Genomic DNA, 57,671 nt, shown 5'->3' with positions numbered 1-57,671 from the left:
TCGCGGTCTTGCGGCCCAGCAGCAGCATGTGGTCCTCGGCATGGCGGAGATCGCCGGCCGTCATGGTCCAGAGCTTGCGGGCGACCGCGACGTCGACACCTGCGGCCTGTTCGAGGCTGCGGCGCTTCACCAGGCGCACGGTGGTGTCGATGATGGCTTCGGCGGCGAGACGGTGCATCGAGCCGAATTCGAGGCCGAAAACGTCACCGGGAAGATGGAAGGCGCCGATCTGGCGGCGGCCGTCGGAGAGCAGCTTGTAGCTGCGAACGGCGCCGGAGATCACCTGGTAGACGTACTCGGCCGGCTCGTCCTCGCCATAGATCTCCTCGTCCTTCTTGTAGGAGAACTCGCTGGCGATCAGCCCGGCATGACCGGTGATCTCGGCAAAGGGATTGGCGGCAGGAGAAGGGACGACAGCAGAGGGGACGGCGTGAGGGGCGTTGGTGGTGACGACCGGGTGGGTAATCGACTGATTGAGCATGACCATCTCCTTGCGGCGGATGGCGATGTGGTACATTGCGGCCCCCGTTAAGGACATTTCGGCCGTTATCTTAAGGGGGGTCCCTTACGTAGATGTACGTAGGCCGGCCGGGTCAGACGACGCGCTGGGCGGTACCGGAATGGTCGTTGGCGATCGCTTTGCGGATCCGCTTCACCAGATTGTCGTCGAGCAGCGGCTTGAGCAGGAAATCCTGGATCCCGACGGCCGCCGCGCGCGCCGCAAGCCGGTCATCGTAATGGCCGGTGATCAGCACCACCGGAGCGGTGGCCCCCTGCTGACGCAACCGTTCGGCGAGCTCGACCCCGTTGATCTCCGGCATCTTGTAGTCGACCACGAAGCAGTCGACGGACGCGTGGTCGGACGCCTTGAGCAGCGCGGTGCCGCTGCGAAACGTGCGCACGTCGAAGCCGTCGGCCTCCAGCAGAAAGCGCAGCGAGCCGAGGACATCAGCATCGTCGTCGGCCACGTAGACCGTGAGTTTTGTGTGAGCCGACATCGCACGTGCCGCGAGAATGTGATGTTGAACCGAGGCACAACATAACACTCGATTCTGTCAAGGTAGCTTGATCTAGCTCAATCCTTCAGCGCGCCTGCGCGCATCGCCAGACGCACCAGCTCGGAGAGGCTGTTCGCTCCCATCTTGGTCATCACGTTGGCCCTGTAGACCTCGATGGTGCGCGGGCTGATGTCGTATTCGCGCGCGATCAGCTTGTTGGAGAGGCCGGCCATCAGCCCATCCATCACCTGGCGCTCCCGGGGGCTCAGGCTGGCGACGCGCGCCAGGATGTCCTGCGTGACCGATTCGTTCTTCGCGGCCGGCTCGGCCTGCTGGATTGCCGTTTCGATCATGGCGACCAGTCGCTCGTCCTCGAACGGCTTCTCCAGAAAATCGATCGCGCCGAGCTTCATCGCTTCGACCGCGAGCGGCACATCGCCATGGCCGGTCATCACCAGGATCGGAAAGCTGCTGCCGGCGGCCTTCATGCGCTTGAGCAGCTCGATGCCATCGATGCCGGGCATCCGCACGTCCGAGACGACGCAGCCGAAAGGGAGCATCGGCAGTCGGCCGAGGAAGACCTCCGCGTTCTCGAACAGCGTGACGTCAAAGCCTGATGAATCGAGCAGGAAGTTCAGCGAGTCCCGCATCGCCTCGTCGTCGTCGATCACATAGACCTTGGCCTGTTCAGCCATCGTGCTCAACCTTGGTTGGGGCAGCCGGCAGGGTGAAGCGGAACGTCGCGCCGCCCGCTTCGTTGTTCTCGGCCCACATGCGCCCGCCATGGGCCTCGATGATGGACCGGCTGATCGAGAGGCCGACTCCCATTCCGGTGTCCTTGGTGGTGAAGAAGGTCTTGAAGAGGTTGGGCATGACGTCGTCGTGGAATCCCGTTCCGGTATCGGACACCGCAACCTCGATCAAGTCGTCGCTGATCTTGCGATTCGTCGCACTGAGCTCGCGGCGTGCGGAATGAGACATCGCCTCGAGCCCATTGCGGAACAGATTGACCAGGACCTGCTGAATCTGGACCCGGTCGGCGAGCACGAGATCGGCATCCGGATTGAGTTGGAAGCGCAGCTGGACGTTCTGCTCGCGGGCGCCGGAAAGGCCGAGCGCGCCGGCTTCCTCGATCAGCTTCGACAGGCTCTCGACCCGCTTCTCCGATTCGCCGCGCGAGACGAAGTCGCGCAGACGGCGGATGATCTGGCCGGCGCGAATCGCCTGCTCGGCGGCGCGCTCCATCGCGCTCTCGATCTTGGGCGTGTTCGGATCGCTGCTGCCGGCCAGCAGCCGGCGCGAGCCTTTCATGTAATTGCTGATCGCGGCGAGCGGCTGGTTCAGCTCATGGGCCAGCGCCGAGGCCATCTCGCCCATGGCGCTGAGGCGCGACACGTGGACCAGCTCCGACTGCAGTTCGCGCAGCCGTGCCTGGGTCTGCTGATGCTCGGTGAGATCATGGGCGAAGCCGGTGAAATAGGGCTTGCCGCCGGACTGCATCTCGCCGATCGACAGATGCATCGGGAACGTCGTGCCGTCGCGGCGGCGGCCGGTCACGATGCGGCCGATGCCGATGATACGGCGCTCGCGGCTGGCATGGTAGCGGGTGAGGTAGCCGGCATGGCGCGAGCGGTCCGGCTCGGGCATCAATTCGCTGACGTCGAGGCCGACCGCTTCTGCCTCGGTGAGGCCGAACATCCGCTCCGCCGCGGAGCTGAAGAACTGGATCGTGCCGCTGCCGTCGATCACGATCATCGCGTCCGGCACGGTGTCCAGGATCGAGCGGAAATGCTGCTCGCGCAGCCGCAGCGTCTCCTCCAGCCGCTTCTCCTGGTCGATGTCGAGGGCGATGCCGCGCAGATGATGCGGCGTGCCGGCCTCGTCGGGCACCACGCCGGCAAGCACGCGAATCCAGTGCCCGCCGCCGGACACCTTGAACGACATGTCGAATCCGGTGCTCCGATGGCGCGAATCCTCGATCGCCGCCTCGACCGGCGCGCGATCCTCGGGCGCGAGCAGCGCCAGGAAGGAGCCGTAGGTCACCGGCTGATCGGCCGCCACGCCGAACAGCTTCCGCGTCGTCACCGACCAGTAGAACTCGCCCGAGGCCAGATCGAGATCCCACGCGCCGAAGCCCAGCCTCCGAGCGTCCTCGGGAGCGTCCTCGGGCCTGGCGGATGCATCCGGGAAGGGGTGGGTGAAGTCGCGCAATTCGAAGCCTTTGATCGATTCGCCGTTATCCGATTCGCCGTTACCGCCGCAGCCGGGAGGCCGACCACCGCGGTATCCTATACCAGATTGCGCCGTTGCAACCCGGGCCGACTTAAACTTTGGTTCGACAATTCAAGGCTTTCTCCGATCCTGGGTCGGGTTGCAACGGTGTCCTGCCGTCCATGCTCCCGCGCCGCACCTTGATCTATCTCATCACGGCAGGCGATTTCACCTCTAAGAGTTGCATGGAAGCAATGTTTGGAGAGGCGGGATGACGTTCGCGACTGTCATGGTGAGCCTTGCGCTCAGTCAGCCGAATGAGGCCCGCCTTCGGGTCGCGGCCGACCTGGCGGCGCGCTTTGACGCAGCTGTCATCGGCGTTGCGGCCGCGGAATTCGCGCCGCCGCTGTACTTCACGACCGGCGAGCAGGCGCAGGATCTGATCGAGCAGGGTGAGGCCGCGCTGCGGAATCGACTGGCCGAGCTCGAGCAGGAGTTCCGCACCGCAGTGGGTGACCGGGCTGCGTCGTTGAGCTGGCGCAGCGCCGTGGATTTCCCCGCGCGCTACGTGCTGGCGCAGGCCCGTGCCGCCGACATTCTCGTCACCGGCGGCGTGCCACCCGGGGTGTCCGATGCGTTCGCGGTGGCCAATCCCAAGGATCTTGTCATGCAGGCCGGGCGCCCGCTGCTCGTGGTGCCGGACAACGTCAGCAGCCTCGATCTCGGGACCGTGCTGGTGGCCTGGAAGGAGACACCGGAGGCGCGCCGCGCTTTGGCCGATGCCCTGCCGCTGCTCGCCAGGGCGAGCGGCGTCGTGGTCGCCGAGATCCCGGAGAACACCTCGGAATATGACGCCTGCGAGGCGCGTCTTGCGGACGTTGTCGCATGGCTCGGCCGTCACAAGATCGTCGCATCGGCGCGCATCGCGGAACCGGGGCCGGGGCGCAACGTTGCGGCTACGCTCGACGCCGTCGCCGCCGATGTTTCGGCCGGTCTCGTCGTGGCGGGCGCCTATGGCCATTCCCGATTCCGCGAGCTCGTGCTCGGCGGGGTCACCGAGCATCTGATGACGCGCAGCGAGCGTTGCGTTCTGCTGTCGCACTGAAATTCGACCCGCTTCATTCGAGAACAGGATTGCCGCCTTGTACAGATTTCTCGAGGAAACCGCCGGCAACTACATGACGCGGAACGTCACGACCGTGACCCGGGAGACGACGATCCGCGAGCTCGGCGAGATGTTCGACCGCGACGATTTCAACACCTACCCCGTCGTCGAGAACGACGAGGTGATCGGCATCGTCACCAAGTTCGACGTGCTGAAATGCTTTGCCTTCACGCCAAATCAGATGCTGCCGCGCTATACGGACCTGATGAACCGGACGGTCGCCGACGTGATGACATCCGAGTTCATCTATGTCCGGCCGGATACGAAGCTGACGCGCGTGCTACAACTGATGGTCGAGCATCGTATCCGCAGCCTGCCCGTGACCGACGGCGACAACAGGGTCGTCGGGATCGTCGCCCGCGAGGATATCGTCAGGGCTCTGGCCGCCGCCGCCAAGGAATGATCGCGAGGACCTGATCTGAAGACCTGATCTCAGGCCTTGTGCCAACGTCTGGGAGATGAGGCCCGCACGTGTGCCGCGTGCGGGCCTCTCTGGCTCTGTGCATCGGATCATGCATCGCCGGGATCGTACTCTGCCGCGGTCCTGGTTCCCTCCGGCTGGTTCTGCAACATTCCCAGTCTTTACGGCGAGCCGGTCGCAAAGTTGATTTCGATCAATTCCACGTGTGAACGATTGTGGTTGCTGGGCTCGTGTTCTTTCAGCGAGATTCCGCATGAGCGCGTCCTCATCCACAAAATCCATGACCATCGGCGAAAGTGGCTTGTCGCTCACTTTTGCCGTCACCGCCTTCCTGTGCGTCTTCGCTGCGGCGAAGGCACTGGATACGGCCTTCGCGTTCCACGCCTCGCTCGCGGCTGCCGCCAGCGCGGCGTCCGTCTTCTTCATCCTCAACCGCTACTTCGAGCGCGGCGAGCTGCCGCCGCAGGAGATCAATGGCCGACCGAACTACAATCTCGGTCCGATCAAGCTCGGCGCGATCATGGCGATGTTCTGGGGCATTGCCGGCTTCACCGTCGGTCTCATCATTGCCTCGCAATTGGCATGGCCGGCGCTGAACTTCGATCTGCAATGGATCAGCTTCGGTCGCCTGCGCCCGCTGCACACCTCGGCGGTCATCTTCGCCTTCGGCGGCAACGTGCTGATCGCGACCTCGTTCTACGTCGTGCAGCGGACCTGTCGGACCCGTCTGGCCGGCGACCTCGCGCCGTGGTTCGTGGTGCTGGGCTACAACTTCTTCATCGTGATCGCCGGCACGGGCTATCTGCTCGGCGTTACGCAGTCGAAGGAATATGCCGAGCCGGAGTGGTACTCCGACCTGTGGCTCACCATCGTCTGGGTGGTCTATCTTCTGGTGTTCCTGGTGACGGTCATCAAGCGCAAGGAGCCGCACATCTACGTGGCGAACTGGTTCTACCTTGCCTTCATCGTCACGATCGCGATGCTGCATCTCGGCAACAATCCGTCGCTGCCGGTGTCGCTGTTCGGCTCCAAGTCCTACATCGCCTGGGGCGGCATACAGGATGCGATGTTCCAGTGGTGGTACGGCCACAACGCGGTCGGCTTCTTCCTGACCGCCGGCTTCCTCGCCATCATGTACTACTTCATCCCGAAGCGGGCGGAGCGTCCGGTCTATTCCTACCGGCTGTCGATCATCCACTTCTGGGCGCTGATCTTCCTCTATATCTGGGCCGGCCCGCACCACCTGCACTACACGGCGCTGCCGGACTGGACGCAGACCCTCGGCATGACCTTCTCGATCATGCTGTGGATGCCCTCCTGGGGCGGCATGATCAACGGCCTGATGACGCTGTCGGGCGCATGGGACAAGCTGCGGACTGACCCCGTGCTGCGCATGCTGGTCGTGTCGGTCGCCTTCTACGGCATGTCGACCTTCGAAGGTCCGATGATGTCGATCAAGGTTGTCAACTCGCTCAGCCACTACACCGACTGGACCATCGGTCACGTGCACTCCGGTGCGCTCGGCTGGGTCGGCTTCGTGTCCTTCGGCGCATTGTACTGCATGGTGCCGTGGATCTGGAACCGCAAGGGTCTCTACAGCCTCAAGCTCGTGAACTGGCACTTCTGGACGGCCACGCTCGGCATCGTGCTCTACATCTCCGCGATGTGGGTCTCGGGCATCCTGCAGGGTCTGATGTGGCGGTCCTACACGGCGCTCGGCTTCCTCGAGTACTCGTTCATCGAGACTGTCGAGGCGATGCATCCCTTCTACATCATCCGCGCAGCCGGCGGTGCACTGTTCGTCATCGGCTCGCTGATCATGGCCTACAATCTCTGGATGACGGTCCGTGTCGGTGAGGAAGAAGTTCAGTCGCCCGTCGCCCTTCAGCCGGCGGAGTGAGGTAACCAATCATGTCTTTCTGGCAACGACACCAAGTCTTCGAGAAGAACTCGATCATCCTGGTCATCGGCATCCTGCTGGTGGTCGCGATCGGCGGCCTCGTCGAGATCACTCCGCTCTTCTACCTGAAGAGCACGATCGAGGCGGTCGACGGCATCAGGCCCTACACGCCGCTCGAGCTGGCCGGCCGCAACATCTATGTCCGCGAGGGGTGCTATCTCTGCCACTCGCAGATGATCCGTCCGCTGCGCGACGAAGTGGAGCGTTACGGCCACTTCTCGCTCGCCGCGGAGAGCATGTACGACCACCCGTTCCAGTGGGGTTCCAAGCGCACGGGGCCAGACCTCGCCCGCGTCGGCAACAAGTACTCCGACGACTGGCATGTCACCCATCTGACCAACCCGCGCGCCATCGTTCCGCAGTCGATCATGCCCGGCTATCCCTTCCTGAAGGAGACCGAGCTCGACGCGGACAACATCGCCGACCATCTGAAGACGCTGCGGATGGTTGGGGTGCCCTACACCGACGACCAGATCGCCAACGCCGCCGCCGACCTCAAGGCGCAGGTCGATCCGGACGGTGCCGGCGCGGAGGCGCTGGTCAAGCGCTATCCGAAGGCGGTGGTGCGCAACTTCGACGGCAAGGCGGGTGCGCCGACTGAAATGGATGCGCTGGTGGCCTACTTGCAGATGCTCGGCACGCTGGTGGACTTCAAGATCTACAACGAAAAAGCCAATCTGCGCTGAGATCGAGAGGCGAGCATCATGAAGCCCATCATTGCAGTGGAAAACATCGCGTCGTCACTCGTGACGACGCTGTGGACCCCGATCTTCGTCGCGATTTTCCTCGCGATCGTGACCTATGCCCTCTGGCCTCGCAACAAGGCCGCTTTCGACGAGGCGGCGAGCATGCCGTTGCGGGAGGAGTAATTCATCATGGCTGACCACAACGAAGTTGACAGCGTCACGGGCACGGCCACGACCGGCCACGTCTGGGACGGCATCAAGGAGCTCAACACCCCGCTGCCGCGGTGGTGGGTGATCACCTTCTACATCACCATCGTCTGGGCGATCGGCTACTGGATCGTGTATCCGGCCTGGCCGCTGATCTCCAGCAACACGCAAGGCATGTTCGGCTACTCGTCCCGTGCGGACGTGGCGGTCGAGCTTGCCAATCTCGAGAAGATCCGCGGCGCCAAGATGGCCGCGCTCGCGACGGCCTCGCTCGCCGACATCGAGAAGGATCCGGCGATGCTTGCCCTGGCGCGTGCCAAGGGCAAGACCGTGTTCGGCGACAACTGCGCCGCCTGCCACGGTACCGGCGCGGCCGGTGCGAAGGGCTTCCCGAACCTGAACGACGACGACTGGCTGTGGGGCGGCTCGCTGGAGCAGATCCAGCAGACCCTGCTGTACGGCGTGCGCTCGGGGCACCCGAAGACCCGCGAGGGCCAGATGCTCGCCTTCGGCAAGGACGGTGTCCTGAAGCCGGCGGAAATCATCACGGTCGCCAACTACGTCCGCGAGCTGGCGGGCCTGCCGACCCGGCCGGGCTATGACGCCAAGGCCGGCGCCAAGATCTTCGCCGAGAACTGCGCGGCCTGCCATGGCGACAACGCCAAGGGCAATCCGGAGCTCGGCGCGCCGAACCTCACGGACAAGATCTGGCTGTACGGCTCCGACGAGGCGACCTTGATCGAGACCATCACCAACGGTCGCGCCGGTGTCATGCCGGCCTGGGAGGGCCGTCTCGACCCGACCACGATCAAGGCGATGGCGGTCTATGTCCACTCGCTGGGCGGCGGAAAGTAACGGAAATCCAACGGAACTTTCCCTTCAATTGAGCTGGATCAACTGAGCGGCCGGAGGTGGACATACCTTCGGCCGCAACTGCGAGAAGACCCCAGCCATGATCCGCCAGCCATGAACCAGACGGTAAAACCGGACGACCTGCAGCCCCAAGATCTGCAACAGGTGGACGATTACGGTCCGCTCTATGCTGCGCACAAGAAGGTCTATCCGCAGAGCGTCTCGGGCACTTTCCGCCGGATCAAATGGGGCCTGATGGGCTTCTGTCTCGGCGTCTATTATTTCCTGCCGTTCGTGCGCTGGAATCGCGGCCTCGGCGCGCCCGACCAGGCGGTGCTGATCGACTTCCCGAACCACCGCTTCTATTTCTTCTTCATCGAGCTGTGGCCGCAGGAGGTGTACTACTTCACCGGCCTCCTGATCATCGCCGCCATCGGCCTGTTCCTGATGAACGCGATCGGCGGCCGCATCTGGTGCGGCTATCTGTGCCCGCAGACAGTGTGGACCGACCTGTTCTATGCCGTCGAGCGCCTGATCGAGGGCGACCGCCGGGAGCGCATGAAGAAGGATGCCTCCGGCGACCCGATGAAGCTGGAGCGGATTTCGGAGCTCGTGCTCAAGCATTCGATCTGGCTGATGATCGCGTGGTGGACCGGCGGCGCCTGGGTGCTGTATTTCAGCGATGCGCCAACGCTCGTGAAGGATCTCGTCACCTTCCAGGGGCCGATGCTCGCCTATGTCTGGATCGCGATCCTGACCGCGACGACCTACACGCTCGCCGGCTTCATGCGCGAGCAGGTCTGCGTTTATATGTGCCCGTGGCCGCGCATCCAGGCGGCGCTGACCGACGAATGGGCGCTCAACGTCACCTACCGCTATGACCGCGGCGAGAGCCGCATGTCGGTCAAGAAGGCCGCCGAATTGCGCGCGCTCGGCCAGCCTGCCGGCGACTGCATCGATTGCAAGCAATGCGTGGCGGTGTGCCCGACCGGCATCGACATCCGCGACGGCGCCCAGATGGACTGCATCCAGTGCGGCCTCTGCATCGACGCCTGCGATACCGTCATGACCAAGATCGGCCGCCCGACGCGGCTGATCGGCTATGACAACGACATCAACATTCATCGCCGACAGGAAGGCAAGCCGCCGATCTACAAGCTCGTGCGCCCGCGGACCATTGTCTATGCCGCGATCATCGCCGTGGTCGGCGGTGCCATGGTCTACAAGCTCGCGACCCGGTCGCTGCTCGAGGTCAACGTGCTGCACGATCGCAACCCGATCGCGATCAAGCTGTCCGACGGCTCGATCCGCAATGCCTATACGGTGCGCGTCCTTAACAAGCACGGCTTCGATCGCGTCATCGCCATCGACATCGAAGGGCCGGCCAACGCCGCCGTCCACGTCGTCGGCGCCGATTCCGTGACCCCGGACCGGCCGATGATCGTGATCGGACGCGACCAGACCGAGGAGCTGCGCCTGCTGGTGACCGCGCCCGAAGAGAGCAATCCCGAGAAGTCGATTCCGGTGAAGTTCCATGTGACGGATATCGGTCTCGGCGTCGTCGCCTCCGCCACCGACAATTTCGTCAGCCCGTAGAGCAAGGGAGCCCGTCAATGGCCAGCCGTTCCAATCCTTCCTTCCAGCTGACCGGAGGCATGGTGCTCGCGATGCTTCTCGCCTTCTTCGGGACGGTGATCGGCGTCAACGTCTACATGATGACGGCGGCGATCTCGACCCTGCCAGGCACCGAGGTCGACAGCGCCTACAGCGCCAGCCTCGGCTACGAGAACGAGATCGCGGCGGCGCGCGCCCAGGAGGCGCGGCGCTGGCAGGTCGAGGCGCATATCGAGCGCGGCGCAGGCGGCGCGGCGGTGGTGCAGGTCAACGCACGCGATGCGAGCGGCAATCCGCTGTCTGGCCTGACCTTCCAGGGCCGGCTCGAGCGTCCGGCCGACAAGCGCGCCGACCAGGAGGTCGCGCTGGCCGAGATCGGTGGCGGCATCTATCGAGGCACCGCGGAGGCGATCGCGCCGGGCCAGTGGGACCTCGTGCTCGAAGGCGATTCCAGCGGCCGCCGCCTGTTCCTGTCGAAGAACCGCGTGCTGCTGAACTGAAGGACGTCCGATCATGCATGTGACGCGTGACTTCTCCCATTACGTCAAGGATCTCGGCGCCGGCCTGAAGCACATCGACCTCGCGGTCGAGGGTGTCAGCTGCGCCGGCTGCATGGCCAAGATCGAGCGCGGCCTCTCCGCGCTGCCCGACGTGACGCTTGCGCGCGTCAATCTCACCGACCGCCGCGTCGCGCTGGAATGGAAGCAGGGCACCCTCGATCCAGCCAGGTTCATCGACCGCCTCGCCGAGCTCGGCTACAAGGCCTATCCGTTCGAGAAGGCGAGCGCCGAGGCCACCGAGGCCGAGGAATCGCGCTTCCTGCTGCGCTGCCTCGGCGTCGCCGCGTTCGCGACCATGAACGTGATGATGCTGTCGATCCCGGTGTGGTCGGGCAACGGCAGCGACATGCTGCCCGAGCAGCGCGACTTCTTCCACTGGCTGTCGGCCGTGATCGCGCTGCCGGCCGCGGCCTATGCCGGCCAGCCGTTTTTCCGCTCGGCGTGGCGCGCCTTGAAGACCGGCAACGTCAACATGGATGTGCCGATCTGCATCGGCGTGATCCTGGCCTTGGGCATGTCGATCGTCGAGACGTTTCATCACGCCGAGCACGCCTATTTCGACGCCGCGATCATGCTGCTGACCTTTCTGCTGGTCGGCCGCTATCTCGACCAGAGCATGCGGCGGAGGACCCGCGCGGTCGCCGGCAATCTCGCCGCGCTGAAGGCGGAGACCGCGACCAAGTTCATCGGTCCCGACGAGATTTCGGAGGTGCCGGTCGCCGCCGTCCGCGCCGGCGATCTGGTGCTGCTGCGGCCCGGCGAGCGCTGCGCCGTCGACGGTGTCGTGGTCGAGGGCCGCTCCGAGATCGACCAGAGCCTGATCACCGGCGAGACGCTGTACGTACCGGCCGAGCAGGGGACCGCCGTCTATGCCGGTTCGCTCAACATTTCCGGCACACTGCGTGTCCGGGTTTCCGCCGCCGCCGAGGGCACCTTGCTCGCCGAGATCACGCGCCTGCTCGACAACGCGCTGCAGGCGCGCTCGCGCTACATGCGCCTCGCCGACCGCGCCTCGCGGCTCTATGCGCCGGTCGTGCACGCGACGGCGGCGCTCACCGTGCTCGGCTGGGTGCTGATGGGCGCGAGCTGGCACGATGCCATCGTCACCGGCATCGCGGTGCTGATCATCACCTGTCCCTGCGCCCTCGGGCTTGCGATTCCCACCGTGCAGACGGTGGCGTCGGGCGCGATGTTCAAGTCCGGCGTGCTGCTCAATGCGGGCGATGCGATCGAGCGCCTCGCCGAGGCCGATCACGTCATCTTCGACAAGACCGGCACCTTGACGCTGCCGGAGCTCGAGGTCGTCAACGCCGCCGACATTCCTGCAGATGTGTTCGCGCTGGCCGGCCAGCTCGCGCTGTCGAGCCATCATCCGGTGGCCGCGGCGGTGGCCCAGGCCGCCAATGCGCGGTCGCCTCTGATGGGCGCGGTCGAGGAGCCGGGCCAGGGTGTCCGCGCCGTCGTCGACGGCGTCGAGATCAGGCTGGGACGTCCGGCCTTCTGTGGCGCCGAGGCGCTGGTTGCGCAGACCAAGGGCGTCGATCCCGAGGCCTCGGTGGTGGCCTTCAGCCGCGGCGATAGCAGGTACCTGTTCTCGGTGCGCCAGGGCCTGCGCCCTGACGCCGCCAAGATCGTCGCCGGCCTGCAGCGGCGCGGCATCAAGGTCGAGATCCTCTCGGGCGATCGCGAGGCGGCGGTGGCCGCGGCCGCCAAGGCGCTCGGCATCAGCGCGTGGCGCGCGGGCGTCACGCCGGCCGACAAGATCGCTGTTATCGAGGAGCTGAAGCGCGCGGGCGTCAAGGTCATGATGGTCGGCGACGGCATGAACGACGCGCCGTCGCTCGCCGCCGCGCACGTCTCGATGTCGCCGATCTCGGCCGCGCATCTGAGCCAGGCCACCGCCGATCTTGTCTTCCTCGGTCGTCCCCTGGCGCCGGTGCTGGCCGCGATCGACTACGCGCGCAAGGCGCTGCATCTGATGCGGCAGAATCTATGGCTCGCAGTCGGCTACAACGTCCTGGCGGTGCCGCTTGCGATCAGCGGCGTCGTCACCCCGCTGATCGCGGCAGCCGCGATGTCCGGCTCCTCGATCATCGTCATGCTGAATGCGCTACGTGCCCGCAAGGTGGCCGGGGAGGCCGCGTCATGGAAGTGATGATCATTCTCGTCCCGCTCGCTCTGGCGCTCGGCCTGGCCGGCCTGGTCGGCTTTCTCTGGTCGCTGAAGAGCGGCCAGTATGAGGATCTCGAAGGGGCGGCCTGGCGCGCCATCGCCGACGACGATGAGCAGGCCCCGCCGTCTCAGTCCGAGCCGGCGCCGAGCCGGTCCTGAGCGTCCGGCGGCGTCAACCAGCGCGCCAGGTATCCCGCGATCCCCAGCGCGCCGGCGATGCCTGCGACGCAGGCCGTCCAGCCGAACCGGTCGAACAACTGGCCGAGCACGGCCGTGCCGACGATGCCGCCGGCGAAATAGCTGGCGAGGTAGAGCCCGCTGGCGACGCCCTGGTCGTGGGCGGCGGCCTTTCCGACGAAGCCTGTGGTCACGGCCTGCGCGAAGAACGTGCCCGCGCCGACCAGCACCATTCCGGCCAGCACCGCCCCGAGCCGTGACGACAGCATCAGGACCAGGCCGAGGCCTGCGGTCGCGAGTGCGCCCCAGATCGCGCCCTGTGTGCCAATCCTTGCGACCATCCGGCCCGCCAGCAGCGTGGTGGCGATCGACGGCAGGAAGACGAAATACACCAGTCCGACCTCCATCATGCCGAGCGACAGCGGCGGCCGCACCAGCACGAAGTTCACGAAGGTGAAGGCGCCGATGAAGGCGAACAGGACGCAGAAGCCGACGCCGAAGGCCGCGCGCGGGCGGCGGTCGCGCAGGTGATCGGCGATGGCCCCGCCGCGCAGCCGCATCGCTCCCTCCGCACGCATGGCCGTGCCTCCGACCGCGAATGCGGCGAGCAGGGCGCCGCAGACATTGAGCGCGGCGAAGACGTAGAAGGTCGGCTTGAGGCCGAGGGCCCCGGTCAGACCGGCCGAGAGCAGCCGCCCCACCAGATTGCTGGCGACGTTGCCGGTGATATAGGCCGCGAAGGCGCTGCCGGCTTCGCCGGCGCTGCACTGCTCGCCGAGATAGGCCAGGGTGAGGGCGAACGCCGAGGCCATGCACAGGCCCTGCAGGATGCGCAAGCCTGCGAAGATGGAGAGGTCCGGCGCGCTGCCGAGCAGTGCGGTGAAGCCGGCGAGCAGGGCAAGGCTGGCAACGATGCCGATCCGGCGATCGATCAGCGGGCTGAGCAGGCCGACGACAAGGCTTGCGATCGCCATTCCCAGCGTGCAGGCGTTGACGGCAAGCCCCATCTCGGCCGCGCTGACCTGATAGTAGCGCGTGAGGACCGGCAGCATCGCCTGCGCCGCGAACAGATCGACGAGGCTGAAAAGGGCGAGCAGGCCGACCAGGACCGCGCGCCGCGCCGCCGTTCGTGCATTCGCATGGTGGGCTCCAATCGGCAATCGTGCGGACAGATCCGTCATGGTCATCTCCTCGGCTCGGCAGCGCAACGCGGCCGTGTCCGGATCGCCTGCCTGAAGGGGCGATCCGAAGGCGGCTGGCGGAGGTACGCGATCTACATGTTATGGTCGTGCGGATCCTTGCGAACGTCGCCGACATAGAGGATGACCGTCTCGTTGCCGTCGTTCTTCCACCAATGCGACGTGCCGAACACCTCGGCTCTCAGATCTCCGGCCTTGTGCAGGATCGGCTCGGCGCAGTTGCTGGCATATTCGACGATCTCGCCCTGCTGAACGAAGATCAGCGCCGGGCGATCGTCGTGGCTGTGCCACGGCACGATGCCGCCGGGCGCGATGGTCAGCTTGCGGAAGCGCAGCTCGCGGTCCTTGAGATTGGCGGGCTGCTTGGCGAGATCGATCGCGCCAAGGGTGACGTCGGTCACGCCGACTGCCTTGACGTCGGCTTTCTCACGCACGCCGGCCTTGATCTTGTCGGCCGGACACTCGCCGGCGCGGGCGCCGGACGCCGCGATCATCGTCGTAGCAAGGGCCAGGACGAAAGCCGCGCTCAGGCGGCGCGCGCGTGTAGCTGCGATCTGCATCAACATGTCATTGTCTCCTCTGATGGAACAGCGGCCCGCGCCGAGCGGGCATCGCAGGGCGCAGCATCGGGGAGCAGAGCACGTGATGGAAATGCATCCTTTCTCTGGAGCCGATAGACCGCCGCTATCGATAGGCGGGCGCTATCCTCGCGATTGGACAACGGCATTTCTCAAGCAGGAGAGGCCGCGCTTGTAATGCGGATGCCCGATGACGGGCGACAGCATTCATGAGGAGGAGATATCCATGACCCGCCTGTCCAAGACCTTGATTGCCGCGGCCGTGGTCGCGGTCTCTGCCACCGCAGCCATTGCGCAAGGCGGCCTCGATCTCGCGCCCGGCATGGCCTATGTCTACAGCGCCGGCAAGACCAGCATGATGACGATGGCTACCGGCGACGCCAATCATCGGGCCATGATGCGCCACGCCAGGAAGGTGCCGAACAACACCGTCTTCTTCATGAGCGACGGGCAGCTCTATTCCGCGTCCGGCATGCTCGATCCCACCGGCAATTTCTACCGGCCCTGAGCGCGACAGCCGGGCAGGCCGCCCTTGTGGTCGGCTTGCCCGGGAAACTATCATGGTTGGGGTCCTGAACGTGCCGGAGCAGCTCATGACAGTGCTTTCACCCGCGGATGCCGAGCGGCTCAGACAGGCCTTCCTGCAATGCAGGGAGATACAGGGCACCCTGCGGCAGCAACTCGAGGCCTATGCCGCTGCGGGTCGCGAGATCTTTCCGGCCTATGCGTCCGCCGTCGACCGCCTGGTGGCGCGGCTCGGAGAAAACGGTGGCGGCGAGACTGCGCCGCGGCCCGGTGAGACGATGCCGCCCTTCGTCCTGCCCGATGAGGCTGGCCGCCTGGTGAGTCTGCAATCCTGCCTCGTCCGGGGGCCGGTCGCCGTGATGTTCTTCCGCGGCCATTGGTGTCCCTATTGCCGGCTCAACGTTCGCGCGGTGATCAAGGCGCAGCAGCGCATCGACGCCGCGGGCGGCGCGATCGTCGCGATCATGCCGGAGCTCCAGGCGTTCACGCAGCAGTTCAAATCGGACGCCGGCGCCACCTTCCCGGTGTTGACGGATCTCGACAACGGCTATGCTTTGTCGCTCAACCTCGCGATCTGGCTTGGTCGTGAGATCCAGCAACTGCTGGCGCACCAGGACCTGGCGAGCTTCCACGGCAATGACGGCTGGGTGTTGCCCATCCCGGCTGCCTTCGTGGTCGGGCGTGACGGCCTCGTGAAGGCGCGCTTCGTCGATCCTGATTTCCGCAAGCGGATGGAGATCGACGATCTGGTCGAAGCGCTTCGCCAGGCCGCAGCTCAGGACAGCTGACCGAGCCATTCCTGCCAGTTCCTGCCGCGCAGCATGCGCATCACGGTCGAGGCAACCGCCGTGCGTTCACGTCCGGCAACGCCGTAGAGATGCACGGTGCGCCGCACGTCGAGTCCGTCGACCGCGGCCCGATGCAGGGTCTCCGGCAGCGCGGTCGTTTGCGGCACCACACCGATGCCGACTCCGGCTTCCATCAGCGCGATCAGGTCGCGTTCGGAGTGGACGTCATGAGTTCGTCCGAGGTCGATGCCGCGCTCGCGGAGCAGCGTGCGCAACCTGTCCGCATGTTCGCAGTAGTTGCGGCAGAGCAGCGCGTCGCCACTGAGATCATCGATCGTGATCGCGTCCTGCCCCGCCAGCCGGTGCCGGCTGCTCACGGCGAGCGCGAAGTCCTCCGTGAAGAGAGGCCAGACATCCAGCCGATCCCAGGTCTCGTCGATCTCCGAGGCGATGCCGAGCTCTGCTTCGCCGTTCTTCAGATGCTCTGCGATCATGCGGCTGCTGCCGCGCAGAAACCTGAGCTCGAGCTGGTTGAACTGGCGCTGCAGCTGATCGAGCAGCGGGATCAGCAGCGCAAGGTCGACCGAGTCGGCGAGCGCGATCCGGAGCGTGCCGAGCTCTCCGCTCTTGAAGGACGAGGCCAGGGTTCGCGCGCCGACGGCAGCCTCGTAGCATTGCTTCAGCAGTGGATGCATGCGCTGGCCGAGCTCGGTGAGTTGTGCGGCCGGCCGCTCACGCCGGAACAAATCGCCGCCGAGCTCGGCTTCGAGCTGCTTGATCGCACGGGTCAGCGACGGCTGCGTCACGTTGCATTCCTCGGCCGCGCGCGTGAAGTGCAGCAGCCGGGCAACGGCAAGAAAATACCGAACCTGATGCATTTCCATGGGAGAGCTCCGTTCGACCGGGCCGACGTCCCGGATGCAATATCCTAGCAGACCGCGCATCGCATCAACGATCGCGATAGCGAAACCGTATCGTGGGGCGAGCCAAACGGCATTTCCATTCGTCGCGGCAGCCCGGCAGTTTGTTCTCGCCTCGAGCAATCTTCGAAACGGATGAAGGAACAGCCATGGCTGCAGATACGATGACGACCCCGCGCTCGTTACGTCCGTTGTCCGGCAAGGTGGCGGTGATCACGGGCTCGACCAGCGGTATCGGCCTCGGCATCGCGCGGGCGCTCGCCGGCGCGGGGGCACATGTGGTGCTGAACGGCTTTGGCGCGCCGGAGGACATCGAACGGATGCGGTCGGACATCGCAGCCGAGTTCGGTGTGCGGACCGGCTATGCCGCCGCCGACATGATGCAGCCCGCGGCAATCGAGCAAATGATCAACGACACCTTGCATGAGTTCGACCGTATCGACGTACTGGTCAATAATGCCGGCATTCAGCATGTCGCGCCATTGGAGGAGTTTCCGGTCGACAAGTGGAATGCCATCGTCGCGATCAACCTCTCGTCGGCGTTCCACACGATGCGGCTGGCGCTCCCGTCGATGCGGCGGAATGGCTTCGGCCGCATCATCAACATCGCCTCGGCGCATGGCCTCGTCGCGTCGCCGTTCAAATCGGCCTATGTTGCTGCCAAGCACGGCATCATCGGCCTCACCAAGGTCGCGGCGCTGGAGGCGGCCGAGATCGGCATCACCTGCAATGCGATCTGTCCCGGCTACGTCTACACGCCGCTGGTCGAGGCGCAGATCGACGGGCAGGCGAGGTCGCACGGCATCTCCCGCGATCAGGTCATCCGCGATGTCCTGCTGGCGCAACAGCCGAACAAGCGCTTCGCAACGGTGGAGGAGATCGGTGCGCTTGCCGTCTTTCTCGCCAGCGATGCCGCCGCATCGATCACGGGTGTCGCCCTGCCGGTCGATGGTGGTTGGACCGCACATTGACGGTCGGGCGATGTAACAACGACCTGAAGTCTGCGAACAGGACAATGCACCAGGAGGGAAACATGGCCGAGATCGACGATACGATGCGCGCGATGATCGATCGCGGCAAGCTGCCCGGGCAGGTGGTTCTCGTGCTGCAGGGCGGGGGCGCGCTCGGCTCTTATCAGGCCGGCGTCTATCAGGCGCTGCACGAGGCCGGCCTGGAGCCGGATTGGGTGATCGGCACCTCGATCGGCGCCATCAATGCCGCGCTCATCGCCGGCAGCCCCGTGCAGGAGCGCATGACGCGGCTGCGGGAGTTCTGGAAGCGGATGCACCGGCGGCCAGCCTGGACGGTACGCACGGCCTTTCCGGATTTCAACGAGCGGCTGTCCTATTGGACGACCGTGACGCACGGGATTCCGGGCTTCTTCCGCCCCAACGCCCTGGCGCATGCCGGGGAGGCCTATCCGCTCGGGGCCGAGCAGGCCGGCTACTACTCGACCGCCCCGCTACGCGAAACGCTGCAGGAGCTCGTCGACTTCGATCGTCTCAACAATGGCGATGTGCGCCTCACCGTCGGGGCGGCGCACGTCAGGACGAGCCGGATGCGCTATTTCGACAGCCGCGACGACGCGCTGGATGTCCGTCACATCCTGGCATCCGGCGCGCTGCCGCCGGCGTTTCCGGCCGTTCGCATCGACGGCGAATTGTACTGGGACGGCGGCATCCTGTCGAACACGCCGACCGAGGTGGTGTTCGACGACAATCCGCGAAAGAGCTCGCTGATCTTCGCGGTGCATCTGTGGAATCCCGAAGGCGCCGAGCCGACGACCATGGCGGAGGTGTTCAACCGCCACAAGGACGTGCAGTATTCGAGCCGGATCTCCAGCCATATCGCGCGTCAGCAGCAGACGCATCGGCTGCGCCATATCATCAATCAGCTCGCGGTCCATTTGCCCGAGTCGACCCGCAACGATCCGGCGGTCCGCGATCTCATCAGTCACGGCTGCCAGACGCGGATGCATGTCGTCCGGCTGCTGGCCCCGCAGCTTGACCGCGAGAGCCATACCAAGGATATCGATTTCACCGAGCGGGGCATCATCGCACGCTGGACTGCGGGCTATCAGCACACGCAGTCGGTCCTGGAGCGCATGCCCTGGTCGGGCGAGCACGATCCGCTCGCCGGCGTGGTGTTGCACGATCCCTCGATCAAGCTTGCAGCGGCAGCCGAGTAGCAGGCCGATGCGCTGACCCGATCCTAATGGTGCAGCATTTCGGCATTCCGATACCGCATGGATCAACTTGTTTTAAGGGATTAGTCGTCATTCGTTCTTAATCATTGTGGCGCGGCGGTCGCCGCAATCTTGTCTGCCGACCGTGCGGGAACGTCGCCGAAGGGCCGCTGCGCAAGCGCGCATCAGCCGATACGCGCGCGACCGGCCGGGCAACGGTATTTGATTGGGAATAGGCAATGTCCGAGCGCGCGGTGCTGCACAATGAGACGATCAAGCCGGAGACCGGGGCGATCAGTCTCAAATGGAAGATCTTGGCCGGCAATCTGCTGACCGGTTTCTTCGCCATGGCCTTTGCATTCGTGCTCGCATGGAGCGGGTGGGGAGATCTAGTCAAGCGCGAGCAGGCGCGACGCGTCCTTGACGCTTTCGAGCTGGCGATGAAGGTGAACGCCCAGATCCCGCTCGAACGGAATATCTGGAATCTGCTGGCTGCTCCGGCGCCCGCTTCGGCCGACGATGCTGCCAAGCTCGACAAGACCATCGCGAGCACCGACGATCTGCTCAACCAGGCCAAGTCATCCGCCAAGGCGGCGGGGTTGGCGACCAGCAGCATCGACGCCGCCGAGCAGACCCTTCGCGGTATCCGGTCGGCGGCTCGCGGTGCCGTGGGGCTGCCCTTTGCGCAGCGTCCGGCCAACATCCAGGCGGCAACGATCGACGGCCTCGGCCGCGCCGCCGAGTCATTGAATGCCGCGATCGACGCGACCGCAATCGAGCTGTCGCGCGTCGGCGGCGACGTCGAGAACCTGCTGCCGTCGGGACAACTCGCACAATTGTCGCAATCGATGCGGACGGTGAATGGTGCGCGCTCCGCGGTTCTTCGCTTCTTCATCCAGAGCCTGAACTGGACGCCGGCACGCCTCGCCGAGGTCACCGAACAGAGCGGGCAGGTGACCCTGTTGTGGCAGCAGATGGAGCTCGCGGCCCGCAGCGTGCGCGACAATCCGGACGTCAGCTCTGCGCTCGAACATGTCCGCTCGACGCTGATGGGCGACGGCGAGCGCCGTTATCGTCAGATCGTCACCGCTGCGCGCGACGGTCAACCTTCGCCGGTCACCTCCGAGGAGTGGGGCCGCTGGACCACGCCGATGCTGAACAATGTGATCGTGCTGCGCGATGCGGCGCTGACGTCGGCGCACCAGGCCATCGATCAGTCGATCGAGGCCGCGCGGCTGCGCCTGTTCACCGCTCTCGGAATCCTGCTCGTTGTCGCGCTGGTGTCGGTGGCGGTGGTGCTCGGCGTCGTCCGTGGCGTCATCGGCCCGCTGGTCGGGCTGACCGGCGTGACCCTGCGCCTCGCCAATGGCGAGCTGAGCGCCGACATTCCGAACGAGTCCCGCAAGGACGAGATCGGCGCGATGGCGCGCGCGCTGAAGATCTTCAAGGACGCGCTGATCGCCAAGAAGGATTCGGACGAGGCCGCGCAGCGCGATGCGCAGGCGCAGATCGATCGGGCCCGGCGGCTGGATGCGCTGACGCGCAACTTCGAGTCGACGATTGCCGACATCGTCAACACCGTGTCGTCGGCGGCCTCGGGGCTCGAAACCTCGGCGGATACGCTGACCAACACGGCGAACCGATCGCAGGAGCTCAGCACGGTGGTGGCGGCTGCGTCGGAGGAAGCGTCCGCCAACGTCCAGTCGGTCGCCTCCGCCACCGAGGAGCTGTCCTCGTCGGTGACCGAGATCAGCCGTCAGGTCCAGGCGTCGGCGCGCATGGCCGGCGACGCCGTGCAGCAGGTGCGCCAGACCAATGGGCGCGTCGCCGATTTGTCGCAGGCCGCAGCCCGCATCGGCGACGTCGTCGAGCTCATCAACAGCATTGCCGGACAGACCAATCTCCTTGCACTCAACGCCACCATCGAGGCGGCGCGGGCCGGCGATGCCGGCCGCGGTTTCGCGGTGGTTGCGACCGAGGTGAAGGCGCTCGCCGAACAGACGGCGAAGGCGACCGAGGAGATCTCACAGCAGATCTCAGGCGTGCAGGCCGCGACGCAGGAATCGGTGACTTCGATCCAGGCGATCAGCTCGACGATCGAGCGGCTCGCCGAGATCGGCGCCGCGATCGCGGCGGCGGTCGAAGAGCAGGGCGCGGCAACGCAGGAAATCTCGCGCAACGTGCAGCAGGCCGCCCACGGCACCCAGCAGGTCTCGTCCAACATCACGGACGTGCAGCGTGGCGCCTCGCAGACGGGCTCGGCCTCCGCCGAGGTGCTGTCGTCGGCCAAGTCACTGGCTGGAGATTCCAACCGCCTCAAGCGAGAGGTCGGCAGCTTCCTGGAAGCGGTCCGCGCGGCGTAAGAAGCCAGCCTTTCAAGCGCCCAAGAAAAAGCCCGGACGATGTCCGGGCTTTTGTTATTTGGCCGTAGCGCGGATGAGCGCAGCGATATCCGGGGTCTGCTCCGAACGTTGAAATCGTCCCGCATGTCGCTCCGCTCATGTGGGCTACGACAGCCGGTCCCGGCTTAAGACGCCAGCATCTTCCGGTACAGCGCATTGTAGCAGGCTGCCGACAGGTCCCAACTGAACGAGCGGGCCATCGCCGAAAGCCGCATCTCGTTCAGCCGTTCGGTGCTGGTGAACGCCGAAAACGCGCGCTTCACCCCGCCGAGGAAGGATTCCGCCGACGGCTTCTCGAACAGGAATCCGGTCTCGCCATCTGTGATGGTCTCGGCGAGGCCGCCGGTCTGGTGCCCGATCGGCAGCGAGCCGAAGCGCTGGGCATACATCTGGCTCAGGCCGCAGGGCTCGAAGCGCGACGGCATCAGGGTGAAGTCGCTGCCGGCGAAGATGCGCCGCGCCTGCGCATCGTTGAAGCCGATGGCGACCCCGATCGCGTCCGGCCGGCGGCGGTGCGCCTCCATCAGGGCGCGCTCGATGGCCGGCTCGCCGGTGCCGGTGACCACGATCTGGCCCCCGGCGCCGACGATCTCATCGGCGGCTTCCAGCACCAGGTCGATGCCCTTCTGATGAACGAGGCGCGCGACGATGCCGAACATCGGCCCGCGCGACACGGCCAGCCCGAACTGCTTGCGGACGTAGTCGGCGTTGGCCTTCTTGCCCTTCCAGTCGCCCGCGGCGAAGGGCTGCGCCAGCTGCTGGCAGTAGCGGGGATCCCAGCTCTCGTCGATGCCGTTGAGAATGCCGGTCAGCTCATGGGCATTGGAGCGCTGCCGGAGCAGGCCCTCCAGTCCGCAGCCGAGCTCGGGCGTCGTGATCTCCTGGGCATAGGTCGAGCTGACCGTGGTGAGATGCGACGCATAGACCAGACCGCCCTTGAGAAAGGACAGTTTGTCGTAGAACTCCAGACCGTCGATGTGGAACGAGGATTCGGGGGCGCCGATCCGGCGCAGCGACTCGCGCGGGAACAGGCCCTGATAGGCGAGGTTGTGGATGGTCAGGATCGACGGCACGTCGACCCCGCGCCATGCCAGATAGGCCGGCACCAATGCGGCCTGCCAATCATTGGCGTGGACCAGATCGGCTGCCCAGTTCTTGTCCAGCGTGCCCGCCGCGAGCTCGGCGGCGGCGGCGGCGAGACGGCCGAAACGGATGTCGTTGTCCGCCCAGTCCTGCCCGTTCTCGTCGCCGTATGGGTTGCCCGGCCGGTCATAAAGCTCGTCGCAGAGCAGGACGTAGACCGGCAGGCCATCGCGGGTCGACGACCGTCCCAGTGCGCAGCCTGGCATCTCTGCCAGAGGCGCACATTGGCCGACGATCTCGATGTAAGTGAGTTGCTCGATCACGTCCCGGTAGCCGGGCAGCATGATCCTGACGTCGGTATGTGAGCGCAGTGCCCGGGGAAGTGCCGCCGAAACGGCAGCCAGTCCGCCCACCCGGACGAAATCGTCCATTTCGGTCGTAACGAACAGAACCCGCAAGAGATGTCCTCGATCAAGCCCCATGTTCGTCCTATGCAAGAAAAGGTCCAAATTCAGTCATGAAGAAAAGCGTTGCCGCATTGCGGCGAAAGGCCAAACGCTTTCGACATCGAATGGTTCGATCTAGAAACGACCTGCACGACGATCGATGGCTTACGCTTTGTGAATCGGCGACGGCAAAGCGGAGCTTCGGCCTCGGTGCCGAGCGAGAAGAGTTCAAACCAGGGAGCTGCCAGGGTGAGTCTAGTGGGAAACGATGAGAGCCGTTTGACAGGATGTTTCGAGGGACTGCGCGTCCTCGACTTCTCGACCACCATCGCCGGCCCGCACTGTGCCCGCATGCTTGCCGATATGGGAGCGGAGGTGATCAAGATCGAGTCAGTCGAAGGTGAAACCATGCGCACCCGGCCTCCGATGCGTCATGGCTGCTCTACCGCTTTCGGTCAGCTCAACGTCGGCAAGAAGAGCGTCGTGCTCGACCTCAAGTCGCGCGACGGTGTCGCCGCGGTGTGTCGGCTGGTCGCCGAGGCCGATATCCTGGTCGAGAACTTCCGCCCGGGCGTGATGCAGCGGCTCGGGCTCGACTACGCGGCCTTGAGCGCGCTGAACCCGCGGCTGATCTACTGCTCGATCTCGGGTTACGGTCAGACCGGCCCCTCGGCGGAACTCCCGGCCTATGCCCCGGTGATCCATGCGGCTTCGGGCTACGACATGGCGCATCTCGCCTACCAGCCGGGGCGCAGCCGGCCCGATTATTGCGGCATCTATCATGCCGACGTCGTCACCGGGACCTACGCGTTCGGCGCCATCGCCTCCGCTCTGTATCAGCGCGAGCGCAGCGGGCGCGGCCAGCACATCGACTGCTCGATGCTGGAATCGATGCTGAGCTTGACGCTCAACGAGATCCAATGGTCGCAATTTCCCGTCGCGCAGCCGTCGCGGCCGACCTTCGGCCCGGCGGAGTGTCGCGACGGCTATGTGATGATCGCCATCGCCAGCGAGAAGACCTTCCAGAACCTGATGACCGTGATCGGCCATCCGGACTGGGTCGATGATCCCAGATTCGCAAAATATTCCGACCGGCGGGCAAACTGGGGGGCGCTGATGGATGGCGTCGAGGCCTGGTCGCGCCGGCTCGACGTCGCCCAATGCCTGGAGGCCTTGAACGCGGGCGGCGTACCCAGCTCGGCCTACCGCAGCGTGGCCGATGCGCTGGCTGATCCGCAGATCGCGCATCGCGGCGCGCTGGCCGATGTGGAGGATGCAGCCGGCAACTTCAAGGTCGTCAACCTGCCGTTCCGGATGTCGGAGGCGAAAGTTGCGGCCGGCCCCCGGGCCGCGAGCCTCGGAGAGCACACCGAGGACATCCTGCGCGAGGCTGGCGTCAGCGACGCTGCAAAACCTTGAGCTCGCTGAGGCAAAACGCTGCAGGGCTGCCATGACCGCACATGCTGCGCGCAGCCTTGCCGCTCCACGCGTTTCCAGCCAATGTCGCGACATCGCAAGAACAGTCCGGACCAGCCGGACGCGCTCATGCCGGGAGGAGGTCGAAAGGCGCCGTTGCCGCGCGCAGCCGCGCCGCTCGTCCCGTCGATGCGCCGTCCGGTCCTGGCCGCGCCGGACGACGGGAGTGAAAGCATGAAGAGCTTCAAGGTCACCGATTTCAATGCGCCGCTGACCGAGGTCGACGAGCCGACGCCGCAGCCGTTCGGCAAGCAGGTGCTGATCAAGGTGAAGGCAGCCGGCGTCTGCCACAGCGATCTGCACATCTGGGAGGGCGGCTATGATCTCGGCCACGGCCGCAAGCCGCTCTCGCTCAAGGATCGCGGCGTGTCGCTGCCGCGGACCATGGGCCATGAGAGCGCCGGTGAGATCGTGGCGTTCGGGCCGGAGGTTACCGAGGCGGAGAAGGGCGGGCTGAAGGCCGGCGACGTCGTGCTGGTCTATCCCTGGATCGGCTGCGGCAAGTGCGCCACCTGTCTCGCCGGTGACGAGAACATGTGCCTGAAGCCGGCCTCGCTCGGCGTCTATTGCGACGGCGGCTATGCGGACCACATGACGGTGCCGCATCCGCGCCATCTGATCGACCTCAAGGGCCTCGATCCGGTGACGACCGCGCCCTACGCCTGCTCGGGCGTCACGACCTACAGCGCGCTCAAGAAGGTCGAGAAGGATTTCGGCACGCCGATCGTGATCTTCGGCGCCGGCGGCCTCGGGCTGATGGCGCTGTCGCTGTTGAAGGCCATGGGCGGCAAGGGCGCGATCGTGGTCGACATCGACGCGCGCAAGCGCGAGGCGGCGCTGGCGGCCGGGGCGCTGGCGGCGGTCGACGGCAAGGCGCCGGATGCGCTGGAGCAACTGAACAAGGCCGCAGGCGAGCCGATCCGCGCTGTCATCGACCTGGTCGGCAATGCCGCCACCGCGCAGCTCGGCTTCGATTGCCTGACCAAGGGCGGCAAGCTCGTCATCGTCGGCCTGTTCGGCGGCGGCGCGCCGTGGGCGCTGCCACTCATTCCGATCAAGGCGGTCACCATCCAGGGCAGCTATGTCGGCAATCTCCGCGAGACCAAGGAGCTGCTCGATCTCGTCCGCGCCAAGCACATCGCCCCGATCCCGGTGACGCCGATGCCGTTGTCCAAGGCCAACGATGCCTTGCACGATCTGCAAAAGGGTCAGCTGGTCGGCCGTGCGGTGCTGACGCCGTAAATCGCAACTCCGTCCGCTCGTCATGGCCGGGCTTGACCCGGCCATCCACGTCTTTGGCGCCGCGGCGTTAGAAAGTCGTGGATGCCCGGGTCAAGCCCGGGCATGACGGCTCATTGATGTCGTCCTCGAAAGCGTCGCCCATGCCCTCGACCAATTCACTCCACATCGCAGTCCTCCCCGGCGACGGCATCGGTCCTGAAGTCATGGCGCCCGCGCTCGAGGTGCTGCGCAAGGTCGAGGCCAAGGCCGGCCTGTCGTTCCGCTTCACCGAGGCCCAGGCCGGCGCCAACAACTATCTCGCAACCGGCGTCTCGATCGCCGACAGCACGATCCGGCTGTGCGAAGAGGCGGACGCGATCCTGCTCGGCGCCTGCGGGCTGCCCTCGGTGCGCTATCCCGACAACACCGAGATCGCGCCGCAGATCGAGCTGCGCTTCCATTTCGACCTCTATGCTGGCGTGCGGCCGGCGCGGCTGATCCCGGGCGTGCCGAGTCCGATCGTTGGTGCCGCCGAGCACGGCATCGACTTCGTCGTCATCCGCGAGTCCACCGAAGGCCTGTTCGCCTCGATGGGCAAAGGTGTGGTGACACATGAGGAGGCGCGCGAGACCCTCGTCATTACCCGCAAGACATCCGAGCGGCTGTTCAACTTCTCCTTCAAGCTCGCCGCCCGGCGCCGCGCGCGCGGCCGCTCGGGAACTTTGGCCTGCGTCGACAAGGCCAACGTCTTCAAGGCCTTCGCCTACTTTCGCAAGATCTTCGACGAGGTCGCTCAACTTCATCCGGACGTGAAGACGGACCGCCTCTACATCGATGCCTGCGCGCTCATGCTGGTGAAGCGCCCGTGGGATTTCGACGTCCTGGTCACCGAGAACATGTTCGGCGACATCCTGTCCGATCTCGCCGCCGGTCTCGTCGGCGGCATGGGCATGGCGCCGTCGGCCGACATCGGCGACCGCCACGCCGTGTTCCAGCCCTGCCACGGCACCGCGCCCGACATCATGGGGCAGGGCAAGGCCAATCCGACCGCGATGATCCTCTCGGCCGCGATGATGCTGGACTGGCTGGCGGACACGCATGGCATCGAGGGCGCAGCCGAAGCGGCGCAGCGGATCGAGCTGGCCGTCGACCGGGTCTATGCTTCCGGCCTCAAGCCGTTCGAGTTCGGCGGCAAGGCCGGCACGATCGACGTGACCAAGGCGGTGCTGGAGGCGCTCTAGCGTCCCTTGAAGGCCGGCTTGCGCTTCTCCATGAAGGCGCGGCGGCCCTCGCGGAAATCCTCCGAATCCATGCAGGCGTCGCCGATCCGCTTGATGGCTTCCATGTCGCGCCGGCTTTCGTCCTTCAGCACTTCGGCGATGGTGATCTTGGCAGCCTTGACCGCCAGCGGCGCATTGCCGGCGATGGTGCGGGCGATCTCCAGCGTCGCCGGCAGCAGCTCGTCGTTGGGGATCATCCGATCGATGAGGCCGATGCGCAGCGCCTCCGCGGCATCGACCCGCAGGCCCGTATAGAGCAGCAGCCGCGCCTGCGACGGGCCGACCAGTGACACCAGGTTGCGCAGGCCGTCATAGCCATAGGCGATGCCGAGCCTGGCGGCGGGGATGCCGAACTGGCTGTCCGCGGCGGCGAAGCGCATGTCGGTCAGCATCGCGATCTGCAGGCCGCCGCCGAGGCAGAAGCCGCTGACGCAGGCGATCGTCGGCTTAGGGTAGCCGGCGAGCAGCGCCCGCTGGGCGGCGCTGCGCTCGGCATAGGCCTCCGAGGCCGCGGCGTTGTGGCGGCTCTGCTCGAACTGGCTGATGTCGGCGCCGGACACGAAGGCCTTGCCGCCGGCGCCGGTCAGCACCACGACCCGGATCGCGTCATCGTCGCGCAGCGCGACCAGGGCCTGGCCGAGCCCCTCCCACATCTCCAGCGACATCGCATTGCGCTTATCCGGGTTGTTGAAGGTGATGATGCCGACGCCGTCGCTCGCTCTGGTCATGAGGATCTTGCCCTCGGCGAAGGTGGTGGGGAGCTCGGAGATGGTCGGCATGAGGGTCCGTCGGCAGGGAGGGCAAGGCGGCCGGCATCGTTCACCGCGCCGGTGACGGCGTCAATGTGAGTTCAGGCCACGATGGGCAGGCAAGAGGACGTCGGAGCCGATGCTCTCGACCTGTGCACGGGTGGCCCAGGAGAGGACGCGCAGCGTTCATGATCAGCGTCGGCCGACGGGACCGAAACGCCGCCATGCCGCCACTTCCTATGACGGCAGAGAGCACGAGAATACAAGGGCGACGGAGCCTCAGACCGCGCAGCGATCGCTGGGCGGACGAGAAGGGCCGGTGTGCCGGCCGCGCCGATCACTCGGCCTCGAGCCGAGGCAGTGAACTCGCCCGAGCTGGCAAAGCCTGGCGCCCCCAAGTTGCGCCCTCGAGCGAAGATGGTCCATATCCATCACGGGCAGATCTGTCTGACGGATCAGACAGCCTTGCCTATTCTTCGTTCGCTGCGATCGATTCCATCAAGGATACCAGCTGACGTTGTACGGTCTGGTCCTTGATCTTGCTGTAGGCGCGCAGCAACCGCAGGCTGAAGGCTGAGTCCAGGAACAGGAGGCTCTCGACCTCGCGCGCCTTGCTGTCGCCGTCGTAGAAGAACGTCACGGGCACGTCGAGCGCGGTGGCGATCTGCTGCAGACGCGCAGCGCCGACCCGGTTGACGCCCTTCTCGTACTTCTGGACCTGCTGGAAGCTCACGCCGAGCTTCTCGCCGAGTTCAGCCTGCGAGATCTTCTGCTCCACACGCCGGAGGCGAATCCGCTTGCCGAGCTCGATGTCGGGCTTGCCCGCACTGCGCTGCTTCATTTTCTTTGCCGCTGATTTGTTCATACTGATTTTACCGTCCTTCCATCGGAAAGCCCCCGAATAGATGGGTCAGGGGTTCACCCATATATACTGTTTTAAGTTGCTGTGGATGAATGAATTCGTCTTTAAACCACGGGTATTTGCCAGGGTTAAAGGCCTCGACCAGCCAGTCGATCATGTGACGCACCCTAGGGATGCGTCCGGTGGTGGCATGGTAGGACAGCCAGATGTCGTAGGACCACTTGAGGTCAACCTCAAGTGGTATGATCTTCCCGCCCAGGGCACTCGCATAGGTTGGGAAGACCCCGATGCCGGCGCCGTGCGCCACGGCCCAGTAATTGGCGCTCGAGACATTGGTGGTCATCGCGATCAGGTCCCGCTGCTCGAAACCGGGAAAGATGGTGGCGAAGGCGGCGTTGGCGGCGGCTTCGTCCGCCACCTGCAGAACCAAGCGATGTTTGACGAGATCGTCAATCGTCTTTGGGATGCCAAATATCTCCAAATATTTCTCGCTCGCAAAGCACATCAGGTGCATGCGGCCGAGCCGGACCAGCTTGACGTCGAGCGCCGCCGGCCGGGAGAGATGGATGGCCACGTCGGCCTCGTGGCGTGACACGTCGGCCGAGCGCATCGCGCAATAGAGGTCGACCATGACGTTGGGAAAGCTCTGCTGAAATTCGACCAGCCGCGGCGCCAGCCAGAACGTGCCGAGCCCCTCGGTCACCGCGACCCGGACCTCGCCCGACGCAGCGCCGGCGAGACCATCGCCCGCGCGCAGCAGCTCGAATGACGCGGCCTCCATGCGTTCGACGGCAGAGACCACCAGTGCGCCTTCGTCGGTCAGCCGAGCGCCGTGGACGTCGCGCGTGAACAGCGTCGCGCCGATCTGCCGCTCGAAATCATCGATGCGTCGCCGTACGGCATTGATCGAGAGCGTCAGCCGCTCTGCCGCGGAGCGGAAGCTGCCGGCCCTGACAACCTCGAGGAAGATCCGCGCTGCATCCCAGTCGGTGAGGCTTGCCAGCGCCGATTTGCTCACGGTCGACTTGGCCGGGGCGGCCCGGCCCGTCGCAGTTTTTGCCGGCTTGCTCGCCGTTGCGCCCTTGGCGCCGCCACTCTCTCGGCTCAGTTCAATGCTCGATCCTGCCGCAGCAGACGAGTCGCCGTGCTCCCCTGGCGCCAGCGTCGCAGGGGTCTCGGCTAGGTCCTGGCGTTCCTTCTGAGGAACGCCCCGTTCCGCCGCAACGCGCATACAAGCTCTCTCCGCCTGCTAGAGTGATTCCGATAAATTACGGGCAGGGCACGTTCGTGCCATGATTTGGTTGAGCGATCGAGGGTCGATGAGTCTGCCACGTTCAGTTCTCTGCAGCATGGTCTTACCGCCAGCAGACGCGCGGTCTGACACATCATGTAGGACAGAGACACGCTTAGCGCGAGTCGAACCTAAGATCGACGGTTTTTGCCTCGACTGCAATGAAATGGTATTCGAAGATGGTCCGTTGTCATGCTATCTTGATGAACGGATCGTGGCGCTAACTCATCGAATGCCGGGGAGCGGTGATGTGTCTTCACCATGCGCCATGCCAGGACGTCGTCGTGCCGTCCCAGGGGGTGGGCGCGCGGCTCGGATGAGCCGCATGGGCAAAGCGCGGGGGAGCAACGACATGACGTATTTGGAAGCCATCCGCGAGTCGGGAGTTGCTCGGCTCCATCTCGTCGCACGCTAGAACGGAAACGACGCCTGTGGCCAATTCAGACGAACAAATGCTTGCAGTGCTTGCATCCCTGGAGCAGTGCCGCGCCACGCTCGCGGCGACGGGCAATCGCGAATCGGCACATTTGGTCTCGGTTGCCATCCTCGACCTGCGTATGAAGCTGAACCGTCTGAGCGAGGACGATCTGAGATCGCTCTGCGATGAGATGGTTCAAGCTGACAATCCCGACAAGCTGCGCGATCCGAAGCTGCAGCCGGGTCAGCGCAGGCAGCCTTTGCTTCGGGTGGTGAAATAGCACAGTTCGATGTGTGCACAAAGGTGCATTTAGCGCATTTGTGATATGTCGTGATCCCGCGGTGGTGCGCGCAGCGGCTCGCGGACGAGCCGGTTGGAACGGGTGGACGTGCCGCATCCGGGCGGGACTTTGCCGACGAGGCTCCGATCCGGGGACGTCGGGCTCAATCCTCGCGAAGGCCTGCAGGCGGTGATCATCGTTGAGCGCCGTAACTTCGGCACGTCTGTTGCGTATTCCCCGTATCGGCGGCAAGAAGCGTCGTGCCCCGGCTTGCGCCTGGAGGGGCGTATCGCGGGACTCGCATGATCCAGAACGTATCGATTCCGGCCGCGTTCATTGCTGGCCTGGTCAGTTTTCTTTCGCCCTGCGTGCTGCCGCTGGTTCCTCCGTATCTGGTCTATCTCACCGGCGCCACGATCGAGCACATCGAGAGCGAGGAGCCTCCGGCCGCGTCGCGCCGCGCGGTGATGATCTCGGCCGCACTGTTCGTGCTGGGCTTCTCCACCGTGTTCGTCATGCTGGGGGCGAGCGCCTCGCTGATCGGCGGTCTGATCCGGGCCTGGTCGGAGCAGTTGTCCATTCTCGCCGGCATCGTCATCATCGTGATGGGCCTGCACTTCCTCGGCCTGACCCGGATCGCGTTCCTGATGCGCGAAGGGCGGCTGCCGATCCCCAAGCCGGTCGGCCTGTGGGGCGCCTATGTCATGGGGCTCGCCTTCGCCTTCGGCTGGACGCCGTGCATCGGGCCGATCCTGGCGGCGATCCTCTCGATCGCAGCCGCGGAGACGACGGTCGCCAAGGGGGCCGGGCTTCTTGCCGTCTATTCCGCTGGCCTCGGCATTCCGTTCCTGGTGGCGGCGTTCATGATCGAACAGTTCTCGGCGCTGTTCATCCGCATGCGTGGCCATCTCGTGAACATCGAGCGCGCCATGGGCGTGCTGATGATCGCCACCGGCATCGGCTTTCTCACCGGCGCGGTCTCGACCTTCAGCATCTGGCTGCTCGAGACGTTCCCGGCGCTGCAGAGGTTCGGCTGACGCGGCTCAATCGTCGAGCTTGCAGGTGATGGTGTAGACGACGCCCGGTGGCAGGAAGTCGACCGTGGCCTCGCCGCCGAGCTGATCGCGTGCGCTGCGCTCGATCAGGCGGGAGCCGAAGCCGCGCTGGATCGGCGCCGAGACCACCGGGCCGCCGGTCTCCTGCCACACCAGCCGCAGCCGTGCCGGCAGCTTCTTCGCGGCGTCGGCCGCGCTCGTCAGCTCCCAGGACAGATCGACCGTGCCGGTGTCGTTCGAGAGCGCGCCATACTTGGCGGCGTTGGTTGCGATCTCGTGCACGATCATCGACAGCACGACCGCGAGCCGCGGCGACAGCGCCACCTTCGGGCCGGAGATCCTGATGCGGTCGGGCGTGTTGAGGCGATAGGGCTTGAGCACGCGCTCGATCACGTCCTGCAGCTCGGAGCCCTGCCATTTCTCCTTGCTGAGCAGATTATGCGCCTCGGCGAGCGCGCCGAGCCGGCCCTCGAACTTCTCGCGCTCATGGCGGCTGGCGCTGCGGAAGGTCTGCACCGCGATCGCCTGCAGGATCGCCAGCGTGTTCTTGACCCGGTGATTGAGCTCCTCGATCAGCAGATCGTGCAGCATCTCTGCGCGCGCGATCGTCGTCGCCATCCGCACCGCGAAGGCCAGGCCGATCGCCAGCATGATGCCGCCGAGCAGGCTGGTAACGGCGAGGTTGCGCCACAGCGGCGCCACCAGCGAATCCTCGGCGATGCCGGCGCCGATGGTCCATCCAGTCAGGGTGGAATGGGTGAAGCTCGACAGCAGCGGCACACCCTCGAGCGATACGCTCGACAGCGTCGCCTCCTGCTCGCTGCGCATGCGATCGAAGACCGAGGGCGAGGCCTGCTTGCCGATCGTCTTCGTCGGATTCGGCACGCGTGCGAAGACGGTCGCCTGGCGGTCGAGCAGCGACAGGGTCCAGTCCGGGTTCGGCCGCTGCTTTTCAAGGATGGTCTGGAACATCTCGATCGGCGGGCTGAACGAGATGTCATAGACGACCTCGCCGTCGCGAAAGACGGGAACCTCGACGGTGACGATCAGGCTCTTCTTCACGACGCCGTAGAACAGGTCGGAATATTGCGGCTGCCTGGTCTCGAACACGCGGCGGGTGATCTCGCGGTTGTTGCGCGGCGGCAGGTGAGCCGTATCCGGCGTCGCCGACGAGAACAATTGGCGTCCCTCGCGGTCGGCGACCACGATCGTGCCGTTCTTGCCGTACTGCTCGAGGAAGCCCATCGCGATCGGCCGGAAGCGTTCGAAATCGCCGGTGGTCAGCGCATCGGTCAGCGCCAGCACCTGGACGCCGCCGGTCATGCGCTGCATTTCGGCATCGAGCGTCAGGCGGATGCTGCGCACCGTCTCCAGCACGCGCTGGCGGGCGTCGCTGCGGTCCTGCATGTAGTTGTGCAAGACGATCCCGCCTGCGAACAGGATGAGCGGCAGCGTGGTCCCTGCGACCAGAAGAGCAAGCCGGATCGGCAGGGAGAGTTTTGGCACGGATGCCCCGTTTGAGCTGGCGCTGCTGATTGCCGTTGGGACTGACGTCGGCTGGGGAGATGCGTCGGGCGCAGGCGAATGTATGCAGCGAGCGCATATCAGGCTGGAGCGGCTGCGTCCGCAAGGTCCCGGCGGTTGCAGCCGTTCACATCGTTGTCAGCATAGGAGAGCGGTGCAAGCGCGCCAAGCGCAATGCGCGGGGATCGTCGGTTCCCTGAGCGGCTTTGCCGCCACAGCGCCTCTCCTAAACGTTGGTCTCGGTGATGGCCGCGTACACCATCGTGCGCAGCTCGCGGCGGATCGGGTAGGCGCTCGAGGGCAGCACCTGGGTCATGAAGATCGTGATCAGCTCTTCGGCCGGGTCGATCCAGAACGCGGTGGAGGCCGCGCCGCCCCAGGCATATTCGCCGGCGCTGCCGGGGATCAGCGTCTTGGCCGGGTCCATCGTCACCGAGAAGCCGAGACCGAAGCCGATGCCGTTATAGGCCGCTTCCGCGAACATCGAGCGCGACAGCGCCGGCAGGTCGACGCCGCCGGGCAGATGGTTCGAGGTCATCAGCTTCAGCGTCTTCGGCCCGAGCAGCCTGACGCCGCCGAGCTCGCCGCCATTGAGCAATGCGCGGCAGAACGTCAGATAGTCGGCCGTGGTCGAGCACAGGCCGCCGCCGCCGGAGATGAAGTCGGGCGGGTTGAGGAAGGTGCTGGTCGCCGGGTCGTCCTGCAAGGTCAGGCCGCCTTTGCGATCGGCGGCGTGGAACGACAGGGTGCCGGCGGGATCGGCCGAGTAGCACGCCGCAAGGCGGTGCGCCTTCGCGGCAGGAACGTGGAAGTCGGTGTCGGTCATGCCGAGCGGATCGAAGATGCGCTGTTTCAGGAATTGCTCGAACGGCTGGTCGGCGATCTTGCCGATGAGATAGCCGACCACGTCGGTGGAGACCGAGTAGTTCCAGGCCTCGCCCGGCGAGAACTCCAGCGGAATCCGCGCGAGGTCATCGATCATCGACTGCAGGGTGCCGGCCTTTTCGACCGCGCCGATCTTGGCGTCGCGATAGGCGGCATCGACGTTCGAGCGTTGCTGGAAGCCATAAGTGAGGCCCGAGGTGTGGCGCAAGAGGTCGACGATCAGCATCGGCCGCGACGGCGGGCGGCTGACAAAGCCCGGCGCGGTGCCGGCGACGAATACGCCGAGATTCTTCCACTCCGGAATGTATTTCGCGACCGGCTCGTCGAGCGCAACCTTGCCCTCCTCGACCAGCATCATGAAGGCGACCGAGGTGATCGGCTTGGTCATCGAATAGATGCGGTAGATCGTGTCGTCCCGGACCGGGACCTTGCGCTCGACGTCGGCAAAGCCGAGCGAGCTCGCGTGCACGATCTTGCCGCGGCGATAGACCATCAACTGCGTGCCTGGAAAACGGCCTGCCTCGACATAGCGCCGTTTCAGGTGGGCATCGATGCGGTCGAGCGCGGCTTGCGACATGCCGACGGTTTCGGGCGAGGCGGGAGTGGGGGCGAGCATCGGCGTCTCCGCTGTCGTTCGGTTTTCGTGGCCCGCGCGGACGGCTTGCGCGAAGGCGATGGAGCTGGGTGATAGCGGAAAATCGCCGCGCTTCCAATGGCAGCGCCCGTCGGGCTGATGTAGCCTTCGCCGCAGGAGGACCGCCCATGACGCAATTCAACGAAGCCGAGCTCACGGATGCCGTCGTCAAGAGCTTCGAGGGGACACCCGACCCACGGGTCAAATTCCTCATGCAGGAATTGGTGGCCTCGCTGCACGACTATGTCCGCAAGACCAATCTCACGTTCGACGAATGGGCGGCCGCAATCGAGTTCCTGACCCGCACCGGCCAGACCTGCACCGCGAGCCGGCAGGAGTTCATTCTGCTGTCCGACGTGCTCGGCGTGTCGATGCTGGTCGACGCCATCAATCATCGCGACCGGGGAGGGGCGACGGAGACGACCGTGCTCGGCCCGTTCTACGTCGGCGAGCACAAGGTGACGGCCCACGGCACCGACATCTCGGCGGATCTCAAGGGCGAGAAGATGTTCGTGCAGGGACGGGTGACCGATCTGTCGGGTGCCCCGCTGGCGGGCGCCACGGTCGATGTCTGGCATGCCGACGACGAGGGCTTCTACGATTCGCAGCGGCCGTCCTATGAAAGCGATGGTCCGTCGTCGCGGGCGCGCTTCATCACGGATGCGGATGGTCGCTTCTTCTTCCGCACCATCCTGCCCTGCAGCTATCCGATCCCGACCGACGGTCCGGTGGGACGGATGATCCTCGAGACGAAGCGTCATCCGATGCGCCCGGCCCATGTGCATTTCCTGGTGGACGCCAAGGGCTACGAGCCGCTGATCACCCATGTCTTCGTCGGCGGCGACGAATATCTCGACAGCGACGTCGTCTTCGGCGTCAAGGACGACCTCATCGCCCAGGTGGAGCGGCGCACCGATGCGGTGATGCCGGACGGCAAGCTGGCGGCCGGGCCGTGGCACTTGATGAGCTATGATTTCCGCATGAAGCCGGGAGCAGGCGTGGCGCCGAGGCCGCTCGGCGCGATCGCGCCTGAACCCGCCTGATCCTGCGGCGAGCGCCAGTCTCGCCTACCAGCCGCCGTGGCGAGCCGCGAGCAGGATGACGACGGCGATCGCGAGCAGCGCCGTCGTTGCCTTCCAGAACAGCAGCGGATTGCGCTCGATCAGCGGCGTCCGGTCGCCGCCGACATAGGCCGGATTGGGGTGCCGCAGGTCGAAGACGAATTCCGAGAGGCTCTCGTAACGTTTGGCGGCGACCGGATGGACGGCGCGGCGAAGTGCGCCGTCGATCCACAGCGGGACGGTCTGGTCATCGCCGGAGGCCGGCTGATAGCGCACCTTGCGAAACTGTGCCGGGGTTCTCGCGCGCGCCATCTGCGCGCCATAGGGCAGCCGGCCTGTCAGCATCTGGTAGGCGATCACGCCGAGCGAGAACTGATCGGACCATTCGGAGCCGCCCTCGCCGAGAAAATATTCCGGCGCCGTATACTGCTGCGTGCCGAGGATGCTGTCGTGGTCGGCGGCCGGGTCGGCCTCGACCACGCCGTTGACGCGCACCGATCCGAAATCGATGATCTTCACCGTCCGGGTCCGGTCGATCATGATGTTTGCAGGCCGCAGATCCTGGTGCAGCATTTCCTTCCGATGCAGCGCCTGCAGCCCCCGAGCGATCTGCTCGACGATGTCTCTGACAGTATCGAGATCGGCTTTGGGATGGTCGATCATCCATTGCGCCAAGGTCTGGCCTTCGACGAATTCGGTGACGACGTAGAGATGATCGCGGCGGCGGGTCGATGAGATGGCCTTCAGCACGTGCGGGTTGTCGATCCGCCGCGCGATCCACTCTTCCATCAGGAAACGCTTCAAATAAGCCGGGTCGCCGCGCAGGTCGATCGAAGGCACCTTGATGGCGACGGGGAGCTCCGTCTCGACTTCGACCGCCAGATAGATGTGGCTGCGGCTGCTGGCATGGATCTCGCGCACGATCCGGTAGCCCTCGAAGATCATCCGCGCGTCCAGCAGCGGCGCCGGCGGCAGCTGCTCGGCCCGGACCGGGATCTCGGCGGCGTCGCCGGCACCGAGTTCGTCGATCCGCACGATCTGGATGGTGAGATTGTCCGCGCTGCCCTGCGCCAGCGCCTCGGCGACGATGATGCGGGCCGCCTGGTCGAGATCGTGCGAATTCTCTTTCAGCACGTTGGCGACAAAACGCTTGCCGACATGCTCGTGAACGCCGTCGGTCGCGAGCACGAAGACGTCGCCGCGCTCGATCCTGACAGCCTGGTAGTCGATTTCGACCTGAGGATTGACCCCGAGCGCACGCCCCAGATAGCTCTGCTGCGACGAGATGACGATGCGATGATCGTCGGTGAGCTGCTCGAGCGAATGGCCGGCGAGGCGTGAGATGCGGCAATCGCCGATATGGAACAGATGCGCGGTGGCCGCCTTGATCACGATCGCGCTGAGCGTGCAGACGTAACCCTTGTCGCGGTCATAGGCGTATTGGCTGGCTCTGGTCTGGGCATGAAGCCAGGAGTTGGCGGCCGTGATCACGCGTCGCGCCGACGTCTTCACCGACCAGGCATCCGGCGTGCAGTAATAATCGGTCAGGAAGCTCTTGACCGCCGACTCGCTCGCGATGTGGCTGACCTCGCTGCTGCTGATGCCATCGGCGATGGCGACCGCGATGCCCTTCAGGCTGAGCGCCGGCTCATCGGGAATCAGGGCGCCGTGGAAGTCCTGGTTGCCCGGCTTCTGCCCCTTGTCGGAATGTGCTCCGATGGTGATCCGCAATGGCATCTGGGCCGTGGGACAAAGTGAGGGAGCCCGACCCTATCGGGGACGGGCTCCCGAGGGGAAATGAAATCAGGCGGCGACGCGGGCGGCGATCTTGGCATCGCGCTTCGGCTGCGTCCTGACGTGGGTGGCATAGAGCGTCAGGCCGGTGAAGGAGAGGCCGCCGACGAGATTGCCGAGCACGGTCGGGATCTCGTTCCAGATCAGGTAGTCCATGATCGAGAACTTCGCATGGAGCATCAGCCCCGACGGGAACAGGAACATGTTCACCACCGAGTGCTCGAACACCATGTAGAAGAAGACCAGGATCGGCATCCACATCGCCAGCACCTTGCCTGGCACGGTGGTCGAGATCATCGCGCCGACCACGCCGGTGGAGACCATCCAGTTGCACAGCATGCCGCGGATGAACAGCGTCGCCATGCCGGCCGCGCCATGCGCCGCGTAGCCGAGCGTCCGGCCTTCGCCGATATTGCCGATGACGGCGCCGACCTTGTCCGGCTCCTGCGTGAAGCCGAATGTGGTCACGAACGCCATCATGAAGGCCACCGTCAGCGCGCCGGCGAAATTGCCGATGAAAACGAGTCCCCAGTTGCGCAGCACGCCTGCGATGGTCACGCCGGGACGCTTGTCGATCAGCGCCAGCGGCGACAGCACGAACACGCCGGTCAGGAGATCGAAGCCGAGCAGGTAGAGCATGCAGAAGCCGACCGGAAACAACAGGGCGCCGATGATCGGCTGGCCGGTATTCACATTGATCGTGACGGCAAACCAGGCCGCGAGCGCCAGGATCGCGCCCGCCATGTAGGCGCGGATGACGGTGTCGCGGGTGGACATGAAGATCTTGGACTCGCCTGCGTCCACCATCTTGGTCACGAATTCGGAAGGCGCGAGATACGACATTCAAACGTCCTTTGCTTGCTCTCGGGAATGGATTGCGAGCTGCCTTGCGAGAGGGTCTGGCTCTCGAAGGACATCGCCACGGGCAGGCGGATCGGATGTCGAATGCGGGAAGGGCGTCACGACGACCGCGCCGAGAAGACCTCGGTCGCGTGCGCGCGTCCGTCCCGGATAATCAGGCCCCATCGGCCTCGACAGTCCAGCGAACCGCAGTCATCGTTGACTTGCCGAATTGCAAGCAATGCCTGTGCCAAATCTGGCGCCAGTATAAAGATGAGTAGTTTCAATTGATTGCGCTTGGATGTCGTCGCCGCGGATGTTTCGAAGGGGTGCTTTGATGCCCGGATGCTCATGGAACAATCGCGCTATGCCCACTTGGTGTGCGGCGCACACAAAGTGGGCGAATCGCAAATTTTGGATGCGACCTCCTGCGTCTGATGCATCGTTGTGCATGGCTAAGCGTTTGAATTCGCTTCGAAACTAAAAATCGGCGCGTTGGCACGAAGCTTGAAAGAGCGTTTGCGACGCCATCGATGCCGTCCGCGCAACCCTCATCCGAATCGTGACGCTGCCCCTTCCGAGGCCATCTCGGAACACGCCCTTTTGTGCGTGGCGCGGCGACCCGCAACGGACGGCCATTCATCCATCGAGCGCTCTTCTCAGACAAAGGACGACAGCACTCATGACGAAGACTGCCAATCCTGCTCGCCGCAACGGCCTCAGCCGTCGCCAGCTTCTCAAGGCCGGCGCAGGCACGGCCGCGCTGCTCGCGGCCGCGAGGCTGGGCTTTCCGGGCGGCGCTTTTGCCCAGGGGGCGGGGCCGGAAGTCACCAGCGCCAAGCTCGGCTTCATCGCGCTGAGCGACGCCGGTCCGCTGTTCGTCGCCAAGGACAAGGGCATCTTCGCCAAATACGGCATGCCGGATGTCGACGTGCAGAAGCAGGCCTCGTGGGGCACCACGCGCGACAACCTCGTGCTCGGCTCCGAGGGCAACGGCATCGACGGCGCGCACATCCTGACGCCGATGCCGTACCTGATCTCCTCGGGCAAGGTGACGCAGAACAACCAGCCGACGCCGATGTACATCCTGGCGCGGCTAAATCTCGACGCACAGTGCATCTCGGTCGGCAAGGAATATGCAGACCTGAAGCTCGGCCTCGATACCGCGCCGTTCAAGGCCGCGCTGGAGAAGAAGAAGGCGGCGGGCAAGTCGGTGAAGGCGGCGATGACCTTCCCGGGCGGCACCCACGACCTCTGGCTGCGCTACTGGCTCGCGGCCGGCGGCATCGATCCCGACAAGGACATCGAGACCATCGTTGTGCCGCCGCCGCAGATGGTGGCGAACATGAAGGTCGGCACGATGGACTGCTTCTGCGTCGGCGAGCCGTGGAATGCGCAGCTCGTCAACCAGGGCATCGGCTATACCGCGGTCACCACGGGTGAGATCTGGAACAAGCATCCCGAGAAATCCTTCGCGATGCGCTCGGCCTATGTCGACAAATATCCGAAGGCCGCGAAGGCGCTGACCATGGCGGTCATGGAGGCCCAGCAGTGGTGCGACAAGATGGAGAACAAGCAGGAGCTTGCGACCATCATGGCCAAGCGGCAGTGGATGAATTGCCCGGTCGAGGACGTCGCCGGACGCACCGCCGGCAAGTTCGACTACGGCACCGGCAAGGTGGTCGAGAACTCGCCGCACATCATGAAGTACTGGCGTGATTTCGCCTCCTATCCGTTCCAGAGCCACGACCTCTGGTTCATCACCGAGGACATCCGCTGGGGCAAGTATGAAGCTGGCTTCGACGCCAAGTCGCTGATCGCCAAGGTCAACCGCGAGGACATCTGGCGCGAGGCCGCCAAGGAGATGAACGTCGCGGTCGCCGAGATTCCGACCTCCAAGTCGCGCGGCAAGGAGACGTTCTTCGACGGCAAGGTGTTCGATCCGGAAGATCCGGCGGCCTACCTGAAGTCGCTGTCGATCAAGCGGATCGAGGCCTGATCAGGACCTCCCGCCGCGCGTGCAAAACGCGCGGCCCCTCTCATTGCACGGAGAAAGGTTTCCGATGTCCATGCCAGCGTTGATCAACGATAGCGCTCCGAAGGTCGTGCCGACCGCGTCCACGTCCGTGTCCGCGTCCATCGTGACCATGACTCCCAAGCAGCAGCCAAAAGCCGAGCGCTACGTGAAGATGGCGCGCGACGTCGCGGTGCGTGTCGTCCCGCCGCTGATCGTGCTGATGCTGTTCCTGCTGATCTGGGAGCTGGTCTGCCGCCGGGCGGGCTCGGCGCTGCCGCCGCCCTCCCGGGTGTTCAGCGATACCCGCGAGCTGATCCTCGATCCGTTCTTCGATCACGGCGGCATCGACAAGGGCCTGTTCTGGCATCTCGAGGCCAGCCTGCGCCGCGTCGCCTTCGGCTACGCAATCGCCGTTGTCGTCGGCGTCGGTGTCGGCACCTTGATCGGCCAGTCGGTGTGGGCGATGCGCGGCCTCGATCCGATCTTCCAGGTGCTGCGCACGATCCCGCCGCTCGCCTGGCTGCCGCTGTCGCTGGCTGCCTTCCGCGACGGCCAGCCGTCGGCGATCTTCGTGATCTTCATCACCTCGGTCTGGCCGATCATCATCAACACCGCGGTCGGCATCCGCAACATTCCGCAGGACTACCGCAACGTTGCGGCGGTGGTGCAGCTCAATCCGCTGGAGTTCTTCGCCAAGATCATGATCCCGGCGGCGGCCCCCTACATCTTCACCGGCCTGCGCATCGGCATCGGCCTGTCCTGGCTTGCGATCGTCGCGGCCGAGATGCTGATCGGCGGCGTTGGCATCGGCTTCTTCATCTGGGACGCGTGGAATTCCTCGCACATCAGCGAGATCATTCTCGCCCTGTTCTATGTCGGCATCATCGGCTTCGTGCTCGACCGCCTGATCGCGGTCTTGGGCAAGGTCGTCACCCGCGGCACCGCGACGAACTGAGAGGGAAGGGATCATGGCCTATCTGAAGCTCGATCACGTCGACAAGACGTTCACCCGCGGCAACGCCACCACCGAAGTGCTGAAGGGCATCAACCTCTCGATCGAGAAGGGCGAGTACGTCTCGATCATCGGCCATTCCGGCTGCGGCAAGTCGACGATGCTCAACATCGTCGCAGGCCTTACCACGGCGACCACCGGCGGCGTATTGCTGGAGGAGCGCGAGGTGAATTCGCCGGGACCCGACCGCGCCGTCGTGTTCCAGAACCACAGCCTGCTGCCCTGGCTCACGGTCTATGAAAACGTGCGTCTCGGCGTCGACAAGGTGTTCGCCAAGACCAAGACCCGGGCCGAGCGCGACGCCTGGACCATGCACAACCTCAACCTCGTGCAGATGGCCCACGCCAAGGACAAGCGCCCGAACGAGATCTCCGGCGGCATGAAGCAGCGCGTCGGCATTGCGCGTGCGCTGGCGATGGAGCCGAAGGTGCTGCTGCTCGACGAGCCGTTCGGCGCGCTCGACGCGCTGACCCGCGCGCACCTGCAGGATTCGGTGATGGCGCTGCATCAGAAGCTCGGCAACACCATCCTGATGATCACGCACGACGTCGACGAGGCCGTGCTGCTGTCGGACCGCATCGTGATGATGACCAACGGCCCGAGCGCGCATATCGGCGAGGTGCTCGAGGTCGCGCTGCCGCGGCCGCGCAAGCGGCTCGAGCTCGCGACCAACCCGACCTACGTGAAGTGCCGGCAGCGCGTGCTGGAATTCCTCTACGAGCGCCATCGCTACGTCGAGGCGGCGTGACGATTGGAAAGCGGAGAGCGGATCGAACCGCTCTCCGCGTCGGGCGACTAACGGGTTCTCGTTTCCATCATCGAAGGATTCCCATGACACCGTCTCAGATCGCATTGGTTCAGGATAGTTTTGCCAAGGTCGCGCCGATCTCCGATCAGGCCGCGACCATCTTCTACGATCGACTGTTCGAGGTCGCGCCGCAGGTGCGTGCGATGTTTCCCGACGATCTCACCGAGCAGCGCAAGAAGCTGATGGCGACCTTGGCGGTCGTGGTGAATGGATTGACCAACCTGCCTGCGATCCTGCCGGCGGCAAGCGCGCTCGCCAAGCGCCACGTCGATTACGGCGCCAGGCCGGAGCACTATCCGGTGGTCGGTGCCGCGCTGCTGTGGACGTTGGAGAAGGGACTCGGCGACGGCTGGACGCCCGACGTCGCCGCCGCCTGGACGGCAGCCTACGGCACGCTGTCCGGCTACATGATTTCGGAAGCCCATGGCAAGGCGCAGGCGGCGGAGTAGGCGCTTTGGGTGAACCGCTCGTCATCGTCGGCAACGGCATGGCCGCTGCAAAGCTGGCCGAGGAATTGTCGCAGACCGCGCTGGGCCGCTACGCGATCGCCGTCATCGGCGAGGAGCCGCGGCTCGCCTACAACCGCGTGCTGCTGTCGTCGGTGCTGGCCGGCGAGGCTGCGTCCCATGAGATCGAGCTCAAGCCGGCCGCCTGGTGGCGCGAGCGCGGCGTGACGCTGAAATACGGTGCGCGCGTCACCGGCATCGATGTCGGCCGGCGCGAGCTGCAGATCGAGAACGACGAGAACGTGGCGTTCTCGCGCCTCGTCCTCGCCACCGGCTCGCTGCCGCTGCGGCTTCCGGTGCCGGGCGCCGATCTGCCGGGCGTGCACACGTTCCGCGACAGCCGCGACACCGACGTGCTTCTGGCGCTGGCGGCCAAGAAGGGCCGCGTGGTGGTCGTCGGCGGCGGGCTGCTCGGGCTGGAAGCGGCCTATGGCCTGGCGCGCGCCGGCGCCAAGGTGACGCTGCTGCATCTGATGGACCGGCTGATGGAGCGGCAGCTCGATGCGCCGGCCGCCGCGCTGCTCAAGTCGCTGGTGGCGCGCAAGGGCATCGAGGTTCTGCTCAATGCCAGCACCGCTTCCATCCACGGCAACGGCCGGGTCGAAGAGGTCGAGCTGGCCGACGGGCGCCGCCTCGCCGCGGACGCGGTGATCTTCGCCGCCGGCATCCGGCCGAATGTGACCTTGGCAAAGGAAGCGGGGCTCGCCGTCAACCGCGGCATCGTCGTCGACGATGCGATGCAGACCTCGGCGCCTGGCATCTTCGCGCTCGGCGAATGCGCCGAGCACCGCGGCACCTGTTACGGGCTGGTCGAACCGGCCTACGAGCAGGCGCGGGTGCTGGCGCAGCATCTGGCCGGACGCAAGGCGGCCTATGGCGGCAGCGTCGTCTCGACCAATCTGAAAGTGTCGGGGGTGTCGGTGTTCTCGGCCGGCGATTTCGTTGGTGTCGAGGGCAGCGAGACGATCGTGCTCAACGATGCCAAGCGCGGCATCTACAAGAAGCTCGTCATCGCCGACGGGCGCCTCACCGGCGCCGTGCTGATCGGGGAGACCAGGGATGCTCTGTGGTATCGCGACCTGATCCGCAGCCGCGAGCCGGTCGCGGCGATCCGGACCGAGATGATGTTCGGCCGCGCCGCGGCGCGGCCACGGGCAGCGTGAGAGAGGGGACCTCGCACGATGACGACTGTTGATCCCAAGTTGCGCACGGTGCGCACCGCCTGTCCGTATTGCGGCGTCGGCTGCGGCGTGCTCGCCACGCCCGACGGCAGCGGCGGCGCGGCGATCTCCGGCGATCCGTCGCATCCGGCCAATCTCGGCCGGCTCTGCTCCAAAGGCTCGGCGCTCGGCGAGACGCTCGGGCTCGAGAGCCGGCTGCTCTATCCGATGATCCGCTGCAAGGGCGGCATGGAGCGGGTGGCGTGGAGCGATGCGCTCGATCACGTCGCGACCCGCCTCAAGCACATCGTCGCCCGCGACGGCGAGGACGCCGTGGCGTTCTATCTCTCGGGCCAGATGCTGACCGAGGACTACTACGTCGCCAACAAGCTGATGAAGGGTTTTCTCGGCTCGGCCAATGTCGACACCAATTCGCGGCTGTGCATGGCGTCGTCGGTCGCCGGCCACCGCCGCGCCTTCGGCGCCGACACCGTCCCCGGCACCTATGAGGATCTCGATCGGGCCGATCTGCTGGTCTTCGTGGGCAGCAACGCCGCCTGGTGCCACCCGGTGCTCTACCAGCGCATGCTGGCCAACAAGCAGACGCGCGGCGCCAGGTTCGTGGTCATCGATCCGCGCCGTACCGACACGGCTGAAGAAGCCGACCTGTTCCTGGGATTGAGGCCCGGCACGGATGCGGCGCTGTTCTCCGGCCTGCTGGTGCATCTCGCCGACAGCGGCGCGCTCGACGGCGACTACATCGCGCGCCATACGTCTGGTTTCGACGAGACCCTGGCGCGCGCGCGCAGCCTTGCCGGCAGCACCGCGGCGACCGCGCTCGCCACCGGTCTGTCTGAGCCCGATGTCGCCGCCTTCTTCAAGCTGTTCCGCGACACGCCAGAGGTCGTCACCTTGTACTCGCAGGGTGTCAACCAGTCGGCTCAGGGCACCGACAAGGTCAATGCGATCCTCAACTGCCATCTTGCCACCGCGCGCATCGGCAAGCCGGGTATGGGGCCGTTTTCGCTGACCGGCCAGCCCAACGCGATGGGCGGCCGCGAGGTCGGCGGGCTCGCCAACCAGCTCGCCGCGCATATGGGCTTCACGCCGCCGGACATCGATCGTATCAGACGCTTCTGGAAGGCGCCCGACATCGCCACCCATGAGGGATTGAAGGCGGTCGCGATGTTCGAGGCGATCGCGCGCGGCGAGATCAAGGCGCTGTGGGTGATCGGCACCAATCCGGCGGTGTCGCTGCCGGACGCCGATCTCGTGCTGTCGGCCCTGAAGAAGCTCGAGCTGCTCGTCGTCTCCGAGAACGTGCGCTCCAACGACACCGTGGATGCTGGCGTGCACGTGCTGCTGCCGGCGCAGGCCTGGGGCGAGAAGTCGGGCACGGTCACCAACTCCGAGCGGCGCATCTCGCGCCAGCGCGCCTTCATGGCGCCGGCCGGCGAGGCCATGCCGGACTGGTGGATCCTCAGCGAGGTCGGCAAGCGGCTCGGCTTCGCTTCCGCCTTCGACTACGGCTCCGCCGCGGACATCTTCCGCGAGCACGCCGCGCTGTCGGGGTTCGAGAACGACGGCAGCCGCGACTTCGACATCGGCGCGCTGGCGAGCCTCAGCGACGACGAATACGACACGATGGCCCCGGTGCAATGGCCGGTGCGCGCGGGCAAGCCGCCCGCGCCGCGCTTCTTCGCCGACGGCGCCTTCTTCACCGGCGACCGCAAGGCCCGCTTCGTCGCGCCGGAGGTGCCGGCGCTGCGCAGCGAGACCAATGCCGCGCGGCCGCTGCGGCTGAACACCGGGCGCATCCGCGACCAATGGCACACCATGACGCGCACCGGCTTGAGCCCGCGGCTATCGGCGCATCTGCCGGAGCCGTTCGTCGAGGTGCATCCGGACGACGCGCTGCGCTACGGCCTGATGCATGACGGCTTCGCCAAGGTGACGACCGAGCATGGCCAGTGCATCCTCAAGGTCGTGGTCAGCGAGCGGCAGCAGCGCGGCATGCTGTTCGCGCCGATCCATTGGAACGCGACGAACTCCTCGCATGGCCGCGTCGGCGCGCTCGTCGCCTCGCACACCGATCCGTTCTCCGGCCAGCCCGAGGCCAAGGCGACGCCGGCCGCGATCAGTCCCTATGAGTACGTCTTCCGCGGCTTCATCCTGTCGCGCACCGAGCTCGCGCTGCCGTCCCATCTGTGGTGGGCGCGGGCGACGGTGCAGGGCGGCTTCGGCTATCTGTTCGCCGACAACGGCGACCTCATGCGCTGGCCGGCGTGGTTCAAGGCGCGCGCCACCGACGATGTCACGGACTACATGGATGTCGGCGGCGGCGTCTATCGCGCCGCGTCCTTCGGCGGCGACCGCATCGAGACCTGCGTCTTCGTCGGACCGGGCCATGATGCCGGCGACTGGAACGTCGTGAAGACGATGTTTTCAGCCGATCGTCTCGACGACGATCAGCGCCGCATGCTGCTGTCCGGCCGCGCGCCCGACGGCGTCGGCGGCGGCCCGATCGTCTGCGCCTGCTTCGGCGTCGGCCGCGACACCATCTGCGATGCGATCGCCGCCGGCGCGCGCACGCCCGCCGCGATCGGCGCGCAGCTCAAGGCGGGAACGAATTGCGGCTCGTGCATTCCGGAGATGAAGCGGCTGATCGCGCAGACGCCGGCGCAGGCCGAGGCGTCGGTGAAGGTGGCGAGCTAGTTCAACACAGTCATTACGAGCGCAGCGAAGCAATCCAGAGTCCCGCGACGGCCCTGGATTGCTTCGTCGCCTGCGGCTCCTCGCAATGACGGCAGTGGCCAATCGACGCCGCGCGTCGCCTCCTCTATGCTGCCGCGTATGAAGCACAAGACATTCGGAACCGGCGGCGCTGGCGTGTCCGTGATCGGGCAGGGCACCTGGTATCTCGACCACGCCGATCGCAAGCGCGCCATCACGACGTTGCGGCGTGGCCTCGATTGCGGCATGAGCCACATCGACACCGCGGAGATGTATGGCGATGCCGAGCTCGTCATCGCCGAAGCCATCGCCGGCCGGCGCGACGAGGTGTTCCTGGTGTCGAAGGTGCTGCCGAGCAACGCCTCCCGCCGTGGCACCATCACCGCCTGCGAGCGCTCGCTGAAGCGGCTCAAGACCGATCGGCTCGACTGCTATCTGTTGCACTGGCCGGGCTCCTATCCGCTCGCGGAGACGGTGGCAGCGTTCGAGGAGCTCAAGGCGGCCGGCAAGATCGCGTCCTGGGGCGTCAGCAATTTCGACGTCGACGATCTCGACGAGCTGCTGGAGGTCGCCGGCGACGGCAGGATCGCCTGCAACCAGGTGCTCTATCACCTGCAGGAGCGCGCCATCGAGTATGCCGTCATCCCGTGGTGCGGCCAGCACGGCGTCGCCGTCGTCGCCTATTCGCCGTTCGGCCATGACGATTTTCCGGAACGCCGCAGCGCCGGCGGCGAGGTGCTGCAGCGGATCGCGGAGCAGCATGGCGCGACGCCGCGCCAGGTCGCGCTCGCCTTCCTGACGCGGGCGTCGTCGCTGTTCGCGATCCCCAAGGCGTCGCGGCCCGAACATGCCGAGCAGAATGCGGCGGCCGGCGACATCGAGCTCACCGCGGCCGAGATCGCCGCGATCGATCGCGCCTTTCCGCGCGGGCCGAAGCCGCGTGGGCTGCCCATGCTGTAGCGCAGCATCACGGAAAATTACGGATGTTTGCTACCTCGGCGCGTAGCCAGCGCATATCGGCTGCCCGCTTTCCATGGGTTGTCCCGCGGCCGTGATTGGCGTTTTGTCGCCACTCACCGAATCGTCGCTTCTGCCAACCTTCGAGTTCGACCGTGACCCCGCCCCCGAGTGCGGCCGCCGCCGCGCGCCTCGACGACGTGCCGACGTCCGTGCAGGACAAGCCGCAGGCCCGGCGCAAGCGCGCGCCCGCCCGCGCCGACCGGCCGTTCCGCGGCATTGCGCTGATCCTGCTGTCGACCGTGTTCCTCGGCACCTCGGACGTGACGGCGAAATATCTGTCGAAGACGCTGCCCTCGATCGAGATCACCTGGATCCGCTTCGTCGTATTCGCACTCATCATGGTGCCGGCGATGATCCCGGGCTCGCCGCTGTTCGCTATGCGCACCGCGCAGCTCAAGTTTCAGTTGCTGCGCGGCGTCGCGCTGCTCGGCTCGTCGCTGATGTTCATCACCGGCCTGCGCTACCTGCCGATCGCCGAGGCCTCCGCCACCGGCTTCGTCGCGCCGCTGTTCGTCACCGCGCTGTCGATCATCTTCCTCAGCGAGAAGGTCGGCCTGCGCCGCTGGGTCGCAACCGCGGTTGGCCTGTTTGGCGTGCTGGTGATTCTTCGCCCCGGCACCGGCGCGTTCCATCTTGCCGCGCTGTTTCCGATCGTCTCGGCCTTCGCCTGGGCCTGCACCCTGATCATGACGCGGATGATGAGCGGGCGCGAGCACGCGATCACGATCATGTCGTATTCGTCGATCGCCGGCGTCTGCATCCTATCGATGATGGTCCCATTCGTGTGGGTTACGCCGTCCTGGCAGGACATCGGCTTCGGCGTGCTGGTCGGCGTCGCTTCGACCATGGGGCAGTGGATCGTCGTGCTGGCATTCCGCTATGCCGACGCCTCGGTGCTGGCGCCGTTTTCCTACACCCAGTTGCTGTGGGTCAGCATCCTCGGCTTCCTGGTGTTCGGCGAGGTGCCGGACGTCTGGACCATCGTCGGCGCCGCCTTCATCGTTTCCAGCGGCCTCTACACTGCCCATCGCGAGCGCGTCCGTCGCTCGCAACTGCTGCAGGTCGCCGGCGAGAGCTCGCCGAATCCGTGAGCCATCGGTCGCACGTCCCCCAGGCCATTGCGGGGGCGACTTTTTGGGTGGATGCGTTGCGCGCCCGCTACAACCGCGATCAAACGCGTAACGCGCTGATTTCAAACAAGAAACAGGGACGCCGTCGATCTCGGCGGGCGCCGCGCGCCTGCTAGGTCTTGGATTGCATCAGGGGGTGCAGAGCAAGATCGGGGGATTGCGTGCAGAGGCGGGTCGAAACGGCGGGGCGTCCGACGGCGCGAGGCGTGTGGGGCGCGCTGGGGCTCATGCTCGGGCTCTTCGGGCTCGGGCCGACGACGTCGGCGCAGGCCCAGACCGACTACACCTGGGGCGGCACCGGCTCTTCGACTGCGACCTCCGACTACAACCTCTCGACCAACTGGGAGACCCCGCCGGCCGGCGCGCCGCCCGCATCGAGCGGCCAGCGGGCGCTGTTCGGCGCCACCGGCGCATCGACCATCACGGTCACCGCGCCGCTCAATCCGGATTCCTGGATTGTCCTCGGCAACGCCCAGTCCTATGCGATCGGCGGCGCCGACGTGAATTTCGGCGTCGCCGGCTCCGGCTGGGGCTTCATCAACGACGCCAATTCCGGCCAGACCATTACCATCGGCAACAACCTCGGCGAGACGGTTGCCGGCGTGCGCGCCGAGCTGCTCGGCAACAGCACCACCATCCTGCTCGGCAACAACTCCTATTCGGGCGGCACCTTCATCGGCAACGGCGCGACCTTGCAGCTCGGCGACGCCACCCACACCGCCCGCATCATCGGCGACGTGTCGAATTTCGGCATCTTCAACGTCGTCAGGGCCGATACGTCCGGGATCGTCTCGCTCACCAATGATGGCGGCACCACCAACTTCCTCGGCGCGAGCTCCGCCGGCACGATGACGATCGTGAACCAGTCGATCGCCACGACGGCGTTCGGCGTCGCCGGAGGCACCGATACGGCGACGGCGGGGAACGCCGTGATCACCAACCATCAGGGCCGCACGCTGTTCAACGCCAACACCAGCGCCGGCAATGCGACGATCACGAATGATACGTTCAGCCTGGTCGCGTTCGTCAATGCCGCGACGGCCGCCAACGCGGTCATCACCAATGGCGGCAATTCCTACCTGATGTTCGGGATGGGCTTCGGCAGCGACACGCCGTCCGCGGGCAACGCAGAGATCACCAACAACATGGACGGGCATATCCAGTTCAACGCCCATTCCACCGCGGCGAATGCGACCATCACCACCAACGACGGCGCTTCCACCCTGTTCTTCGACCATGCGACCGCAGGCTCCGCCACGATCATCACCAATGCCGGTGGTCGCACCCGTTTCCTCGACAATACGACCGGCGGCGCCGCGCAGTTCGTGACCAACGGCACCGGCGTGGTCGACTTCTCCGGAAGCACGGGGGCCAATGGCGACGGCCGCATCACCGCCGGCTCCCTGGCGGGATCCGGCAACTATTACATCGGCGCCTTCAACACGCTGGTGGTTGGCGGCAACAATCTCTCGACCGAGGTCTCCGGCGTGATCAGCGACTACGACCCGTGCGAGTGCGGCACGGTCGGACCGGGCGCGCTGACCAAGGTCGGCAGCGGCAAGCTGATGCTGTCCGGCATCAACACCTACACCGGTGCGACCACGGTCGATGGCGGCATCCTCGCCGTCAACGGTTCGATCGCCGGCAGCAGCGTGACCGTGAATGCCGGCGGCACGCTCGGCGGCAACGGCATCGTCGGCAGCACGCTGGTCAATGGCGGCGCGCTGGCGCCCGGCAATTCGATCGGGCTGCTGACGGTGCAGGGCAATCTCGTGTTCACGGCTGCCGCGAGCTACATGGTCGAGGTGTCGCCGGCCAATGCCGACCGGGTCAACGTGACGGGCACCGCGACGCTGGGTGGCGCCACGGTGCAGGCGGCGTTCGCCCCCGGCAGCTACGTCAACAAGCAGTACACGATCGTCAACGCCGCCGGCGGCATCAGCGGCACCTTCAACACGCTGGTCAACACCAACCTGCCGGCCAACTTCTCCTCGAGCCTGAGCTACGACGCCAACACCGTCTATCTGAACCTGACGCTCGGCACGTCCGGGACCAATACCAACCAGCAGAACGTCACGGACACCACGACCGGCTATTTCAACCGCACCGGCGGCATCCCGGTCGCCTTCGGCGCGCTGACCCCGGCCGGCCTGACGCAGGCGTCCGGCGAGATCGCCACCGCCTCGCAGCAGGCGATGTTCGACTCGATGAAGATCTTCCTTGGCCTGATGTCCGATCCCTTCGTCGCCGGGCGCAGTGCGAACCCATCGGCTCCGGCGGCGGCGTTCGCCGACGCAGGGCAGGGCGCCGCACCGCGCGATGCCTTCGCGCGCATGCCGGTCAAGGCCGCTTTGGCCCGGCGCTTCGACGAGCGCTGGAGCACCTGGGCGGCGCCGTTTGGGGGTGGTTCGTTCACCGATGGCAATGCCGCGCTCGGCTCGAACGACACCACGATCCGCGAGGTCGGCTTCGCCGCCGGCGCCGACTACATCGTGTCGCCGAACTGGCTGGCCGGCTTCGCGCTGTCGGGCGGCGGCACCAGCTTCAGCGTCAATGGCGGCGGCAGCGGCCGCTCCGACCTGTTCCAGGCCGGCGCCTTCGCCCGCTATCGCAACGGCCCGGACTATCTCTCCGCCGCGCTCGCCTATGGCTGGCACGACGTGACCACCGACCGCACCGTGGCCGTCGCGGGCGTCGACCAGCTCCGCGCCCGCTTCAATGCATCGGCCTATTCCGCCCGCCTCGAGGCTGGCCGCCGCTACGCCACGCGATGGGGCGGGGTCACGCCCTATCTCGGCGGGCAGGCGACGGCTTACGTGCTGCCGTCCTATGCCGAGCAGGTGCTCTCCGGCGCGGGCACCTTCGCGCTGAGCTATGCCGGCAAGACCGTGACGGATGCGCGCGCCGAGCTTGGCGCGCGCGTCGACCGGTCGTTTGCGCTCGCCGACGGCGTGCTGTCGCTGCGTGGCCGCGCCGCCTGGGCGCACAATTTCAACCCGGATCGCACCATGACCGCCAGCTTCCAGGCGCTGCCAGGCACGAGTTTCATCGTCAACGGCGCCGCGCAGTCGCGCGACCTCGCGCTCACCACGGCCTCGGCCGAAATCGCCTGGCGCAACGGCTGGTCGGCGGCCGCGACCTTCGAAGGCGAGTTCTCGACCATCAGCCGCTCCTACGCGGGCAAGGGCGCGGTGCGCTACAGCTGGTGATCGCGCGCTCCCATCTTGGATCGTTCTCGCAGCAATGCTACGGCTGCCTCAACGAGACACCAGGGAGAACGCCATGATCAATCTGACGCCCGAGACCATGCTGCCCGACGACGGCACCCAGGGAACGCTGGTCGGCCGGGTCTGGCGACCCGACGTCGATGGTCCGGCCGTTGTGGCGGTGCGCGATGACGGCGTCTACGATGTCACCTCGGCCTTCCCGACCGTCAGCGCGCTGTGCGAGCACGACGATCCCGCGGCTGCACTGCGCGGCATGGGCGGGCAGCGCATCGGCGACCTCGCCGCCATCCTCGCCAACACGCCCCCCGATCGCCGTGATCCCGCCAAGCCGTGGCTGCTGGCGCCGGTTGATCTCCAGGTGCTCAAAGCGGCCGGCGTCACCTTCGCGATCTCGATGCTGGAGCGCGTCATCGAGGAGCGCGCGCGCGGCAATCCGGCCTCCGCCGAAGCGATCCGGACAGAGGTGGTGCGTCTCGTCGGCGACGATTTCTCCAAGCTGAAGCCCGGCTCCGACCAGGCCATGCACCTCAAGCAGGTGCTGATCGAGCAGAACGCCTGGAGCCAGTATCTCGAGGTCGGCATCGGCCCCGACGCCGAGGTCTTCACCAAGGCGCCGACCATGTCGTCGGTCGGCACCGGCATGGATGCCGGGCTGCATCCGAAATCGACCTGGAACAACCCGGAGCCGGAGGTGGTGCTGGCGGTGTCGAGCCGCGGCCAGATCGTCGGCGCGATGCTCGGCAACGACGTCAACCTGCGCGACTTCGAGGGCCGCTCGGCGCTGCTGCTGTCCAAGGCCAAGGACAACAACGCCTCCTGCGCGATCGGACCGCTGCTGCGCCTGTTCGACAAGAGCTTTTCGCTCGACGACGTCAGGAAGATGGACGTCGCGCTGAACGTGACCGGCAGCGACGGCTTCGTGCTCGACGGCCATTCCTCCATTAGCAAGATCAGTCGCGATCCGACCGATCTCGTCGCCCAGACCATCGGCGCCGTGCATCAATACCCCGACGGCTTCGCGCTGTTCCTCGGCACGATGTTCGCACCGGTCAAGGACCGCGATGCGCCGGGCCAGGGGTTCACCCACAAGCGCGACGACATCGTCACGATTTCAGCTCCGCAGCTCGGCCGCCTCGTCAACCGCATGCGCAACAGCGACGAATGCGAGCCGTGGACGTTCGGCGTCGGCGCCCTGATGCGCAGCCTCGCGCGGCGGAAGCTGATTTGACGACGGGCTGCCTCTCCATCCTCGCCGTCATTCCGGGGCGCGCGCAGCGCGAGCCCGGAATCCATACGCCGCAGCCGTCGTGAGTCAGACGGCTCTCAGTGATCGTGCTCCACCACGTCTATTCGTGGCTATGGACTCCGGGCTCGCTCGCTTGCGCGAGCGCCCCGGAGTGACGACCGGTGTGCATCGAGGCATTTGGGGCCTCGTGGTTCGAGACGCGCCGCGATGCGGCGCTCCTCACCATGAGGGGCAAGTGGCGGAGCAGCCGCTGCATACGGGACCATGAACACGCTGTTAGCGTGTTCATGGAGAGGGTTTGAAGCTCTTGAGGATCGCGCCGCACACTCAGCCCTCGTCCTGAGGAGCCCGCCGGAGGCGGGCGTCTCGAAGGACGGCTGCACGGCTCTGCCGGCTCTACGCCCCTTCATGCTTGCGAGCGCGATGTTGGGAATTGGAGCGGCCGCCTCACTCGCCTCACACATGCCCCGACGCCATTTCGCCGGCGACGCGGCGCGGGCGCTCCTGCAGCTGGGCGGGATCGCCGCGCGCGGCGCGCTCGCGGACCAGCGAGAGCGCGTGGTCGCGTTCGGCGGCCGGGCTGCGCCGTGGCTCCGACCGGCGCAGGCCGAGATCGTCGTCGATCGGATCCTTCGGCACCAGCGACAACGCCCGCTCGAACGGATCGAGCGACGCGTCACGCCCCCTGCCGCCGTCACGGCCCGGCTCAGGCTCGGGCGGACGTCGCGCCACGAGCGTCTTGATGCGCCCGATCAGGCCGGATGGCGCTTCCGGCGGCGCTGAATCGAACGGGTCGGCATAGAACGTCGCGCCGGCCTTCTCGACCATGCCGGCAAGTGCGGTGACCATGCGCGGCGAGCCGCAGGCATAGACCACGTCGGAGGACGTCAGCGTCGGCATGTGCGGCTCGATCCGCCCGGTGCGGATCGACGGATGGTTGATCGGGCCTTCCTCCACGGTCGGAATGATCGTGACATTCGGCAGCCGCGCGAGCTGCGCCAGGATCGGCGTCATGTAGAGCTGCGGCAGCTTCTTGGCGCCGGCGATGATCACCATGGGACGGCTGCGGTTCTCGCGCAGCGCCATCGCCGCGATCGCCCAGATCGGCGCGAAGCCGGTGCCGCTGCCGGCGAGGACGAGACGGCCGGCGCCGCCCGGACGCAGGAACGCGTGACCATAGGGCCCCTGGATGCGCAGCCGATGGCCGGGCCGGATGCCGCTGCCGAGCGCTTGCGTGACGCGGCCGCCACGGACCTTCTTGATGTTGAGATGGATGACGCGGCCGCCGATGCGGCCGTCGAACGAGGCGGTCGGGCTGTAGGCGCGCGCCGGATAGCCGGCGAAGGTGAACTTGAAGTACTGGCCCGGCAGATAGCTGATGCTCTTCTCGGGCGCGATCATCAGCTCCATGATATCTGGCGCGACCTCGCGCAGGCCGACCAGCCGTGCCTTGCTGATATCGATCTCCGGCACGTCCTCCACGTCGACGTCGAGGTCGGAGACGACGCGCGCCTGGCACGCATAGATCATGCCCTGCGTATGCGTCTCGCCGCACACCGTCTGCCCCTTCGAGACGTGAACCATGCAGGTGCCGCAGGTGCCGGCGCGGCAGTCGAACGGAATCTCGACGCCGTTGGCGAGCGCGCCATCGAGCAGCACGTCACCCGCGCGGACGCGGAACTGGCGGCCCTTGACGGTGACGGTCCTGAAGTTCGACATGGTTTACTCCTCGATCGGATACGCTGTGACGATGGTGGGACGAGACCGCGGGGCTTCACGCCTTGCCGGGCGACACGCGGATGAGATTCTTGTTGGCCGTGCTCTCGAATCGGCTCGACCAGTAGTTCGACGCCATCACCGGCCGCTTCAGCCAGCTCACCTTCGGCGAGCGCAGCACCAAGAACCAGAAGAAGAATGGCGTCGTGATGAGATGCGAGACCAGCGGAAACCAGTCCGGGAGTAATGACGCCGGGCCGGGCAGGCGATACCAATAGTAGGTGCTGATCGCGGCCGCCGCGAAGATGCGATGCATCCGGGTGCGGGCGGCGGGCCTGTAGCGCAGGATGCGCTCGCCGACCCTGAACACGACGTAGCTGACGAGCGCGGCGCCCAGCGGCCACACATAGGCGGTGATGATCGCGGCCTGGTCGACCTGCTGCGGCGGATAATCCGGCACTTGATACCAGCCCCAGACGAAGCCGGGGAAGCTGCCGATCAGGAAGTTGCCGAGGAACTGCTGGACTTTTGTGGGCACGCCGGCGGTCGGCGTCAGCTCCGGCGTGGAGTCGGGGCACGGATTGCTGCAGGCCTCGCAGATGTTGCAGCGGGCATTCTTGAAGGTCAGCGCCGGGTTGGTGCCGTAGAGCCGCTCGACCGGATGGATCGGGCACAGCGAGGTGCACCAGCCCGAGCGCATCTCGAACACCGAGCCCATCGCGAACGCCATGACCGCGGCCGACAGCAGCATGACCGCCGTCAGCGGGCCATCGACATTGAGCCCGATGCGCCGCATCGGTACCACGATGAAGAGAAGCGTCACGCTGATCACCGCCAGCGTCGCCGCGCCCCATTCCGGCATCCTGATGTTCTGCGAGATGCCCATCTTGTTCGGCAGCAGATGGAATGTCGCCATCGGACAGATGTTGCGCCACAGGCCGGGCGAGATCGTCACCAAGGCGGGCGCGACGGGAATCAGCAGATTCCACATCAGCGCGATGCCGAGCGCAGGAAAGAACAGCAGCAGGTTCACCAGCAGCACGCCGACGGCCAGCATCACCGTCTGCATCGTCAGCCAGAACCGCCGCTCGCCGCGTCCGGTGCTGCGGCTGCCGGGCTGTGCGGCCGGCTGATACCGGGCCGGTGCCACGTTCACGGCCACGTGGGCGAGTGGCCGGGTCTGTCGTTGGTGGGAAGCATAATCGTGTTGAGCCGAACGTTGAGCGCTGTTGTTTCGCATTGCTTTCCAGGACGCTGGTTTCTCTGTACGGGCGCGCTGGTGTGACGATTTCGGGCCGGACGTGTTGGTCCGCCGTGCCTGTTAGTTCGCGTCATCAGCGCATGCTGTGCCGCAGAATCTGACGGCGAGATGTGGCGCTTTTTGACGGCCAATATGGACGTGTCTGGGCCATGCTGCGGTAGGCGTGCGGCCGTTTGATCTGGATCAAATCGAGGAACATCAAGGATTTGATTGGGATCTGGGGTGTGTTTTTGAGGACGTTTGATCTGGATCAATGACGGCCTTCGCTGTGACGCATCGCAGGCGCGATCAAGGCGGTGAGTATGCGGCCTCATCGTGGGCCTCATGGTTCGAGACGGCGCTTCGCGCCTCCTCACCATGAGGGTTAGCTTCGAAGCCGGAGTTGAACATGGGTCATCATCTCCAACCTCACGAGAGCCCACGATCGCCGTGTTGGCCACTGACTACTTAGTCCCGCGGCAAGCCTCCTCTCCTCACCCTGAGGAGCCCGCCGAAGGCGGGCGTCTCGAGGGGCGAGGTCCCTGCTCGGACCTCGTGGCTCGCCCGGCGATGCGCAGCATCGTCCGCAGACGCGCCTTCGGCGCTCCTCACCATGAGGGTTAAGCTCCGAAACCGGCGCGGCACCCGGCCGGTCGGCGTCGCGGAGTGCGACGGCGCTATGGCTGCCCGACGGGCAAATCAGATCGCGCGTGAAAATCCTGTCCAGCCCTCCGCTGAAAAATAATCCACTTGCCGATTTCGCAAAATCAGCATTAGAGTCCGACCCGTTCCGTTGCGTCGGAGGGGACGTATCGCGGTCGTCATGGACGTCGGCAGCGGAATGCGATGGGCGTGTGTCGTTGCAGCGTGATCATTCGCGCGGACGAACGGCGATGCACGCACGGTCAAGTCGCGCGGTCCTGACACCCCGATGCTGGTGTCACGCTTGCGCCGGCGCTCACGCGCCGCGCAGGCAACGGTGGCCAAAAGCCGGTGCGCCGGGGAGAACGCGAAGCAGCCGTCAAAACCATCGCGCAGGGAGGGCCGGGCGTATTCGGCCAGACCTGTGGTACCTGCCGCCTGCATTTTTTTGAGCAGGCGGGCCACGGGCGCGGCCAGCGCCCGGCCTTCCCTGCGCCCTCTTTGATGAGAGGGCGAAAAATCAAAGCTCGGGCGCAAAACGTGTCGCGAGGTCGCGAAACTATATTCTCATGCATCAGAAAGTGCTGTCGGACAACGTGAGCACGGCAGACAGTACGGGCGTCATTGCGAGCGCAGTGTTTAGCCCGGAGACATAGCTTACACCTGTTCGGGGACATGGTTGACACTTTTGGGGT

The 57,671-nt window shown here is 65.8% G+C and carries 49 protein-coding genes (1 of these 49 running past the window's edge); 31 read left to right on the top strand and 18 right to left on the bottom strand.

Going from position 1 to position 57,671, the window contains the following annotated elements:
- The 4 genes from ACQR10_RS31385 to fixL form a co-directional block, all read right to left on the bottom strand.
- Positions 1-481, bottom strand: partial view of a helix-turn-helix domain-containing protein gene (locus ACQR10_RS31385; RefSeq protein ID WP_315802551.1) — the 5' portion only. The gene continues 227 nt to the left of window position 1, outside the view; the window shows 481 of its 708 coding nt (coding positions 1-481); the start codon lies at positions 479-481; its stop codon lies off the left edge, out of view.
- 112 nt (positions 482-593) lie between these two features.
- Complete coding sequence (locus ACQR10_RS31380; RefSeq protein ID WP_316218363.1) at positions 594-998, bottom strand: response regulator; 405 nt, start codon at positions 996-998, stop codon at positions 594-596.
- Positions 999-1,075: 77 nt separating this feature from the next.
- The gene (gene fixJ, locus ACQR10_RS31375; protein ID WP_315802492.1) at positions 1,076-1,693 is read right to left on the bottom strand and encodes a response regulator FixJ; all 618 of its coding nucleotides are present in this window, start codon (positions 1,691-1,693) and stop codon (positions 1,076-1,078) included.
- Complete coding sequence (fixL, locus tag ACQR10_RS31370) at positions 1,686-3,209, bottom strand: sensor protein FixL (protein WP_409997920.1); 1,524 nt, start codon at positions 3,207-3,209, stop codon at positions 1,686-1,688. Before fixL ends, fixJ begins: the two co-directional genes overlap by 8 nt.
- Positions 3,210-3,480: 271 nt before the next feature.
- Here fixL and ACQR10_RS31365 point away from each other — a divergent pair, with 271 nt between their 5' ends.
- From ACQR10_RS31365 to ccoS, 10 genes are all read left to right on the top strand, one after another.
- The gene (locus ACQR10_RS31365) at positions 3,481-4,314 is read left to right on the top strand and encodes a universal stress protein (RefSeq protein ID WP_315802493.1); all 834 of its coding nucleotides are present in this window, start codon (positions 3,481-3,483) and stop codon (positions 4,312-4,314) included.
- Positions 4,315-4,351: 37 nt separating this feature from the next.
- Complete coding sequence (locus ACQR10_RS31360) at positions 4,352-4,777, top strand: CBS domain-containing protein (RefSeq protein WP_315802494.1); 426 nt, start codon at positions 4,352-4,354, stop codon at positions 4,775-4,777.
- A gap of 271 nt (positions 4,778-5,048) precedes the next feature.
- Positions 5,049-6,695: a cytochrome-c oxidase, cbb3-type subunit I gene (gene ccoN, locus ACQR10_RS31355; protein ID WP_315802495.1), complete on the top strand. Its 1,647-nt coding sequence runs from the start codon at positions 5,049-5,051 to the stop codon at positions 6,693-6,695.
- 11 nt (positions 6,696-6,706) lie between these two features.
- Complete coding sequence (gene ccoO / locus ACQR10_RS31350) at positions 6,707-7,441, top strand: cytochrome-c oxidase, cbb3-type subunit II (protein ID WP_316218365.1); 735 nt, start codon at positions 6,707-6,709, stop codon at positions 7,439-7,441.
- A gap of 18 nt (positions 7,442-7,459) precedes the next feature.
- A complete protein-coding gene (locus tag ACQR10_RS31345) occupies positions 7,460-7,624 on the top strand; it encodes a cbb3-type cytochrome oxidase subunit 3 (RefSeq protein WP_315802497.1) in 165 nt (54 codons plus the stop codon).
- A 6-nt stretch (positions 7,625-7,630) separates the two neighbouring features.
- Positions 7,631-8,503: a cytochrome-c oxidase, cbb3-type subunit III gene (gene ccoP, locus ACQR10_RS31340; protein WP_315802498.1), complete on the top strand. Its 873-nt coding sequence runs from the start codon at positions 7,631-7,633 to the stop codon at positions 8,501-8,503.
- 111 nt (positions 8,504-8,614) lie between these two features.
- Positions 8,615-10,096 carry a cytochrome c oxidase accessory protein CcoG gene (gene ccoG / locus ACQR10_RS31335; protein WP_316183543.1) on the top strand — a complete coding sequence of 494 codons (1,482 nt, stop codon included), beginning with the start codon at positions 8,615-8,617 and terminating at the stop codon, positions 10,094-10,096.
- 17 nt (positions 10,097-10,113) lie between these two features.
- The gene (locus ACQR10_RS31330; RefSeq protein ID WP_316218366.1) at positions 10,114-10,614 is read left to right on the top strand and encodes a FixH family protein; all 501 of its coding nucleotides are present in this window, start codon (positions 10,114-10,116) and stop codon (positions 10,612-10,614) included.
- Positions 10,615-10,627: 13 nt separating this feature from the next.
- A complete protein-coding gene (locus ACQR10_RS31325) occupies positions 10,628-12,829 on the top strand; it encodes a cation-translocating P-type ATPase (protein WP_316218367.1) in 2,202 nt (733 codons plus the stop codon).
- Positions 12,820-13,005, top strand: a complete 186-nt coding sequence (gene ccoS, locus ACQR10_RS31320) for a cbb3-type cytochrome oxidase assembly protein CcoS (protein WP_316218368.1) — start codon at positions 12,820-12,822, stop codon at positions 13,003-13,005. Before ACQR10_RS31325 ends, ccoS begins: the two co-directional genes overlap by 10 nt.
- Here the strand turns inward: ccoS and ACQR10_RS31315 are convergent.
- Entirely contained in the window at positions 12,975-14,204 is a 1,230-nt protein-coding gene (locus ACQR10_RS31315; protein WP_316218369.1) for an MFS transporter, read from the bottom strand. The genes ccoS and ACQR10_RS31315 overlap by 31 nt on opposite strands.
- A 92-nt stretch (positions 14,205-14,296) precedes the next feature.
- Entirely contained in the window at positions 14,297-14,716 is a 420-nt protein-coding gene (locus ACQR10_RS31310; RefSeq protein WP_316218389.1) for a cupin domain-containing protein, read from the bottom strand.
- A 310-nt stretch (positions 14,717-15,026) separates the two neighbouring features.
- Between ACQR10_RS31310 and ACQR10_RS31305 the strand changes: the two genes are divergently transcribed.
- Together ACQR10_RS31305 and ACQR10_RS31300 are read left to right on the top strand one after the other, a co-directional pair.
- Complete coding sequence (locus ACQR10_RS31305; protein WP_316183496.1) at positions 15,027-15,308, top strand: hypothetical protein; 282 nt, start codon at positions 15,027-15,029, stop codon at positions 15,306-15,308.
- An 85-nt stretch (positions 15,309-15,393) separates the two neighbouring features.
- A complete protein-coding gene (locus ACQR10_RS31300) occupies positions 15,394-16,113 on the top strand; it encodes a peroxiredoxin-like family protein (protein WP_315802506.1) in 720 nt (239 codons plus the stop codon).
- Here the strand turns inward: ACQR10_RS31300 and ACQR10_RS31295 are convergent.
- Positions 16,101-16,997 carry a LysR family transcriptional regulator gene (locus tag ACQR10_RS31295; RefSeq protein ID WP_316218370.1) on the bottom strand — a complete coding sequence of 299 codons (897 nt, stop codon included), beginning with the start codon at positions 16,995-16,997 and terminating at the stop codon, positions 16,101-16,103. The two genes, ACQR10_RS31300 and ACQR10_RS31295, sit on opposite strands and share 13 nt — an antisense overlap.
- A gap of 185 nt (positions 16,998-17,182) precedes the next feature.
- On the opposite strand from ACQR10_RS31295, the gene ACQR10_RS31290 reads away from it, so the two are divergent.
- From ACQR10_RS31290 to ACQR10_RS31280, 3 genes are all read left to right on the top strand, one after another.
- The gene (locus ACQR10_RS31290) at positions 17,183-18,004 is read left to right on the top strand and encodes a 3-hydroxybutyrate dehydrogenase (RefSeq protein ID WP_316218371.1); all 822 of its coding nucleotides are present in this window, start codon (positions 17,183-17,185) and stop codon (positions 18,002-18,004) included.
- 62 nt (positions 18,005-18,066) lie between these two features.
- Positions 18,067-19,221, top strand: a complete 1,155-nt coding sequence (locus ACQR10_RS31285; RefSeq protein ID WP_316218372.1) for a patatin-like phospholipase family protein — start codon at positions 18,067-18,069, stop codon at positions 19,219-19,221.
- A 236-nt stretch (positions 19,222-19,457) separates the two neighbouring features.
- On the top strand, positions 19,458-21,581 hold the full coding sequence (locus ACQR10_RS31280; protein WP_316218373.1) for a methyl-accepting chemotaxis protein: 2,124 nt from the start codon (positions 19,458-19,460) through the stop codon (positions 21,579-21,581).
- Positions 21,582-21,745: 164 nt separating this feature from the next.
- Here ACQR10_RS31280 and glgA read toward each other — a convergent pair whose 3' ends face one another.
- Complete coding sequence (glgA, locus tag ACQR10_RS31275; protein WP_316218374.1) at positions 21,746-23,161, bottom strand: glycogen synthase GlgA; 1,416 nt, start codon at positions 23,159-23,161, stop codon at positions 21,746-21,748.
- 339 nt (positions 23,162-23,500) lie between these two features.
- Between glgA and ACQR10_RS31270 the strand changes: the two genes are divergently transcribed.
- The 3 genes from ACQR10_RS31270 (at position 23,501) to ACQR10_RS31260 (ending at position 27,087) form a co-directional block, all read left to right on the top strand.
- Positions 23,501-24,568: a CaiB/BaiF CoA transferase family protein gene (locus ACQR10_RS31270; RefSeq protein WP_410051462.1), complete on the top strand. Its 1,068-nt coding sequence runs from the start codon at positions 23,501-23,503 to the stop codon at positions 24,566-24,568.
- Between the two features lie 231 nt (positions 24,569-24,799).
- Complete coding sequence (locus ACQR10_RS31265) at positions 24,800-25,867, top strand: alcohol dehydrogenase (protein ID WP_316183503.1); 1,068 nt, start codon at positions 24,800-24,802, stop codon at positions 25,865-25,867.
- A gap of 140 nt (positions 25,868-26,007) precedes the next feature.
- Positions 26,008-27,087 (top strand): isocitrate/isopropylmalate dehydrogenase family protein, encoded by a 1,080-nt coding sequence (locus ACQR10_RS31260; protein ID WP_316218375.1) that lies wholly within the window; start codon positions 26,008-26,010, stop codon positions 27,085-27,087.
- On the opposite strand, the gene ACQR10_RS31255 is transcribed toward ACQR10_RS31260, so the two are convergent.
- The 3 genes from ACQR10_RS31255 to ACQR10_RS31245 form a co-directional block, all read right to left on the bottom strand.
- Positions 27,084-27,905 carry an enoyl-CoA hydratase gene (locus ACQR10_RS31255; protein ID WP_316183504.1) on the bottom strand — a complete coding sequence of 274 codons (822 nt, stop codon included), beginning with the start codon at positions 27,903-27,905 and terminating at the stop codon, positions 27,084-27,086. The two genes, ACQR10_RS31260 and ACQR10_RS31255, sit on opposite strands and share 4 nt — an antisense overlap.
- A gap of 439 nt (positions 27,906-28,344) precedes the next feature.
- A complete protein-coding gene (locus ACQR10_RS31250) occupies positions 28,345-28,740 on the bottom strand; it encodes a helix-turn-helix domain-containing protein (RefSeq protein WP_015668220.1) in 396 nt (131 codons plus the stop codon).
- A gap of 7 nt (positions 28,741-28,747) precedes the next feature.
- Complete coding sequence (locus ACQR10_RS31245; protein WP_315802515.1) at positions 28,748-29,968, bottom strand: LysR family transcriptional regulator; 1,221 nt, start codon at positions 29,966-29,968, stop codon at positions 28,748-28,750.
- A 512-nt stretch (positions 29,969-30,480) separates the two neighbouring features.
- Here ACQR10_RS31245 and ACQR10_RS31240 point away from each other — a divergent pair.
- Positions 30,481-30,726: a hypothetical protein gene (locus ACQR10_RS31240; protein ID WP_315802553.1), complete on the top strand. Its 246-nt coding sequence runs from the start codon at positions 30,481-30,483 to the stop codon at positions 30,724-30,726.
- Between the two features lie 302 nt (positions 30,727-31,028).
- Positions 31,029-31,763 (top strand): cytochrome c biogenesis CcdA family protein, encoded by a 735-nt coding sequence (locus ACQR10_RS31235; RefSeq protein WP_315758506.1) that lies wholly within the window; start codon positions 31,029-31,031, stop codon positions 31,761-31,763.
- Positions 31,764-31,769: 6 nt separating this feature from the next.
- On the opposite strand, the gene ACQR10_RS31230 is transcribed toward ACQR10_RS31235, so the two are convergent.
- Both ACQR10_RS31230 and ACQR10_RS31225 read right to left on the bottom strand, forming a co-directional pair.
- Positions 31,770-33,287 (bottom strand): HWE histidine kinase domain-containing protein, encoded by a 1,518-nt coding sequence (locus ACQR10_RS31230; protein ID WP_315802517.1) that lies wholly within the window; start codon positions 33,285-33,287, stop codon positions 31,770-31,772.
- Positions 33,288-33,531: 244 nt separating this feature from the next.
- Entirely contained in the window at positions 33,532-34,806 is a 1,275-nt protein-coding gene (locus ACQR10_RS31225; RefSeq protein ID WP_316218376.1) for a serine hydrolase domain-containing protein, read from the bottom strand.
- A 146-nt stretch (positions 34,807-34,952) separates the two neighbouring features.
- Here ACQR10_RS31225 and ACQR10_RS31220 point away from each other — a divergent pair, with 146 nt between their 5' ends.
- Entirely contained in the window at positions 34,953-35,867 is a 915-nt protein-coding gene (locus ACQR10_RS31220; protein ID WP_316218377.1) for an intradiol ring-cleavage dioxygenase, read from the top strand.
- A gap of 24 nt (positions 35,868-35,891) precedes the next feature.
- Here ACQR10_RS31220 and ACQR10_RS31215 read toward each other — a convergent pair whose 3' ends face one another.
- Positions 35,892-37,622 carry a bifunctional protein-serine/threonine kinase/phosphatase gene (locus ACQR10_RS31215; protein ID WP_316218379.1) on the bottom strand — a complete coding sequence of 577 codons (1,731 nt, stop codon included), beginning with the start codon at positions 37,620-37,622 and terminating at the stop codon, positions 35,892-35,894.
- A gap of 66 nt (positions 37,623-37,688) precedes the next feature.
- Positions 37,689-38,522 (bottom strand): formate/nitrite transporter family protein, encoded by an 834-nt coding sequence (locus tag ACQR10_RS31210; protein ID WP_315826412.1) that lies wholly within the window; start codon positions 38,520-38,522, stop codon positions 37,689-37,691.
- A gap of 679 nt (positions 38,523-39,201) precedes the next feature.
- Here ACQR10_RS31210 and ACQR10_RS31205 point away from each other — a divergent pair.
- The 10 genes from ACQR10_RS31205 (at position 39,202) to ACQR10_RS31160 (ending at position 53,360) form a co-directional block, all read left to right on the top strand.
- Positions 39,202-40,518, top strand: a complete 1,317-nt coding sequence (locus tag ACQR10_RS31205) for a CmpA/NrtA family ABC transporter substrate-binding protein (protein WP_316183510.1) — start codon at positions 39,202-39,204, stop codon at positions 40,516-40,518.
- A 64-nt stretch (positions 40,519-40,582) separates the two neighbouring features.
- Positions 40,583-41,491 (top strand): nitrate ABC transporter permease, encoded by a 909-nt coding sequence (ntrB, locus tag ACQR10_RS31200; protein WP_316183511.1) that lies wholly within the window; start codon positions 40,583-40,585, stop codon positions 41,489-41,491.
- A 10-nt stretch (positions 41,492-41,501) separates the two neighbouring features.
- A complete protein-coding gene (locus ACQR10_RS31195) occupies positions 41,502-42,296 on the top strand; it encodes an ABC transporter ATP-binding protein (RefSeq protein ID WP_315802554.1) in 795 nt (264 codons plus the stop codon).
- Between the two features lie 83 nt (positions 42,297-42,379).
- Entirely contained in the window at positions 42,380-42,805 is a 426-nt protein-coding gene (locus ACQR10_RS31190) for a globin family protein (protein WP_316218380.1), read from the top strand.
- 5 nt (positions 42,806-42,810) lie between these two features.
- Positions 42,811-44,025, top strand: a complete 1,215-nt coding sequence (locus ACQR10_RS31185) for an NAD(P)/FAD-dependent oxidoreductase (protein ID WP_410051459.1) — start codon at positions 42,811-42,813, stop codon at positions 44,023-44,025.
- A gap of 18 nt (positions 44,026-44,043) precedes the next feature.
- Positions 44,044-46,737 carry a nitrate reductase gene (locus ACQR10_RS31180; RefSeq protein WP_316218381.1) on the top strand — a complete coding sequence of 898 codons (2,694 nt, stop codon included), beginning with the start codon at positions 44,044-44,046 and terminating at the stop codon, positions 46,735-46,737.
- Between the two features lie 138 nt (positions 46,738-46,875).
- The gene (locus ACQR10_RS31175) at positions 46,876-47,715 is read left to right on the top strand and encodes an aldo/keto reductase (protein WP_316218382.1); all 840 of its coding nucleotides are present in this window, start codon (positions 46,876-46,878) and stop codon (positions 47,713-47,715) included.
- A 197-nt stretch (positions 47,716-47,912) separates the two neighbouring features.
- On the top strand, positions 47,913-48,866 hold the full coding sequence (locus ACQR10_RS31170) for a DMT family transporter (protein WP_316218393.1): 954 nt from the start codon (positions 47,913-47,915) through the stop codon (positions 48,864-48,866).
- A 266-nt stretch (positions 48,867-49,132) separates the two neighbouring features.
- Positions 49,133-52,114: an autotransporter outer membrane beta-barrel domain-containing protein gene (locus tag ACQR10_RS31165; RefSeq protein ID WP_316218383.1), complete on the top strand. Its 2,982-nt coding sequence runs from the start codon at positions 49,133-49,135 to the stop codon at positions 52,112-52,114.
- Between the two features lie 73 nt (positions 52,115-52,187).
- The gene (locus tag ACQR10_RS31160; protein WP_315802528.1) at positions 52,188-53,360 is read left to right on the top strand and encodes a fumarylacetoacetate hydrolase family protein; all 1,173 of its coding nucleotides are present in this window, start codon (positions 52,188-52,190) and stop codon (positions 53,358-53,360) included.
- A gap of 474 nt (positions 53,361-53,834) precedes the next feature.
- Here ACQR10_RS31160 and ACQR10_RS31155 read toward each other — a convergent pair whose 3' ends face one another.
- The 3 genes from ACQR10_RS31155 to ACQR10_RS31145 all read right to left on the bottom strand — a co-directional run bounded on the left by ACQR10_RS31155 (position 53,835) and on the right by ACQR10_RS31145 (position 57,441).
- Positions 53,835-55,097, bottom strand: a complete 1,263-nt coding sequence (locus tag ACQR10_RS31155; protein WP_316183516.1) for a 2Fe-2S iron-sulfur cluster-binding protein — start codon at positions 55,095-55,097, stop codon at positions 53,835-53,837.
- A gap of 55 nt (positions 55,098-55,152) precedes the next feature.
- Entirely contained in the window at positions 55,153-56,256 is a 1,104-nt protein-coding gene (locus ACQR10_RS31150) for a ferredoxin (RefSeq protein ID WP_316218384.1), read from the bottom strand.
- 777 nt (positions 56,257-57,033) lie between these two features.
- Complete coding sequence (locus tag ACQR10_RS31145) at positions 57,034-57,441, bottom strand: hypothetical protein (RefSeq protein WP_315802531.1); 408 nt, start codon at positions 57,439-57,441, stop codon at positions 57,034-57,036.
- Positions 57,442-57,671 lie beyond the last annotated feature (230 nt).

The sequence above is a fragment of the Bradyrhizobium sp. HKCCYLRH2060 genome, assembly GCF_051168135.1.
Classification (GTDB): Bacteria; Pseudomonadota; Alphaproteobacteria; order Rhizobiales; family Xanthobacteraceae; genus Bradyrhizobium.
Note: the sequence above shows the minus strand (reverse complement) of the source record. Positions and strands in the feature narration are given on the sequence as shown.

Bases quoted from the DNA above. Each gene is read 5' to 3' on its own strand.
- ACQR10_RS31380 (WP_316218363.1), bottom strand. From the start codon at position 998: ATGTCGGCTCACACAAAACTCACGGTCTACGTGGCCGACGACGATGCT.
- fixJ (WP_315802492.1), bottom strand. From the start codon at position 1,693: ATGGCTGAACAGGCCAAGGTCTATGTGATCGACGACGACGAGGCGATG.
- ACQR10_RS31365 (WP_315802493.1), top strand. From the start codon at position 3,481: ATGACGTTCGCGACTGTCATGGTGAGCCTTGCGCTCAGTCAGCCGAAT.
- ccoN (WP_315802495.1), top strand. From the start codon at position 5,049: ATGAGCGCGTCCTCATCCACAAAATCCATGACCATCGGCGAAAGTGGC.
- ccoO (WP_316218365.1), top strand. From the start codon at position 6,707: ATGTCTTTCTGGCAACGACACCAAGTCTTCGAGAAGAACTCGATCATC.
- ACQR10_RS31345 (WP_315802497.1), top strand. From the start codon at position 7,460: ATGAAGCCCATCATTGCAGTGGAAAACATCGCGTCGTCACTCGTGACG.
- ccoP (WP_315802498.1), top strand. From the start codon at position 7,631: ATGGCTGACCACAACGAAGTTGACAGCGTCACGGGCACGGCCACGACC.
- ccoG (WP_316183543.1), top strand. From the start codon at position 8,615: ATGAACCAGACGGTAAAACCGGACGACCTGCAGCCCCAAGATCTGCAA.
- ACQR10_RS31330 (WP_316218366.1), top strand. From the start codon at position 10,114: ATGGCCAGCCGTTCCAATCCTTCCTTCCAGCTGACCGGAGGCATGGTG.
- ACQR10_RS31325 (WP_316218367.1), top strand. From the start codon at position 10,628: ATGCATGTGACGCGTGACTTCTCCCATTACGTCAAGGATCTCGGCGCC.
- ccoS (WP_316218368.1), top strand. From the start codon at position 12,820: ATGGAAGTGATGATCATTCTCGTCCCGCTCGCTCTGGCGCTCGGCCTG.
- ACQR10_RS31315 (WP_316218369.1), bottom strand. From the start codon at position 14,204: ATGACGGATCTGTCCGCACGATTGCCGATTGGAGCCCACCATGCGAAT.
- ACQR10_RS31310 (WP_316218389.1), bottom strand. From the start codon at position 14,716: ATGATCGCGGCGTCCGGCGCCCGCGCCGGCGAGTGTCCGGCCGACAAG.
- ACQR10_RS31305 (WP_316183496.1), top strand. From the start codon at position 15,027: ATGACCCGCCTGTCCAAGACCTTGATTGCCGCGGCCGTGGTCGCGGTC.
- ACQR10_RS31300 (WP_315802506.1), top strand. From the start codon at position 15,394: ATGACAGTGCTTTCACCCGCGGATGCCGAGCGGCTCAGACAGGCCTTC.
- ACQR10_RS31295 (WP_316218370.1), bottom strand. From the start codon at position 16,997: ATGGAAATGCATCAGGTTCGGTATTTTCTTGCCGTTGCCCGGCTGCTG.
- ACQR10_RS31290 (WP_316218371.1), top strand. From the start codon at position 17,183: ATGGCTGCAGATACGATGACGACCCCGCGCTCGTTACGTCCGTTGTCC.
- ACQR10_RS31285 (WP_316218372.1), top strand. From the start codon at position 18,067: ATGGCCGAGATCGACGATACGATGCGCGCGATGATCGATCGCGGCAAG.
- ACQR10_RS31280 (WP_316218373.1), top strand. From the start codon at position 19,458: ATGTCCGAGCGCGCGGTGCTGCACAATGAGACGATCAAGCCGGAGACC.
- ACQR10_RS31270 (WP_410051462.1), top strand. From the start codon at position 23,501: ATGCTTGCCGATATGGGAGCGGAGGTGATCAAGATCGAGTCAGTCGAA.
- ACQR10_RS31265 (WP_316183503.1), top strand. From the start codon at position 24,800: ATGAAGAGCTTCAAGGTCACCGATTTCAATGCGCCGCTGACCGAGGTC.
- ACQR10_RS31260 (WP_316218375.1), top strand. From the start codon at position 26,008: ATGCCCTCGACCAATTCACTCCACATCGCAGTCCTCCCCGGCGACGGC.
- ACQR10_RS31255 (WP_316183504.1), bottom strand. From the start codon at position 27,905: ATGCCGACCATCTCCGAGCTCCCCACCACCTTCGCCGAGGGCAAGATC.
- ACQR10_RS31250 (WP_015668220.1), bottom strand. From the start codon at position 28,740: ATGAACAAATCAGCGGCAAAGAAAATGAAGCAGCGCAGTGCGGGCAAG.
- ACQR10_RS31245 (WP_315802515.1), bottom strand. From the start codon at position 29,968: ATGCGCGTTGCGGCGGAACGGGGCGTTCCTCAGAAGGAACGCCAGGAC.
- ACQR10_RS31240 (WP_315802553.1), top strand. From the start codon at position 30,481: ATGCTTGCAGTGCTTGCATCCCTGGAGCAGTGCCGCGCCACGCTCGCG.
- ACQR10_RS31235 (WP_315758506.1), top strand. From the start codon at position 31,029: ATGATCCAGAACGTATCGATTCCGGCCGCGTTCATTGCTGGCCTGGTC.
- ACQR10_RS31225 (WP_316218376.1), bottom strand. From the start codon at position 34,806: ATGCTCGCCCCCACTCCCGCCTCGCCCGAAACCGTCGGCATGTCGCAA.
- ACQR10_RS31220 (WP_316218377.1), top strand. From the start codon at position 34,953: ATGACGCAATTCAACGAAGCCGAGCTCACGGATGCCGTCGTCAAGAGC.
- ACQR10_RS31215 (WP_316218379.1), bottom strand. From the start codon at position 37,622: ATGCCATTGCGGATCACCATCGGAGCACATTCCGACAAGGGGCAGAAG.
- ACQR10_RS31210 (WP_315826412.1), bottom strand. From the start codon at position 38,522: ATGTCGTATCTCGCGCCTTCCGAATTCGTGACCAAGATGGTGGACGCA.
- ACQR10_RS31205 (WP_316183510.1), top strand. From the start codon at position 39,202: ATGACGAAGACTGCCAATCCTGCTCGCCGCAACGGCCTCAGCCGTCGC.
- ntrB (WP_316183511.1), top strand. From the start codon at position 40,583: ATGTCCATGCCAGCGTTGATCAACGATAGCGCTCCGAAGGTCGTGCCG.
- ACQR10_RS31190 (WP_316218380.1), top strand. From the start codon at position 42,380: ATGACACCGTCTCAGATCGCATTGGTTCAGGATAGTTTTGCCAAGGTC.
- ACQR10_RS31180 (WP_316218381.1), top strand. From the start codon at position 44,044: ATGACGACTGTTGATCCCAAGTTGCGCACGGTGCGCACCGCCTGTCCG.
- ACQR10_RS31175 (WP_316218382.1), top strand. From the start codon at position 46,876: ATGAAGCACAAGACATTCGGAACCGGCGGCGCTGGCGTGTCCGTGATC.
- ACQR10_RS31165 (WP_316218383.1), top strand. From the start codon at position 49,133: ATGCTCGGGCTCTTCGGGCTCGGGCCGACGACGTCGGCGCAGGCCCAG.
- ACQR10_RS31160 (WP_315802528.1), top strand. From the start codon at position 52,188: ATGATCAATCTGACGCCCGAGACCATGCTGCCCGACGACGGCACCCAG.
- ACQR10_RS31155 (WP_316183516.1), bottom strand. From the start codon at position 55,097: ATGTCGAACTTCAGGACCGTCACCGTCAAGGGCCGCCAGTTCCGCGTC.